Here is a 57,671-nt window from a genome sequence, read left to right as displayed (position 1 = left end):
AAAAAATAAGATCAAACGCCGTCTCTACCTGCTCTTGATGGAGAGAACGGGCAAACAGCTTCCGTGGGGCACACTGACCGGAATCCGACCGACAAAGATCGCACTGACGAAACTTGAACAGGGCGAGGCAGAAAATGAGATCCGCCGGGAGATGAAGGAGACATACTACACCGGAAATGAGAAGATCAACTTGAGCATTGAGATTGCACAGAAGGAGCGTGAGCTTCTCTCCGGCATCGATTATCGCGACGGATACAGTCTCTATGTCGGAATCCCGTTCTGCCCGACAACGTGTCTGTATTGTTCGTTCACTTCCTACCCGATTGGAAGATGGCAGGGAAAGATGGACCAGTACTTTGAGGCGCTGTTCAAGGAACTCGACTATGTCGCAGAGAAGAAGCGCGGATGCCGTCTCGAGACGATTTACTTCGGTGGTGGAACGCCGACTTCGCTGAGCCCGGAGGATCTCGATCGCCTGATCACAAAGATTGAGAACACGTTTGATCTCTCTCATGTGCAGGAATTCACAGTCGAGGCGGGGCGCCCGGACAGCATCACACGGGAGAAATTGCAGGTACTTCGCGATCACGGAATCACGCGAATCTCGATCAATCCGCAGACGATGAAGCAGGAGACGCTTGATTTGATCGGTCGCCGTCACACCGTTGAGGATGTCAAGGAGCGCTTCGCGATGGCGAGAGAGCTTGGATTTGACAACATCAACATGGATCTGATTGTCGGACTCCCGGAGGAGAACATCGAGGATGTTCAGGCGACGATGGAGGCAGTCAAGGCACTTGCACCGGACAGCATCACGGTTCACTCGCTTGCGATCAAGCGCGCAGCCCGTCTGAACACGATGAAGGAAGTCTACAAGGATTTAAAGATTACGAACACGCAGGAGATGATTGATCTCACGGCAAAGTATGCGCGCGAGCTTGGTCTTGAGCCGTATTATCTGTATCGTCAGAAAAATATGGCAGGCAACTTTGAGAATGTCGGATATGCGTTACCGGGAAAAGCCTGCATCTACAACATCCTGATCATGGAGGAGAAGCAGACGATCATCGCATGTGGAGCGGGAACGACGACGAAACGCCTCTTCCCGGAGGAGAATCGGATTGAGCGTGCGGAGAATGTCAAGAATGTCGAGCAGTATATTGAGCGAATCGATGAGATGATTGCGCGAAAAGACAAACTGCTTTCGATGTAATTTTGTATTGCATTTGGATGCTTTTTGATAGAAAAAATCAAGAATAAGTTGTCTTGCGCGAAAGCGGATAAAGATCATATAAAAGAGAATGACATTTGTCACGGTGACATGACAAATGTCATTTTTTTGTGCCAAAAAGAAGTGACAGAGTGCAGATGATTTCAAAATGGAAAATCAGTAGAATAAAAGTACAGAGATGAGAACAAATCAAGAAGTAGAAAAACAAAAAAGAGGGGGAAAACGAGATGAAATATGTCGTACTTGTCAGCCACGGAACGTTTGCACCGGGTCTGCACAGCGTGTTAAACATGTTGGCTGGTGGCGGTCGAGAGGATATCCTGAGCACCAGTCTTCAGGACGGAATGGGTGCAGATGAGTTCGCAGAGAACTTTGGAAAGCTGGTTGAGCCGATCAAGGAGGAGGACGAGATCATCCTGCTCGCAGATATCATCGGCGGTTCTCCGCTGACGACAGCGCTCGATGTGCTGACGAAAAAGGGACTGCTCGCAAAGACAACGGCTTTCGGTGGTATGAATTTGCCGATGGCACTGACGGCAACTCTGATGAAGGATGCGCTTGATACGGAGAGCCTCAAGGCAAGCCTGGTTTCTGAGTCGAGAGACGCGATCAAGGAAATGGAGCTGAAGCTCGACGACGATGAGGAAGACGACATCTAATTGCTTAAGTGAAGCACAGACAACGTGAGAGAATTCAAGAAAAATGAAAACGAGCTTATCGAATTTATAAAGAAAGATCGTAAAGAAAAAGAATTAAAACGAAAATTATAAAGAGAATTAAAAAGAAAATTATAAAAAAGATCAGAGCTTATAAAAAATAAAATCTGAGCGAAATAAGGAGGACAAAATCATGTCAGTATCTTTTGTGAGAGTAGATGACCGTATGATTCATGGACAGACCTGTACCAGATGGGCGCTGGAGTATCCGTGTGACGGACTTGTTGCAGTCAATGACCTCGCAGCATCCAACCCGGTTCTGAAGGCAGCGTACAAGAGTGCTTCTGGAAAAAAGACCTTTGTTTGGACAATGGATGAGTGGAAGGCAAAATGCCAGAAGGTGCTCGACAGCAAGGATCGTTACTTCCTGATCACGAAGAATCCGGTAGATATGAAAAAGATCCTTGTAGATCAGGGCTTTGATCCGGGTGTAAAGACCGTTATCATCGGACCGTGCAACGACCGTCCGGGCGCAACGAAGCTGGGAAATAACCAGTCAATCACTCAGGAAGAGGCAGAGGCTCTCGAGGCAATCATGCAGAAGGGATACAGTGTAGAATTTGCACTGCTGAAAGAGGAAGCAATCGGAAACTGGACGAAGTTTCGTGGACAGTTTGGATTCTAAAGTTCTGGATTTTAGGAAATAAAAAATCTTTTGAAAGGCAGGGATTGATTTATGCAAATTAATCTTATTCAGGCAATCATTCTTGGTATCTGTGCATGTCTTTCCAGTATGCCGGGTCTTGGAGGCACGACATTCGGAAACTACACACTGGGTCGTCCGCTCGTAGCAGGACTTATTGTAGGTCTGGTTCTCGGAGACATGAAGACGGGCATCATCGTAGGTGCAGCGATTCAGGTTATCTACATCGCACTGGTAACTCCGGGTGGAACCGTTTCTGCTGATGTTCGTGCGATCAGCTACATAGGTATTCCTCTTGCAATCTGTGCAATCAAGGGAATGGGCATTGATCCGGCTTCCAAGCAGGCAACAGATATGGCAGCAACCCTCGGAGCAGCAGTAGGAACCCTCGGAACCGTTCTTTTTTACGGAACTGCAACCGTCAACCTGGTTTGGCAGCACATGGGCTGGAAAGCACTTGAGGATGGCGATTTCAAGAAACTCTATCTCGTAGATATGGGTCTTCCGTGGCTGTCTCACTTCCTTTGCTCCTTCCTTCCGACCGTAGTCATCACGATGGCTGGTTCGAGCATGGTAGACCTGATGAAAGTTTACCTGCCGATGGATGGTATCGCAATGAAGACGCTGTTTACCGTAGGTAGCCTTCTTCCGGCAGTTGGAGTTGCAATCCTGCTGAAACAGGTTATCACGAAGGCAACCGATTTCCTGACCTTCTTCTTTGGATTTACACTGGCTGCATGCATGGGTGTAAACCTGATCGGTGCAGCTCTGATCGGTGGATTCTTTGCAGTCATTAACTACAAGATCCAGATGCTGAAAGTTCGTCCGGCAGTAGCTGGCGCAGTAAGCTATGACGATGATGAGGAGGATATATAAATGAAAAAACTTTCCAAAAAAACATTAAATAAATCTTTCTTATCTTGGTTTTACGGTAATCTGACCTGCTTCTCTCAGGAGCACATGCAGACCTTCGGTTATCTGTGTGCGATGCTTCCGGTTGTGCAGGAACTGTATGACACGAAGGAAGAGCAGAAGGAAGCATTGAAGACATACTCCGCATTCTTCAACACAGAGCCTCAGATCGGTACTCTGGTAGTTGGTATCACAGCAGGTCTGGAAGAAGCGAAGGCAAACGGTGAGGGCATCGACGGTGAGACGATCAACGGTATCCGTGCAGGTCTGATGGGACCTTTAGCTGGTATCGGTGATTCCCTGATCGTAGGAACCCTGATCCCGATCCTTTTAGGAATTGCACTTGGACTGTCCGGCGGTGGTTCTCCGCTCGGCGCAATCTTCTATATTGTTGTATGGAACGCTTTGATGTTTTTTGGAATGAAGTTCGCTTACTCCAAGGGCTATGAGATGGGCGGAAAAGCCGTGGAACTGCTTGTAGGTGAGCAGGCTCAGGCAATTCGTGATTCTATCATCATGGTTGGTACAATGGTAATCGGTGCAGTGGCAGCGAGCTGGATCAGCATCTCCACTTCCTTTGAGATTCCGGGAATTATCACCCTTCAGAGCACTCTGGATCAGATTTATCCGAAACTTTTATCCGCAGTGACCGTTATCTTCTGCTGGTGGCTGATGACGAAGAAGAAGATTTCCCCGACAATGGTAATGCTGATTCTCGTTATAATCGCATTTGTCGGCGTACTTCTTGGATTCTTTGATCCGGGTCTGTCCTACTAACATCCTCCCCATTTTTGGTTCGTTCCCGCTTCGCTCTTCTTCCCCATATTTTTTGAGAGTGGAGCGGGAATAAAACAAATTAAAATTTAAATTTAAAATTAACGGAAGGATAAAGGATAAGAAATAAGATAAGTAAAAGATAAATAAGCGGAGGGATTGCAATGAGTGGAGACGCACAGACCATACAGGAGCAGAACATGCTGATCAAAGAAGCGCAGATGCAGATGGATGCCTTGAGACGTCTTGGAAACTGGCAGAGAGGGTGTTTATCGATCGCGGTGATTGGAGTGATTCTGGCTGTGAACGGATTTTATATGAATGCCGGAACTCTGAGGGGAGTATTTGGAATCATATTGGCTGTGTTATTCTCCGCGATGGCGATTGTGATCTGGACTGGAAGAAAAAATGGAAAAGAGAACGTGAAAAGGATTCTGGAGGCTGTTCATCAGCCGATTTCAGGAGACTTGTAAAGATTAGATTTATCTTTAGAATTTGTGAATCGGGGCATCTCGAAATGGTTTGAGAAGTGCTCTGGGCAGCCAGGCTGGCGCACATGGAAATGTGTGCTGGCCTTTTCTGACATTGCAGTGTGCTGGTACGCTTCGGGTTTTTAGGGGGTCAGGTAAGGAGGCGTTATTGCGTTATTGGCGAGCTCCTTCGACGGGGAAAGTCATGCAAACACGCTCGCGCTCCGAGTTTTAACGTAGCGGTGCATAGGATTGTAAAAAATACAGTTAAAACACCGACGTTAAAAACGGGTTTGCATGTACTTTCCCGTCTTCGTCGCAGAGACTCGTCGTGAGATTCTGGTCAGTTTTGCTGACATCTTCTCATCAGAATCACTGCGCATCCACTCTGAGTTATGATAAAAGACTTAGATAGTAACTTATGAAAATAGAAAATTGCCGAATTCGGGAACTCATGGTAAAATGTGGATAGAAATGAATGACATATAAAATACTCACAGATTCATCAGAAACAGGGGGTAAGAGAGAACGATGGAAGGGCGCAGAAGGAGCGTGCTCATGGGCATGGTCGGTGTGATTTTGCTGATCGTGGGAATCTGGTTTTTCATGAGTGCGGGAAAGATGATCGCATTTTACTGGGCAGGACGAAAGTTCGGCGCTACTTATATGACGATGAACAATCCATTCTATGAGATTATTGATGATGAGATCCGCAATGCCCTTGAGGCAAATGGCGATATGTTGCTGACCAGAGATCCTGCCCTTGATGTTGAGAAGCAGATCAATCAGATCCGGGAATTTGTGGATTTGAATGTCTCTGGAATTTTTGTCAATCCGGTGGACTGGAAGGAGATCACACCGGCGCTTGAGGAGGCAAAAAAGGCGGGGATTCCGGTGATCGTGGTGGACAGTGATGTCTATGACGATGATCTTGTGCGCTGTACGGTGATCTCGGACAATTATCGCGCGGGACAGCTCTGTGCACAGCATTTGATGGAGACACGGGAGAGTGCAAAGATTCTTTTGCTCAGTCACAGCGTGGCAAAGTCAGGAATCGACCGCATTCAGGGGTTTAAAGATGCGCTTGCGGATTATCCGCAGTATCAGATTCTTGATGAGGCGGATTGCCTTGGTCAGCTGGAGCTTGCAATGCCGGCGACCGAGAAACTGTTGGAGGAACATCCGGATGCAGATGTGATCATGTGTCTGAATGATTTAGCAGCGATGGGAAGCATGGCAGCGCTGAAAGAGCAGGGAAAGGACGGAAAGATTCTCGTCTATGGGGTCGATGGTTCTCCGGATGGAAAAGGAATGATTGCGGAAGGGATCATGACGGCGACATCGGCGCAGTTTCCGAGAAAAATTGGAAGAATGGCTGCGGACGTGATTTATCGATTTTTTGATGGGGAAGAGATTCCAAAACGTGTTCTTGTACAGACAGAGCTTGTGACGATAGAGAATCTGGAGGAATATGGGACGGATGGATGGCAGTAGCAAGATGAGAGAGGCAACTACACCGGCGAAGGCGCGGGAGATGACACAGGGAGAAAAGCGAGAATCTCTGATTTCCCGACTTCAGGTTGCAATCTATGTAGTCAATTTTATTGCGGTGTGTTTTGTCAGCAGTGTGATGGCATATTCGCTGTGGAGTGTCGTTGGACGGATGGAAGCCGCGGAATTTCTCAGGAATGTGAAGATCAGACCGTGGAAACCGGATCAGATGATCAGTTATTCAATTTTGGGCTATCTTGCTTTTGTCATGTTTGGAAGTCTGAGCCGGAAGTGCGAAGGAGAGTGGGAGGAACTTCGACCGCTTTTTCTTGAGATTGAGATTGTCGCCTGTATTGTCGCGGGAGCGGGAATGAATCTGGCATACAATGGACTTGTTCTTGTGATGGCAGCGGATATGATGCGCGGAGAGCGCGGAGGAAACCAGAAATTGATGTTTGGACTCTCGGTTGTTATTCTGTCCACGGTGCTTGATTTTGATCTTGTCGGAGAGCGATTTTTCATGATCTCCTGGGATATGTTTCTGGCTGTTTTTGAGACAGATATGCAGGCAGTTTTGAAGAGTATCCGAAGTATACTGGTTTCCACAAACCTTGTGCTGTTTATCTGGTACACGGCACTTTTGATTCAGGAGGAATACCGGGAGAGGGAGCGAATTCAGTCTCTGAATGGTCAGCTCGAGCTGGCAAACCGAAAGCTCAAAAGTTATGCGATTGAGGCGGAGAAGAATGCAGAAGTTCGAGAGAGAAACCGTCTTGCGAGAGAAATTCACGATACACTTGGTCATGCGCTCACCGGAATCATTGCCGGATTGGATGCCGCGGTGATGATGATGGATATTGCTCCCGATTCCGCAAAAAAACAGCTTGAGAAAGTGTCTGAGGTCGCGCGTGAGGGAATGACGGATGTCAGAAGATCGATGAACAGTCTGCGCCCGGATGCACTGGAAAAACTGGAACTTGAAGATGCAATTCGAAAAATGCTCAAAGATATGGGGGAGACGGCGAAGGTCGAGATTGTTTTTGACAATCAGGTGCATCCGCTGAATTTTCACGAAGATGAGGAGGAAGTGATTTACCGGGTGATTCAGGAAGCCACAACAAATGCGATCCGTCACGGAAAGGCGAGCTACATAAAGATCGGAATCAGCAAGGTCGATCAGTGGCTCACGATTGCCGTGAAGGACAATGGCTGTGGATGCTCGGAAGTAAAACCGGGATTTGGTTTAAAACACATGAGAGAACGCCTTGCAATGCTCAATGGAACACTTGAGTGTAGCAGTGAGAGTGGATTTTTGGTTGCGGCAAATATTCCGATCAGATGGGGAGAACGAAACTGAGATGAGTGAAAAAGAGATCAATGAAAGAAGAATCAATGAAAAGGGAATCAGTGGAAAAGAAAAAATCAAGATTTTGATTGCGGACGATCAGGCCCTGCTTCGGGACAGCCTTCAGATTATTTTGTCCGCAAATGAAGATATGGAAGTGATGACACCTGTGGCAGATGGGCGTGAGGTTATCCGTGCGGTGCGCGGGGAAAAGCCCGATGTGATTCTGATGGATGTGCGAATGCCAGAGATGGACGGGGTTTCCTGTACACAGATCATCAAGGAGAATTATCCGAGCATCAAGATTATTATTCTGACTACCTTTGATGATGACGAGTATGTATACAATGCGTTGAAATATGGAGCGAGCGGATATTTACTTAAAGGTGTCTCAATGGCGGAACTCACAAATGCGATCCGCACAGTTTACAGCGGAAAGGCGATGATCAATCCGGATATTGCGGTCAAGGTTGTGCGCCTATTTTCTCAGATGGCACAGGGCGATTACGGAATCCATGTCGACAGCCGTTTTGTCGAGGATATTTCCAAGACGGAGTGGCGAGTGATTCAGCAGGTAGGATACGGCAGATCGAACAAAGAGATTGCGGTCGCACTCAATCTCTCTGAGGGCACGATCCGAAACAATTTGAGCTCGATTTTGAGTAAACTCGATCTCAGAGACCGGACTCAGCTTGCGATCTGGGCAGTGCAGACCGGCGTGACAAAGAAGGATTTCTCATAACTATTCAGTACCTTCATAGTTATGAGCAAAAATCCATTCCAGATCGGCTGCGCCGATGGGATTTTTGCCTTCTAGCCTATGTTTTTTTACGGTCAGCACAACAAGTGCGCAGACCTACGGAACAGTTAGGATTTCTCATAAATAAGATAAAAACGATAGGTAGACAACAACACAACATAACATCGATAATAAAGCAAATAGCAGGAAGAGAAATAACAGAGATAAGAGCGATAATTTGGGACGACAGGAACAGACAGAAATAGATTGAAACAGACAGGAAACAGGAAACCGGGAGAGAAAGCGATGGGAGAGACAGCAGGGGAAGAGAAAAAGAAAGTCGGGATTTATACCGTAATCATAGGAATTCTGGCAGTGGTGATCTTGTTTGCTGGAGTCTGGGCGCTTCAGAGAAAGCGGAATCAGACTGTCACGCTAAAGTTCGGAATGTTTGCTGGAAGTTATTGGGATGTGCCGAATGGTGACTGCTATCAGATTATCGATGATGCGATTGAGCGGTTTGAGAAGAAATATCCGGGAGTGAAGGTGGAGTATACAAGCGGTGTGCTCAAGGAGGACTATATTGAGTGGCTGTCTGAGCAGGTGCTTCTCGGGGAAGAGCCGGATGTCTTCATGATTCCGGACGGGGAGATGGAGAATCTGATCTCTCTGAATATTTTAAAGAATCTCGACAGACAGATTCGCGAGGATCTGAATTTTGCAAAAGAGGATTATTATTCGGCTGCTTTCGCGGGCGGAACAGCGAGAAATGGGCAGTATGCCCTGCCCTATGAGTGTGTCCCGACGCTGATGTTTGTCAACCGAACGCTTCTCGATCGGGCGGAGATTATGATGCCAAGGAGAAACTGGACCTGGGAAACATTTTTTGATATTTGTCAGCAGGTTACTCAGGATTTAAATGGAGATGGAAAATTCGATCAGTACGGAGTTCTTGGTTACGACTGGCAGTATGCGATGCGCGCCTCGGGAGTCGAGTTGTTTGACGAAAACGGAAAGACTTCTTTTTTCGGAGATCAGAAAGTGGAGGAGGCAGTGCGTTTTCTGATTTCGCTTCGGGCTCTTGATCAGGGGCATATCGTGACATCAAAGGACTTTGATCAGGGAAATGTTGCGTTTCAGCCGATGACGTATGCGGAGTACAAGACGTACAAGCCCTATCCGTGGAGAATTAAAAAATATTCAGAATTTGAATGGGACTGTGTTTCCATGCCTCAGAAGACGAGTGGTTCGGGAAAAACGGCATTGTATACACTTTTGATGGGAATCAGCAGTCGGACAAAGCAGGAACGTCTTGCGTGGGAATTTTTAAAGGAACTCTGCTATGATCTCGAGACGCAGAGCCAGATTCCGGAGTCAGATTCAGGTCTTCCGGTAATTCGGGAGGCGGTGGAGCAGATTCAGGCGGAAGATACCAACATGGAAGTGGTGCGTGACGCAATGGAGTGTGCGCAGACGATGCCACATTTTGTCGGGTATCAGGATGCAATGGAGATCGCAGACCAGAGGATTCAGGAGATGGTCGATGATGGAGTGGCTTTAGATACAAAACTTCTGAAATTGCAGAGAGAGATCAATAACCTGCTCAAAAATGAGACGAGGTAGATCACAACGGAAATTCATTTATCTAATTAAGGGCAACGGTCATTAAGTGATCGATAAGATAAAATGAGATAAAAATGAAATAAAAAGATAAAGGAGACGAGGGAATTATGAAAAAGAACTATTGCAAAATTGTATTCAGTGACATTGATGGAACGATCCTCACCTCGGATGGGGTTGTGACTCCGGGAACGAAGGAGATGATTCTTGAGATGGAAAAGGACGGAATTCCGTTTGTTCTGACTTCGGCGCGCTCCCCGGAAGGTGTTCGTGTGATTAAGAGAAAAATCGGAAATCATGCGCCGATGATCTGCTTTTGCGGGGCATTGATTCTGGATCAGGATGAGAGGCCTCTTTACAGCTGTCAGATCCCGTTAGATACCGCAGTGGAACTCAAACATCTCTTAGAAAAAGAATTCCCGGAGGTTTGCTGTAATACATTCGGATTTGAAAAGTGGATTGTGGATAATCGGGAGGATGCGAGAGAGCAGAGAGAGGAAGCAATCGTGGGATTTTCGGCGGAGATCGGTTCGATCGAGAAAGTTTTTGCAGAGGACGGCGGAATACACAAGTTTTTGCTGATGGGAGAGCCGGAGCAGATGAAGCGTCTTGCTGTTCGCCTGCGCGAAGCATTTCCGGATCTTCAGGTGGCAGCGTCGAATGCGGAATATCTTGAGGTCACCGAGAACGGAGTGAAGAAGTCTGTTGCACTTGAGGCGCTGTGTGAGAAGCTGGGGCTGACCGCAGAGCAGGCAGGTGCATTCGGCGACGGAGAGAGCGATATGGGAATGATCGCGACTGCAAAATTTGGCTATGCGATGGGAAATGCCCCGGAGGAGGTCAGAAAATCCGCAAAGTTTGTGACCTGCAAAAATGATGAGGAGGGTGTGCTCGCCGGTCTTCGGGAGATTTTTGGGTAGATGGGGAGCAGAAGAATATAAATATTAAAGCAATAATACTAGGATATTTGGGATTAATATTTGGGAATAAATTCTGAAGTAGATACAATAAATGTATTCAAGAAAACAGGATTTTTTGGAAAAAATGGAGAGGAAACGCAAGGTCAGGATTGCATTTTGTGGGAGGGAATAGTATAATCGTAAGGCGAATGTGTAATTGACAACCGCCAGGATGTACATGAAAATATTAGGATTCACGGGCAGATCAAGTCCTCCGATGAAAGGGAAAAACAAAAATGTGAATCCTGATGGAGATGGATATTTCGGCGATAAGAAGATGGAGAAGAAGCATGGCACTGAAAAAGAAGCCGGTTACCGGCATGAGAGATATTCTGCCTGCGGAGATGCAGGTCAGAAATTTTGTGATGGAGCAGATCCGTCAGACCTACCAGGGATTTGGATTTACGCAGATTGAGACTCCGTGCGTGGAGCATATCGAGAACCTGACGAGCAAGCAGGGCGGAGACAATGAGAAGCTGATCTTCAAGATTTTAAAGCGCGGTGAGAAGCTGAATCTTGAGACCGCAGAGACCGAGAACGATCTGACCGACAGCGGTCTGCGTTACGATCTGACACTTCCGCTTTCCCGCTATTATTCCAACAACGCATCCCAGCTCCCGGCACCGTTCAAGGCGCTTCAGATGGGAAGTGTTTGGAGAGCTGACCGCCCGCAGAAGGGACGTTTCCGTCAGTTTACCCAGTGTGACATCGACATTCTCGGCGACCCGTCGAGCATGGCAGAGATCGAGCTGATTCTGGCTACGACGACAGCTCTCGGAAGAATCTGCCCGGACAACGCATTTACGGTTCGTATCAACGACCGCGGTATCTTAAAGGGAATGGCACTCCACTGCGGATTTGCAGAGGACAGCCTCGATCAGGTTTTCATCACGCTTGATAAGATGGATAAGATCGGCATGGACGGCGTAAAGGCAGAACTGCTTGAGAATGGCTATGCACAGGATGCTGTTGAGAAGTACGCAGACCTGCTCGGTCAGGTGACTGACAATGCAGAGGGTGTGCGCGCTCTCGGAAAGATTCTCGCAGATGTGATGCCGGAGAGCGTTTCTGAGAACCTTGCAAATATCATGGATACCGTTACCGATGTCGCAGAGACCGAGTTCAAGCTCGCATTTGACCCGACTCTCGTGCGTGGAATGTCCTACTACACCGGAACGATCTTCGAAGTTTCGATGGAGGGATTTGGCGGTTCCGTTGCAGGTGGCGGTCGTTACGACAAAATGATCGGCAAGTTCACTGGTCAGGACACCCCGGCATGTGGATTTTCCATCGGTTTTGAGAGAATCGTTACGATCCTGATGGATCAGGGCGGTAAGGTGGAGAATCAGGCAGAGCGCAAGGCTTATCTGATTGAGAAGGGAATGGATGCAAAGCGTCTTTCCGAGATCATGAAGCAGGCTATGAAAGAGCGCAGTGCCGGTGTTCAGGTTCTTGTTTCTCAGATGAACAAGAACAAGAAGTTCCAGAAGGAACAGCTGAACAAGGAAGGCTACACCGAGTTCGTTGAGTTTTACCGCGAGGCACTGAAGTAGGATTGTAGGATTTCGTTTGTCAGCACCAATAGACTATGAAAATGAAATAAAAATTTTACCCGTAACAGGGGTAAGACATAGTCGAAAGAAAAAGTGATTAACAGGCAAAAGCAATTTCGCCTGAAGATAAAAGGAGATTTTGAGATGGCAGAGTCAATGCAGGGACTGAAAAGATCCCATCGATGCGGAGAGCTTAGCCTTGCCAATGTCGGTCAGAATGTGACTGTCATGGGTTGGGTACAGAAGAGCAGAAACAAGGGCGGTATCATTTTCGTAGATTTACGTGACCGTTCTGGTATTTTGCAGATTATTTTTGAGGAGAGCGACTGCGGAGCAGAGAGCTTTGCAAAGGCAGAGAAGCTCAGAAGTGAGTTCGTAATTGCAGTAACCGGACGTGTTGAGGCTCGTTCCGGCGGTGTGAATGAGAATCTGGCAACCGGTGCAATCGAGGTTCGCGCAGAGAGCTTGAGAATTCTCTCTGAGTCTGAGACCCCGCCTTTCCCGATTGAGGAGAACTCCAAGACGAAAGAGGAGCTTCGTCTGAAATATCGTTATCTGGACCTGCGTCGCCCGGATATCCAGAGAAATCTGATCCTGCGCAGCAAGATCGCAATCCTGACGAGACAGTTCCTTGCAGAAGAGGGATTTCTTGAGATCGAGACCCCGACCCTGATCAAGAGCACTCCGGAGGGCGCAAGAGATTACCTTGTACCGAGCCGTGTTCATCCGGGTTCCTTCTACGCACTTCCGCAGTCCCCACAGCTGTTCAAGCAGTTGCTGATGTGCTCCGGATATGACCGTTATTTCCAGTTAGCACGTTGCTATCGTGATGAGGATCTTCGTGCAGACCGTCAGCCGGAGTTCACCCAGATCGATATGGAGCTTTCCTTCGTCGATGTTGAGGATGTTCTCGATGTCAATGAGCGCCTGCTTCACAAGCTGTTCAAGGAGCTGTTAAACGTAGAGATTCCGCTTCCGATTCAGCGTATGACCTGGCAGGAGGCTATGGATCGCTTTGGTTCCGATAAGCCGGATCTTCGTTTCGGCATGGAGTTAAAGAACGTATCTGAGGTTGTAAAGGACTGTGACTTCGTTGTATTTAAGAACGCTCTTGAGAACGGTGGTTCTGTTCGCGGTATCAACGCTGAGGGCGAGGGCGGAATGCCGAGAAAGAAGATCGATGCACTCGTAGAGTTTGCAAAGGGCTACGGCGCAAAGGGTCTGGCATATATCGCAATCCACGAGGATGGTTCCTTAAAGTCTTCGTTCGCAAAGTTCATGACCGAGGAGCAGATGGATGCTCTTGTAAAGGCAATGGACGGAAAGCCGGGCGACCTGCTTCTGTTCGCAGCAGACAAGAACAAGGTTGTATGGGATGTTCTTGGCGCTCTGCGTCTTGAGATCGCAAGACAGAAGGATCTCTTAAAGAAAGACGATTTCAAGTTCCTGTGGGTAACCGAGTTCCCGTTACTCGAGTACTCCGAGGAGGAGAACCGTTATGTGGCTATGCACCATCCATTCACAATGCCGATGGAGGAAGACTGGCCGATGATCGACACAAACCCGGGCGCAGTTCGCGCAAAGGCTTACGATATCGTTCTGAACGGTACCGAGCTTGGCGGTGGTTCTGTCAGAATTCACCAGAGCGACATCCAGTCCAAGATGTTCGAGGTTCTTGGCTTCACACCGGAGCGTGCGCAGGATCAGTTCGGTTTCCTGCTTGAAGCATTTAAGTACGGAGTTCCGCCTCACGCTGGTCTGGCTTACGGTCTTGACCGTGTAGCTATGCTGATGGGCGGTTGCGACAGCATCCGTGAAGTGATCGCATTCCCGAAGGTAAAGGATGCATCCTGTATGATGACCGAGGCTCCGACCCCAGTAGATCCGAAACAGCTTAAGGAGCTTGGCATCGAGATCGAGAAGCCGGAAGAGACTGAGGAATAAGAATAAGAAAAACAAAATGTAAACGTAAGTTGGCAGGGGAGAAATCTCAGATTAAATTGATCGGAGATTTCTCTTCTGCTTTTTGTTTTAATAAAAAAAGATTGTTTTTTCTTTCACATTCTTTTGCGTATTTTGGGGAATTGCTTTTAAGATTCAGAAAAATTTGCTATAATCAACTCATCATCATGACAATTTCGAGGAATATTCCAGAGATGCTATGGGAATACCTTGAAATTCAGGGTTACCAAGGTCACTGATAAACGATTTTGGAGCTGGTCCGAGGGACTCGGACTCGCTCTGAGAAAAGAGGAGGATGAGGTATGGCAAAGAAATGTTTCCAAAAACTGCTCAGCTGGATCTTGAGTCTGGCGATGGTGCTGAGTCTGACGACCGGCATGACGTTTTCTGCATTTGCAGGGGACAAGGACATCGTTGTTCTGTACACGAACGATGTCCACTGTGGTGTGGATGACAACATCGGTTACGCAGGTCTTGCTCTCTACAAGAAACAGATGCAGACGCAGACTCCGTATGTGATTCTGGCGGATGCCGGAGATGCGATTCAGGGAGCGCCGATCGGCACGCTGTCGGAAGGCAGTTATCTGATCGACATCATGAATCAGGTCGGGTATGATTTTGCAATTCCCGGAAACCATGAGTTCGATTACGGAATGAACCGTTTTCTCGAGCTTGCAAAAAAGCTGGACTGCGGATATTACTCGAGTAACTTCATGGATTTGAGAACCGGAAAGCCGGTATTTGCTCCGTATAAGATGTTTACGTTCGGGGCAGTGAAGGTGGCACTTGTGGGGGCAAGTACACCGGAGAGCTTCACAAAGTCCACACCATCTTACTTCCAGAATGAGAGTGGAACATACATCTACGGATTCTGTGAGGATGAGAGCGGAGAAAGCCTGTATGCAAAGATTCAGACTTCGGTTGACGAGGCGAAAAATGCCGGTGCAGACTACGTCATTCTCGTCGGTCATCTCGGAGAGGAGGGAACGACGGAGCGTTGGACTTCTGATCAGGTAATCGCGCACACGAGTGGAATTGATGCGGTGATTGATGGTCACTCTCATGAGACAGTTCCGAATAAGACTGTTGCCAATAAGGATGGCAAGCAGATTCCACTGACCCAGACGGGCACAAAGCTCAAGGATATCGGAAAGCTGACGATCAAGGCAGACGGCACGATCACAACTGAGCTTGTCGATGAAGTTTTGGCACAGGATACTGCTTCTGTCTATACCGTCAAGGCGGGCGACAATCTGAGCAAGATTGCAAAGACACAGCTCGGCTCGACTTCTCGTTGGAGAGAAATATACAACGCAAACCGCGACAAGATCCGCAACAAGAACCTGATTCACCCGGGTATGGCGCTGACGATTCCGGGCAGTGCCATCGTGAATGAGGCTGGCAAAGCTGTGGATGCGCAGACGGATGCTTACATCAAGTCGATTCAGGCAATCTATCAGGAGAGCTTGAAGACCGTGCTTGGTCACACAGATGTCGATCTGACGGACAAGAATCCGGAGACCGGCGCGCGCGCAGTCCGCAATGCGGAGACAAACCTTGGAGATCTGACCGCAGATGCTTACCGCTATGAGCTTGGCGCAGACATCGGTCTGAGCAATGGAGGTGGAATCCGCAGTTCGATCGCAACTGGAAACATCACTTACGAGGATACGCTTGCGGTCTTCCCGTATGGAAATATGATGTGTCTCATTGAGATCACTGGACAGCAACTCAAGGACGCTCTCGAGATGGCATCGAAGAATGCTCCGGAGGAGAGTGGTGGTTTTCTTCAGGTATCCGGTGTGACGTACACGATCGACACCTCGATTCCGACCAGCGTAAAACTGGATGAAAAGGGCAATTTCCTCGGAGTTTCCGGAGCTTACCGCGTTACCGATGTGATGGTAAACGGCGAACCGCTTGATCTGAATCGGACGTACACGGTTTCCTCGCACAACTACATGCTCAAGTCTGCGGGAGATGGTATGACGATGTTTGCAGGCGCGAAGATCCTCAAAGATGAAGTTATGGTCGATGTCGATGCGCTTTCTGATTACATCAACACATATCTTGACGGAAATGTCGGAGCAGAGTATGCAAATCCGTTGGGACAGGGCCGCATTACAATCAAGTAGTATTATTTGTTTCGTAAAGGTAAAAACGATCAATCGTTAGGAATTAGGATTAAACGATCAAATTAGATCAGGTGAATTGTTGAATCGTTGAAAGAAAATGGGTCAAAAGAGTCGTAATGGACGAATGAGCAAATCATTGTATTGAGAAAAAGAATCCTGCAACATGCTTTCTTTTCCGGGGGGAAGAGACAGAAAGAAGGATAAAGAAAAATGGAATCAAGTTTAAAAGCAGAACAGAATCATCAAAATCATCAGGGAAAACTTGTACTGCGCGGGGAGTTCGCACTTCTTGTCATTGTGCTGATTAACAGCTTTGGCGTTGTTCTGATGCTTCACTCCGGCTCTGGAATTTCCGCGATTTCGAGTGTGCCGTATGCGTTTGCAAAAGTGCTTCCGGTCTTCACGCTTGGAATGTGGACGTACATCTTTCAGGGAATTCTGGTTCTGAGTCTGCTGATTATGCGGAAGAAATTTGTTCCGCAGTATCTGTTCAGTTTTGTTGTGGGATTCTTTTTTGGTATCTTTGTCGATGTACATAAATCGTGGGTGGATCTGCTTCCGCAGACGATGATGCTGAGAATTGCCTACTTTGTAATCAGTTATCTGACGCTCTGTGTCGGTATCGCGCTCTCAAACAGATGTAAGATGCCGATCGTGCCGACGGATCTGTTCCCACGCGAGGTTTCTGCGATCACAAAGATCCCGTATTCTCGCGTGAAAGTGACATTTGATGTGTGCTGTCTGGCAGTCACAGCGATTCTGACGTTTGCGGTTCTCGGTCATATCGATGGACTCGGAATCGGAACCGTGCTTGCGGCGTTCACGATGGGAAAGGTGATCGGAAAGATCGGGGAGATCATGGATCGCCACCTCGAATTTGTCTCATTTTTGAGTAAGCAGGCGGGAAGTCGGAGTGCTTATTGACAAAAGGAAATGGTTTGGTTTACAATACAGGAAGTCTGCATTTTCGCAGACTTCCTGTATTTTTTATTTCATAAAAATTTGGTAACAGAGTGTGTTCGACACATTTGATAGATAAGAAAGAGGATGAAATGGTTTTATCGATTGAAGAATTAAACAAATTGGAGAAGGGATGCTATCAGCTGATCGACATTCGCGATGAGGATGCGTACCAGCACGGATTTATTCCGGGAGCGATTCACATGGATATGGAGGAGATTCGCCTTCATCCGGAACGCCTCGATAAGGAGAAAAAGATTATTCTTTACTGCATTCGCGGTGTAATCAGCGTAGATCTCGCGGATGAACTTGATGAACTTGGCTATGATGCGTACAGTCTCGATGATGGATATTCCGGCTGGATTTTGAAGCAGATGGCACAGGAGGATGACATCGAGGAGCGCCGTGCGAACATAGAAAAGAGTATTCGCAAGCGTTTCCACAAGGAGCTGTTCAGCCGTTTTGCCAAGGCGATCAATGAGTATGAACTTGTGAAAGAGGGCGACAAGATCGCAGTCTGTATCTCCGGCGGAAAAGATTCGATGCTGATGGCAAAGCTATTTCAGGAACTGCGCCGTCACAACAAGTTCCCGTTTGAGCTTGTCTTTCTTGTGATGGACCCGGGATACAGTGAAGCAAACCGCAAGGTCATTGAACACAATGCGGAACTCATGGGAATTCCGGTGACGATTTTTGAGACGGAGATCTTTGATGCGGTGTACAGCGTCGAAAAATCCCCGTGCTATCTGTGCGCCCGCATGCGCCGTGGCTATCTCTACCACAAGGCACAGGAACTCGGATGCAACAAGATTGCGCTCGGTCACCACTATGACGATGTAATCGAGACGATTCTGATGGGAATGATGTATGGCGGTCAGGTACAGACGATGATGCCGAAACTGCACAGCACAAACTTTGAAGGAATGGAGCTGATCCGCCCGCTCTATCTGATTCGTGAGGATGACATCAAGCGTTGGCGCGATTACAATGATCTGCGTTTTATCCAGTGTGCATGCCACTTCACGGACACCTGTACGACCTGCGATCCGAACGGACGCACGGTGTCAAAGCGCATGGAGATCAAGAATCTGATCCGTGATTTGAAGAAGATCAACCCATTCATTGAGAGCAATATTTTCAAGAGTGTGGAGAATGTCAACCTGAATACGGTTATCGCATATAAGAAAGATGGTCAGACGCATCGGTTCTTAGACTGGTACGACGAGAAGAAGTAAAAGGACAAAGAATCAGAGTTCAGAAAAAATAAAAGAACAAAAATTCGTAATGGCTTTCCGTATCCATGGTATCCCCTTACCGTGGGAACGGAAAGCCATTACGAATTTTTTTGTATGATAGGAAATTGCGTCCTATCATACAAAAACGCTCCGCGAGGATGCGCACTCGGCGCAGGGGAAGATGGTTGCCGAGGCAACCGCGCCTCGGCGCGAGAATGTGCCAGGGCACATTCTTTTTTACTTTGTATTTGGTTTCTTAGAGATTCCGAGATCGTCTTACTTTGACTGAGCCCACTCAGCCGGGTTTGTCAGATCCTTGATGACTTCTCCGGCAATGATCAAACCGGCCACGGACGGAACAAACGCATTGCTTCCCGGAACCTGACGGCGGGCAGTACACTTGCGGACGGTTCCCGGTGGGCAGATGCAGTTGGAACGACAGCTGATTGCCATGTCGTCGATCGGGGTCAGTGCTTTCTCCTCAGAGTAGACAACCTTGAGTTTCTTGATTCCGCGCTTTTTCAGCTCACGGCGCATGACGCGTGCGAGCGGGCAGACAGAAGTCTTGTAGATGTCGGCAACCTTAAATGCGGTCGGGTCCATCTTGTTTCCTGCTCCCATACAGCTGATGATCGGCGTGCCTGCCTGCTGTGCCTGACACACGAGCTGGATCTTTCCGGTTACGGTATCGATCGCGTCAACTACATAATCGTACTGCGTGAAATCAAACTGGTCGGCAGTCTCCGGGGTGTAGAAGGTCTGGTGGGTGATAATCTGTGCATCTGGATTGATCTCAAGAATTCTCTCTTTGGCAACTTCGATTTTCTGTCTGCCGACGGTCTTTCTCGTTGCAAGAATCTGCCGGTTGATGTTCGTTAAGCAAACCTTGTCATCGTCGATCAGGATCAGGGTGCCGACACCGGTGCGGGCGAGTGCCTCAACGGTGTATCCGCCAACTCCGCCGATTCCAAATACGGCAACGCGGGCATTTTTCAGGCGTTCCATATTGTCTTTTCCCAACAGGAGTTCGGTTCTTGAAAATTGATTAAGCATAGTGAATCCTTCCTCTTTCTCTTTCTCAGTGTCCGCTTCGTATGTTCATTTACGTCTGGTCTGGCACTGGATTATTCATCAAGTGAGTTTTTAGTTTCTTTTTTAAATCCTACAAAAATAATCAGATTACAATCGGATTCATCATATCATTCCAAAAAGTCAGTGTCAATGAGAAGCGCAGGAATTGATGTGTTCACACAAGTCGATGGAGATTGTGAGATTAGGATCATGAGAAACGGTAAGACTCAGCGTCATAAAAACGTAAGAAATCTGTCACTTGCTATTTCATGCTTAATGTGATATAAGTGTATTAAGAAGCATAGTACACTATAATACACGGGAAGAACCACCCAAAACAGGAAAAGCAAACTCAAATTTAGAAGCAAAATCAAAACAGAGAACCGAAAGGAGTGAGGCGGATGATTTTGCTGGACTATAAAGACAGCCGTCCGATATATGAGCAGGTTGCAGAAAAATTGCAGGAGCTGATGCTCTTAGGGGTGCTCGAGGAGGACAGCCAGATGCCCTCAGTCAGGAGTCTGGCGATGGAACTCTCGATCAATCCGAACACAATACAGCGAGCCTACGGGGAGCTGGAGCGAAACGGATTCATTTACACCGTGAAAGGGCGGGGGAGTTTCGTCGGGAGTATCCGAAAGCTCCGCAATGCCAGAGAGCGGGAACTTGCAAGAAAGATGGAGGGACTCGCACAGGAGGCAAGAAAGATCGGAATCAGCCGGGAAGAATTTCTTAAGACAGCCGGTGAAGTCTATGATTGCTATGCAAGAGATCATTCAGAAGCTTCAGAAATTTCGGAGAGTTTGGAAAACTCGGAAAATTCTGAAAAAGAAAATCAGAAGGGGGAGGCAGAAAGCGTATGATTGAAGCGGTAAATCTCACAAAAAGATTTGACGGTATTACGGCAGTTGACCATATCAATGCGACAATCAGGGAAGGCAGTGTTTTTGGTCTGATCGGAACGAATGGCGCAGGAAAGAGTACCTTTATCCGAATGGCAGCAGGAGTGCTGAGACCTGATGAGGGAATCATCACAATCGACGGGATGAATGTGTTTGAGAATGAAGAGGCAAAGAGAAAATTCTTTTATATTTCCGATGACCAGCATTTCTTTGCAAATGCGACTCCACTGGACATGATGCGGTATTATCGGATTGTGTATCCGAATTTTGACGAAGCCCGTTTTCATTCGCTGATGAAAAGTTTTGGATTGAATGAGAAGCGAAAGATCAATACATTCTCAAAGGGAATGAAAAAGCAGGTTTCCGTGATCTGCGGAGTCTGCGCCGGAACCGAGTATCTGTTCTGTGATGAGACATTTGACGGACTTGATCCCGTGATGCGTCAGGCGGTCAAGAGTATTTTTGCAAGTGATATGGAGGAGAGAAATCTGACACCGATCATTGCTTCCCACAACCTGCGTGAGCTTGAGGACATCTGCGATCATGTGGGGCTCTTACATAAAGGCGGAATTCTTTTAAGCAAGGATCTCGATGAGATGAAGATGAATATCCACAAAGTACAGTGCGTGCTCCGCGAGGGCATGAAGCCCGCAGATCTTCAAAGCTTTGGACTTGAGATTCTCAAGACAGAGCAGAGAGGAAAACTGATGACTCTGACCGTGAGAGGGGATTTGAGTCATGTGGAGTTTGCAATGCAGAAGGCAGATCCGATTTTCTATGAGACCATTCCACTTTCCCTTGAGGAAATCTTTATCAGTGAAACGGAGGTAGTCGGTTATGACGTCAAAAAACTTATTTTTTAAGCTGATGAAAGAAGATTTGAGAAGTCGAATCTGGGCGCTTGCCCTGATCGGAATCGGATTCTTTTTCCTGTATCCGGTAACCGTGGCCTTTCTTGCAGGGGAGATTCAGGATTATCCGATCTATGAGCAGGGACTTTTGTGGTATCGAGATCAGATCCAGACCTGGCTGTCTTTTGAGAACGGCATGATGGTTCTCGTGATGGCAGTAGCCGGACTTGTCTGCGGACTCAGCGGTTTTTCGTACCTGAATTCGCGCAGTAAGGTGGACTTTTATCACAGCCTTCCGGTGCGCCGGGAAATGTTTTTTGCAGTAAATTTCGTGGACGGAATCGTGATTCTGGCACTTCCGTATGCGATTTCCCTTGCACTTGGAGTTGTCCTTGCAATCGGAAACGGAGTGGAGTCTTCGGTGATTATCCCGGTCGCAGTGACCGCGTTTGGACTTCATATGACGTACTTTATGTTGATCTACACGACCGTGATTACATCGGCAATGCTGACCGGAAATCTCATTGTCGGAATTCTTGGATGCATGATTCTGGCGGGTTTCATTCCGCTTGCATCGACGATCCTTCAGGGATATTTTTCCACTTTTTTCCAGACGTATGCGTATGACATGGGAGAGCAGGCATTCGAGATGAGTCGAAGAATTTCTCCGATTATGGAATACCTGATGCAGATTGAAAAGTATCAGACGGAACATGCGATTGCAGGTGGGGTTGCAATGGCGTGGGTGGTATCCGCTCTGCTGACAGGATTCAGTCTCTGGCTTTACCGCAAACGTCCGTCAGAGGCAAGCGGAAAGGCGATGGCATTTTCGGTGAGCGGTCCGATCATTCGGATTCCGATCGCGATTCTCTCCGGTCTCAGTCTGGCATTGATGTTCTGGGAATTTCGGAAATCAACCGGATGGGCAGTGTTTGGAGTTATCTGCGGAGTCGTTCTCGCCCACTGTGTGATCGAGATTATTTACCACTTTGACTTCCGCCAGCTCTTTAAAAACCGCGGACAGATGGTTGCCTACCTTCTCGCGACAGTGGCAGTGCTCTTTGTGTTCCGCTATGATACATTTGGATATGACCGCTATCTCCCGTCGGCAGGTAAGGTGAAATCCGGTGCTGTCTGGATGAGGGATCTCAACGGATGGGTGGATTACGGAATGCTTGAGCAGAAGGAGGATGGAACCTGGGATTTTGACGCTGAGAATACGTCAAAGGCAGTTTTCAGTCGGATGCACAGCACAGATGTGGAAAACATTTTGGCACTTGCGACTGCCGGTGTGGAGCAGACATCAAGAGATTTCTCGTCGGTAAATCCGATTTATCAGGCAAAGGCGATCGATTACTTTGATGAGGACGAGACAAAGTCGATCTATCAGGTGATGATTTCCTATGAGCTAAAGAGCGGACGCAAGGTATATCGTCAGTATTACATTGATTTGGATTCGGTCTCCGAGGCAGTCAATCGCCTGTTTGCAGACGAGGAATTTCAGAAAGCGAACTTCCCGCTTCTCGCGCAGAGTGCAGAAAACGTGGATTCGATTTATTTCCGCAGGGACAGAACGAAGGAGACAAAACTTACCGATCTGACAGATACACAGAAAAAAGAACTTCTTGAGGCTTATCAGGATGACTTCTCCACTATGACACTTGAGCGTCTCAAGAAAGAAGCTCCGATTGGTCTGGTCCGTTTCGTGACAGCGCCGGAGAGAGAGAGTTTGGAGTGGCAGGAGCGCAAAAACCGCGAGCAGGAAACGAATCCTTCCCGCTACTGGAACTATAATTCATTCACAGATATGAATTACTATCCGGTTTATCCGTCCTTCACAAAGACGATTGCACTGTTGAAGGCACAGGGAATCGAGATTGACTTGAAATATGCACAGGCAGACATCCGTTCCGTGCAGATTTACGATTACAGAGGAGATAAGTACCGGACGATCACAATCACAGATCCAGAGCAGATCGACGAACTTCGGAACGTGATGACAGAGCCGAGAATGCTCTATTATAATCGTTTCTATCAGAGTTCAGATCTCAACGTGACCGTCACGATCGCAGAAGATGGAGAGACTCTCGAGTATGATGTACAGTTCCCGAAAGATCAGGTTCCGGACTTTGTGAGGGAACTGCTTAATCAGGCAAAGCCACAGTAGAAGCACAAAAATCAAGCGATAAGTTGTAAAATACAGAAACAGGATCATGTGAGTTAATTACGCATAAAAGAAAGAGCGATGGGAAGAATGAAGTGAGAAGACAAACTCATTTTTTTCCAGCGCTCTTTTTTTGTATCATATTTTTTTCTTTTGCATCACAGGAAATTGCGTATTTTGTTTATCCGTGATTCGTTAGCGATAATCCGTTAGCTATGATTCATTATCTGTGATGCGTTGTCGCCGGTTCGCCGATAGTGGTTACCGGTTTGTGCTAGTTTGCATTTGTCGGTGTTGTTTCCTGCTTGTTCCCCTCGCTGTCGGCAAAGGCTTCTTTCGGTGTCTCGCCGTGAACGAGGTTTTGCATGTAGCGGTGCATGGACTCTGCGACAACCTTCGAGTGGGCGACTGCCTCGACAACGGTTCGTGCGCCATTTACGACATCGCCGGAGGCGAAGATTCCCGGGCGGGTCGTGTGACCGGTGTCGTCTGCGACGAGAAGACCACGGCGGTCTGCGTCAAGTCCGGTCGTTGTGGTGACGATTCGGTTCTGCGGTCCCTGGCTGATTGAGATGATCACACTGTCTGCCGGGTAGAAGGTTTCGCTTCCTGGAATGATGGTCAGTGTGCCGTCCTCAGCTTCCTCGATGTCCTCAAAGATCACGCCGTTGTCCTTGATCTCAACCGGCTTCTTGTTGAATTCAAACTGGACACCCTCAAGCTGGGCGTAGCTGAACTCGTGCTTGCTCGCCGCGACCTCTTTTGTGATAGAGAAACAGGTCAGCTCGCGGACTCCTTTTCGGAGGGCGGTTCTTGCGACATCCATTGCGGCATTTCCGGCACCGATGACAATCACGCGCTCACCGAGGCGGTAGCTGTCCGGATTATTTAAGTAGTTGATACCGAAGTGGACATTTCCGAAGGTTTCGCCCTTGATGTGTAGGGCATTCGGCTTCCAGACGCCGGTGCCGACGAAGATTGCCTTGTAACCGTCGCGAAAGAGGTCATCGATGCCGATTGCACCGCCGATGTGGGTATTCGGGCGGAATTTAATGCCTTTGAGATCAATGTGACGGTACTTAAAATCTTCGAGGACAGTCTTTGGCAGACGGAATTCCGGGATACCGTAGCGGAGGACACCGCCGATCTTGTCCTTGCCCTCAAAGATTGTGACATCGTAGCCGTAGCGGGAGAGGATGACTGCGATTGTCAGACCCGCAGGACCGGAACCGATGATTGCAGCTTTGATTCCGTTTGATGGGCTCGGACCGGCTGTCATCTTTGATGCATAGGTACTCGAAATATAGCTTTCAATTGTGGAGAAATGAACCGGTGCGCCTTTTCGTCCGAGAACACAGTGTCCCTCACACTGATTTTCGTGGTTGCAGACGAGACTGCAAACCGTTGTCAGCGGGTTGTTCTCAAAAAGAATTCTGCCGGCTTCGTCAAGTTTATTATCTTTGAGTAAGCGGATGACATCCGGAATCGGGGTGGAAATCGGACATCCTTTCCGACACTGGGGGACTTTACATCCCAGACAGCGGTTTGCTTCATCCATAACGTGAAGTGCCATAGAAAAATCCTCCTTTAATGTAACAAGTTGTATCCATTTTAGCATAAAAGTCCGTCTGAATCCAGTTCGAGAATGCTCGAAAAGACGGGAAATTATCACTTTTTGATAGAAAATTCGGACATGTATCCTAATAAATACAAGGGTTGTGTACTTTCTAACAAACATGAGAAAAATTATGAATAAGGCGCTTGTGTTTTCAAAAATTTATGTTATGATACTGATTGTCAAATGTGAACAAAATAACGATAACTTAATGACCCAATGAATTTTTAAACATTTTTAAAGGAGGACTGCATTTATGATGCACGTTGATCAGTGGGAAGGCTTTAACGGCCGTCTCTGGAAAGAGGAAGTTAATGTAAGAGACTTCATTCAGGCTAACTACAAGCCGTATGATGGTGATGAGAAATTCCTGGCTGGCCCGACCCAGGCTACCGACAAGCTGTGGGGAATTCTTCAGGGACTGCAGAAAGAGGAGCGTGCTAAGGGTGGCGTTCTGGATATGGATACTCACATCGTTTCCGGTATCACCTCCCATAATCCGGGTTACATCAGCGAGGCTGATAAGGACCTTGAGCAGGTTGTTGGTCTTCAGACCGATAAGCCGTTAAAGAGAGCATTCATGCCGTACGGCGGTATCAAGATGGCTGAGCAGGCTTGCCAGAACTACGGTTACGAGCCGGATCCGGAACTGCACAAGATCTTCACCGAGTACACCCGCACTCATAACCAGGGCGTATTTGATGCTTACACTCCAGAGATGAAGAAAGCTCGTCACAACAAGATCATTACCGGACTTCCGGATACCTATGGTCGTGGACGTATCGTAGGCGACTACCGTCGTGTTGCTCTGTACGGTATCGATTTCCTGATCCAGGAGAAGCAGAACGACTTCGCTAACTGCGGAGATGGCACCATGGTTGATGATGTAATTCGTCAGAGAGAAGAGCTGTCCATGCAGATCAAGGCTCTGAAAGAGATGAAGGTTATGGCTCAGTCCTACGGCTATGACATTTCTCAGCCGGCTAAGAACGCAAAGGAAGCAGTTCAGTGGCTGTACTTTGGATACCTTGCAGCAGTTAAGACCCAGAACGGTGCTGCAATGAGCGTTGGTCGTATCTCTACCTTCCTTGATATCTATATCGAGAGAGATCTTGAGAACGGTACCCTTACCGAGGAGCAGGCTCAGGAGCTGATCGACCATCTGGTAATGAAGTTCCGTATGGTTAAGTTCGCAAGAATCCCGTCCTACAACCAGCTGTTCTCCGGAGACCCGGTATGGGCAACCCTGGAAGTTGGTGGTATCGGCGTAGACGGTCGTTCCATGGTAACCAAGAACGATTTCCGTTTCCTGCACACCTTAGAGAACATGGGACCGAGCCCGGAGCCGAACATGACTGTTCTGTACTCCTCCAAGCTCCCGACCAACTTCAAGAAGTATGCAGCAGATATCTCCATCAAGAGCAGCTCTGTTCAGTACGAGAACGATGACGTTATGAAGCCGGTATGGGGCGATGATTACTCCATCTGCTGCTGCGTATCTGCTACTCAGACTGGTAAAGAGATGCAGTTCTTCGGCGCACGTGCAAACCTGGCTAAGTGCCTGCTGTACGCTATGAACGGCGGACGCGACATGAAGAGCAGAGAGCAGGTTGGTCCGGAGTTAAGACCGATCACCTCCGAGTATCTTGATTACGATGAGGTTATCAAGAAGTACGACGTTATGATGGATTGGCTGGCAGGTCTGTATGTAAATACCCTGAACCTGATCCAGTACATGCATGACAAGTACTACTACGAGGCAGCTGAGATGGCTCTGATCGATACCGATGTACGCAGAACCTTCGCAACTGGTATCGCTGGATTCTCTCATGTAGTAGACTCCCTGAGCGCAATCAAGTACGCTAAGGTTAAGGCTATCCGTGATGAGGAAGGCATGATCATGGACTTCGAGACCGAGGGCGACTTCCCGCGTTACGGTAACGATGATGACCGTGCAGATGACATTGCTGTATGGCTGTTAAAGACCTTCTTAGAGAAGCTGAAGAAGCGTCACACCTATCGTGATTCCGAGGCTACTACCTCTATCCTGACCATTACTTCTAACGTTGTATATGGTAAGGCAACCGGTAACATGCCAGACGGAAGAAGAGCAGGCGAGCCGTTATCCCCGGGTGCTAACCCGTCCTACGGCGCAGAGCAGAGCGGTCTGCTGGCTTCCCTGAACTCCGTTGCTAAGCTGCCGTACGAGTGGGCACTGGATGGTATCTCCAACACCCAGACCATCAACCCGGACGCACTTGGTCACAGCGAGCAGGAGCGTATCGACAACCTGGTACAGGTTATGGATGGATACTTCGATCAGGGCGCTCATCACCTGAACGTAAACGTATTCGGTACTGAGAAGCTGATCGATGCTATGGAGCATCCGGAGAAGGAGGAGTACGCAAACTTCACCATCCGTGTATCTGGTTACGCTGTAAAGTTCATCGACCTGACCAGAGAGCAGCAGATGGATGTTATCTCCAGAACCTGCCACGCTACGATGTAATTTTTACTTGGATTCGGAACGGAATGACCGTCCGGCCTTTACAGGCGCCGGCTTCCGGCGGGAGTTTTCCCGCCGGAAACCGGCGTTTTGTTTCTAAAGGAAGCGTTTTTCTTCCTGCATCTGGATGTGAAGAAAAGCGGGAATCGTGTTGAAGTCGATGCATGTAGGTACGATGCATGCATAATGTATACATTTCAATATATATACGATAATATACAATATATACATAAAAAATGTATAAATATAAATTGTATAAAGATATAAAATATAGGCACGATTTGTATATATATGAGGTGTATATATAGTGAAATGTATATATAATAGAAATAAACGCAACTATTCAGTGAATTTTGAATGATGGATTTTTTGGAGGAATAGACACATGAGCAACACAGAAATGATGCAGAAAATGGAGAAAGTCGTGGGACATATCAATTCCCTTGAAACCTTCGGTCTTGTGGACGGACCGGGCGTGCGTTTCGTTATCTTTGTGCAGGGATGCCGGATGAGATGTAAGTACTGCCATAATCCGGAGACCTGGGCACTTGAGGGCGGTGAGGAGTGGACACCTCAGGATCTCTTCAAGCGTGCATACCGCTACAAGAACTACTGGGGAAAAGACGGCGGAATCACTGTCAGCGGTGGTGAACCTCTTCTTCAGATCGATTTTATGAATGAGTTCTTTAAGATTGCAAAACAGCATGGAGTCAACACGGTTTTAGATACCGCAGGAAATCCGTTTACGATGGAAGAGCCGTTTCTGTCCAAGTTCAATGAGCTGATGAAGAACACGGATCTCGTGATGCTTGACTTCAAGGAGATCGACCCGGCAAAGCACAAGGAGCTGACTGGCTGGGACAATGCAAACATTGTCCAGATGGCAAAATATCTGTCTGAGATCGGAAAAGATATGTGGATTCGCCATGTCCTTGTTCCGGGAATCACCGATGATGAGCAGGGACTGCATGAGCTTGACGCGCTGATCAAGGAGCTCAAGACCGTAAAGAGAGTTGAGGTTCTTCCGTACCACACACTCGGTCTTGCAAAATGGCAGAAACTCGGAATCAGCTATCCGCTCGACGGCGTGCCGACTCCGACGAAGGAGCAGACTGCGCTTGCGGAGCAGATTCTGGTGCACAACGACTGAGAAACGGAATGAACTGAGCGAAACAAACGGATCGAAGAACTGGAATTGGTTGCAGAAACAAGACAAGAAATGAACGAAATAAAATAAGAAATTAACAGGAAAAACGACCTGTATACGAGAGGATCACTTAAGGAATTTCGTATATGGGTCGTTTTTTTACATAATTTTAGCAAATCAAGGCAGAAAAAGACCAAAATTTTACATAGATTTAACTTCGCTTTAACCGAGGATTTTTCATGACCAATTATATTTATCTCGACAAACATGATGAACATCAGTGAAGAAGAAATGGAAGAAGAGGAAATTTTCACAAAGGAGAAGCGAAAATGAATGAGAATGTAAAGATCTTTTTTGGTCTGATCGGTGGTCTTGCACTGTTTCTGTATGGAATGAACAGCATGAGCGATGCACTTCAGAAGGCCGCAGGAGAGGGAATGAAGAAGATCCTTAGTTTCCTTACAAGAAATGCAGTTATGGGAGCGCTCGCTGGAGCTCTGGTCACCGCAGTTCTTCAGAGCAGTTCTGCAACGACAGTTATGGTGATTGGTTTTGTGAGTGCCGGACTTATGAGTCTGCCACAGGCGATCTCCGTCATCTTTGGTGCGAATATCGGTACGACGATGACTGCACAGCTGATGGCATTTAAGATCAGTAACTATATCTACCCGATTATTTTTATTGGATTTCTGTTAAACTTTGTCGGAAAAAAAGAAAAAATCAAAAACATTGGCATGGTAATCTTTTCGTTTGGTCTGCTTTTTGAGGGAATTGAGATCATGGGCGAGGTCATGAAACCGCTCGCAGGAAGCCCGTTTTTTGTCGATATGATGGGAAAGGTTTCGCATTTTCCGGTGCTTGGAGTCTTTCTCGGTGCGGGAATGACCCTTGTTGTACAGAGCAGTTCCGCGACGATTGCGGTTCTTCAGAATTTTGCGTCCCAGCCCGGACCGGATGGAGTGACGAGTGTGATCGGTCTGACCGGCGCGATTCCGATTCTTCTTGGAGACAACATCGGTACAACGATCACGGCACTTCTCGCCTCGATCGGACAGTCGAAAAACGCAAAGAGAACGGCACTTGCACACAGCATTTTTAATATCACCGGAAGTATTGTCTTTTTGTTCTTTATCCCGGTGCTCGCAGGATTTGTGCGCCTGATCTCCCCGAAGGGTGCAGAGCTTGATGTGATTTCTAGACAGATTGCAAATGCGCATACGACGTTTAATGTTGTCTGCACGCTCGTGTGGTTGCCATTGATCCCGGTCATGGTCAAGATTGTCACCTTCCTTGTGCGGGGACAGGATCGCCAGAGCCTTCAGTCCTATGAGCCGAAATATCTCGAAAACCGTGTGATTTCTCAGCCGACCGTAGCGCTGTATCTGGTCTCCGAGGAGATCACAAGAGTATCCGAGTTCGTGATCAGGATGATTGACAGCATGAAACTTTCTTTCATCGGGGACGATCCTCAGACGGCTTATCAGAATTTTACAGAAATGCATCATGCGGTAAAGAAACTTCAGGAGCAGATCGGCAGTTATATGGTAAAAATGTTTTCAAGCGGTACGCTGACACAGCAACAGTCGGAGCAGGCTTCGGGTTTGCTCTACATCAACAACAACATGGACCGAATCGCAGATCGCTGTGAGGAGATCAGCGAGGTCGCACAGCTTTCCGAGAGTAAGGGTGGAGTCTTTTCTCAGGATGCATGCCGGGAGTTAGAGACAGGAATTGATACGCTTGAGACGATTTTCAGGAGTGCGATGGAAGCGATCGAAAACGGAGACAAGAACATTGTCGAAAAAGTTTATGAGAAGAAAGAGATTATCCGAAAATTGCAGAAGCAGAACAACAAGGCGCATCTGTCTCGAGTAGAAAAAAATGCATGCTCCTCTGATCTGACAAAGGCATATTCTAATTTACTTTACAACATTGACCGTATTGCGGATAACTGCGTCAGCATTTCCGAGGAAGCGATGGATAACATCTCTTTCCAGAAACTGTATCAGAACAACGAGATGCAGAACATGTCGATCACAGGAGAGCAGGCATAATAAGAGAGGACTTCCCATTCCCGTATTGAGGTGATTACGTTGCCACCTCAGCATGAGTTTGGAAAGTCCTTTTTTGATTGCTTTTTAATTGATTTCTGGATCTTTTCTGTTACATCAGATTGTATCCTGGTTTGCGCTTCTGCTCCTCGATCAAATCTGCAAGCGTCACACTGTCAACGCACTGGTCGATCGCGTCCTTGAGCTGTTGCCAGACCGTTAGAGTCGCACAGCGGTCTGCCTTCTCGCACTGGTTGATGTCGTCGTCGAGGCAGGCAACCGGCGCGAGGCTTCCCTCTGTCTGACGAAGAATCATGCCGACGGTATATTCCTCCGGCTTCTTGGTCAGCATATAACCACCCTGAGCACCACGGATACTGCGCACATAACCGGCGCGGTGAAGCAGTGTCACGATCTGTTCGAGGTATTTATCAGAGATCCCCTGACGCTGTGCAACCTGACTGATCTTTGTGCACTGGTCTGGATTTAATCCAAATTCAATCATCATGCGGAGGGCATAACGCCCTTTTGTGGAAATTTTCATTTTTTATTCGCTCCCTTGAAGTTCAGTTCCCCATTGTTGGATTGCTCTTCCTTTTGCACGTTTTTTATTGAGAAAATGCGAAAATCTCTGAATAGCAATGCAAGATTACCCTTATTGTACAAAATAATTCTCAAAAAGTAAACCAGAAAGCGGGAAAGTATGCTATAATCGACTCACTATATCGAGTTCATAAGAGGGATTGTCCCTTATATATAGGAGGAAAAAAATATGAAGGACGGTTTTTTCCGTGTATCAGCTGTCACTCCGAAAATTCGGGTGGCAGATCCGGTCTATAACCGGGAAGAAATTTGTAAATTGATTTCGGAGGGACACAGTCAGGGTGTTGGACTCATGGTCTTTCCGGAACTTTGTTTAACGGGATATACCTGCGGAGATCTGTTTTTGCAGGATGCGCTGATTGAGGGTGCAAGAGGAGAACTTGGAAAGATTGTTTTCTATACAAAGGGACTCAACATGATTGTTTTTGTGGGACTTCCGTGGATGCATCGGGGAAAGCTCTACAACGTAGCCGGAGCAATCTGCGATGGCAGACTTCTCGGTGTCGTTCCGAAGATCAACCTGCCAAACTACTCAGAGTTCTATGAGCGTCGTCATTTTACGCCGGGTAATCAGATTCCGGAGATGACGAAATGGCAGGACGGAGAAGTCCCGATGGGAACAAACCTGCTGTTTGCATGCAAGGAGCATCCGGAGCTTGTGATTGCATCGGAGCTCTGTGAGGATGTCTGGGTTCCGTGTCCGCCGAGCATCCGCCATATGCTTGCCGGAGCGACGGTGATTGCGAACTGTTCCGCGAGTGATGAGGTTGTCGGCAAGGACAGCTACCGCAGAGAGCTGATCAGCGGTCAGTCTGCCCGCCTTCTCAGTGCATATGTCTATGCAAATGCAGGAGAGGGAGAGTCGACTCAGGATCTCGTATTCGGCGGTCACAATATCATTGCGGAGAATGGAACGATCCTCGCGCAGTCGAAGCGATTCCGGCCGAGTGCAATCTGCGCAGATCTTGACCTTGAGCGTCTCCGCTCCGAGCGCAGAAAGACAACGACCTGCCCGGCACCGGATCAGACCGGATATAAGACGATTGAGTTTTCTTTAAACACGGAGGAGATGGAACAATGTCAGCAGGAGAAACTTCTTCGCTATATCGACAGCCGTCCGTTTGTTCCGTCCGATATGTCGGAGAGAAGCCGTCGCTGTGAGGAGATCTTCATGATTCAGGCAATGGGTCTGAAAAAACGTCTGGAACACACCGGAGCTAAGCATGTCGTGCTTGGAATTTCCGGCGGACTTGACTCGACGCTTGCCCTGCTCGTCACTGCGCGTGCATTTGATCTCTTAAACATTCCGAGAAATCAGATCCATGCCGTGACGATGCCGTGCTTCGGAACGACAGACAGAACGTACCAGAATGCCTGCCGGATGACCGAAAAGCTCGGCGCGACATTAAAAGAAGTCGACATCCGTGCATCCGTAAACCAGCATTTCTCCGATATTGGTCAAAATCCGGAAAATCACGATGTCACCTACGAGAACGGACAGGCGCGTGAGAGAACCCAGGTTCTCATGGATACCGCAAACCAGGTCGGCGGTCTCGTCATCGGTACCGGCGATATGTCGGAGCTCGCCCTTGGCTGGGCGACCTATAACGGCGATCACATGTCGATGTACGGCGTCAATGCATCCGTTCCGAAGACTCTCGTCCGCCATCTCGTTCGCTACTTTGCAGACACCTGTGGAGAGAAAGAACTCCGAGATGTGCTTCTCGATGTGCTTGACACGCCGGTCAGCCCGGAGCTTCTTCCGCCGGAGAATGGTGTGATCTCCCAGAAGACAGAAGATCTCGTCGGACCGTATGAACTGCATGATTTCTTCCTGTACTATGTGCTTCGTTTCGGCTATATGCCATCAAAGATTTACCGCATGGCACTTCGCGCATTTGCAGGGGAGTATGAGGCGGAGTTCATCAAGAAATGGCTCAATGTGTTCTATCGCCGTTTCTTCGCACAGCAGTTTAAGCGCTCCTGCCTGCCGGATGGACCGAAGGTCGGTTCCGTAGCTGTTTCCCCGAGAGGAGACCTGCGCATGCCGAGTGATGCCTCCCGAAACATCTGGATGGCAGATCTGGAGACGATCTGAAAAACAACATAATTCAGGGTGAATATATCATGGTATGTGTGGCGACGGAGTGCGGGAAAGTACATCGAACCCGGAGCGAGAGCGAGTTTGTATGACTTTACCCGCCGGAGGAGCCCTTTATAATTCATAACAAGGAAGGATTCTTGCAGTGATTAGCAGTACAACAAACAAACAGATAAAATATGTAAGTGCACTTGTAAAAAAGGCGAAGACGAGACGAGAGGAAGACCTCTTCGTCGCAGAGGGACTTCGCATGTGTGTGGAGATTCCGAAAGACCGGATTCACACACTCTACATGTCCGAGAGTTTTGCAAAAGGAAAAGAGGCGAATGCACTCAAAAACGGCGTTCGCCATGTCGAACTTGTCAGCGACGAGGTATTTCGCGCGATGTCCGACACCCAGTCTCCGCAGGGGGTTCTGGCTCTCGTGCGCCAGTATCACTACGAGCTTGATGATGTCACGAAGACCCGGGCAGAGAGCGGAAAACCAGCACTTTTAATGGTGCTTGAGCATCTTCAGGATCCGGGAAATCTCGGAACGATCGTGCGTGCAGGTGAGGGTGCAGGAGTCACGGGAATCATCATGGATTCCTCGACTGCCGACATTTATAACCCGAAGGTCATTCGCTCAACGATGGGTTCGATCCTTCGCGTTCCGTTCGTCTACGTCGAGGATCTTGACTCTGCACTTGCCAAGCTCAAATCAAAGAAAATCCGTATGTTTGCGGCTCATCTCGACGGAAAGAATTCCTATGATCAGGAAGATTACAAGGATGATTCTGCATTTCTGATCGGAAACGAGGCGAGCGGTCTGAAAGAGGAGACAGCGCAGAAAGCGGACATCTGGGTGCGGATTCCGATGTGCGGAAGGGTCGAATCCTTAAACGCGGCGGTTGCATCATCCGTCCTGATGTTCGAGGCGGCACGCCAGCGCAGGGGATTGTAATGGATTTGGAAATATAGTATGATAATCAGAAAGGGGGTTCCTGAAATGACACCGATCTATTGGCTGATTGTATTCGTTGTATTGATTGCGATCGAGATTGCAACTCTGGCACTGACGACGATCTGGTTTGCAGGAGGAGCATTTATCGGATTTCTGCTTTGTCTGCTTGGCTTTAGCACCGGGATTCAGCTCGTCGGTTTCGTGCTGATTTCGTTTCTGCTTCTGTTTCTTACACGCCCATTTGCAAAACACTGTATCACACACACAGAAAAGACAAATGTGGACAGTCTGGTTGGAAGTGAAGCGCGCGTGACGGCAGAGATCGACAATCGGAAAGAGACTGGAACTGCGATGGTGAACGGGCAGGAATGGACAGCGAGAGCAGAGAGTGACGAAGAGATTTATCCTGTGGGAACGATCGTGGAGATCCGAAAGATACAGGGTGTAAAACTGATTGTGAGTGCAAGGAAAGAGGGGTAACATCTATGGGACTGATCATTTTCATGGTGCTTCTGGTTGTGGTTTTGATGGTGCTGGCATCCTGCGTGCGCATTGTTCCGCAGGCGCAGGCTCTTGTTGTGGAACGTCTCGGTGCTTACATGGGAACGTGGTCGGTTGGCGTTCACGTCATGATGCCTTTTATTGACCGTGTGGCAAAGAGAGTCATCTTAAAAGAGCAGGTCGTTGACTTTGCTCCCCAGCCGGTAATCACAAAAGATAACGTTACGATGCGAATCGATACGGTTGTGTTCTTTCAGATCACCGATCCGAAGTTGTTTGCATACGGAGTCGAGAACCCGATCATGGCGATTGAGAACCTGACGGCGACAACGCTGAGAAATATCATCGGTGATCTCGAGCTTGATCAGACGCTGACATCAAGAGAGACGATTAACACGAAGATGCGAGCTTCCCTTGATGTGGCGACAGATCCGTGGGGAATCAAGGTAAACCGTGTTGAGCTGAAAAATATCATTCCGCCGGCTGCAATTCAGGATGCGATGGAAAAGCAGATGAAGGCAGAGCGTGAGCGCCGTGAGGCAATCCTGCGCGCGGAAGGTGAGAAGAAGTCAACGATCCTTGTCGCAGAGGGTAAGAAAGAGTCTGCAATTCTTGACGCAGAGGCTGACAAACAGGCTGCGATCCTTCATGCTGAGGCAGAAAAGGAAAAGCGAATCCGCGAGGCAGAAGGTGAGGCTGAGGCGATTTTAAAGGTTCAGAAGGCAAATGCAGACGGACTTCGTTTCCTCAAGGAAGCCGGCGCTGACGAGGCGGTTCTGCGTCTCAAGAGTCTCGAGGCATTTGCGACGATTGCGGACGGAAAGGCGACAAAGATCATCATTCCGTCAGAGATTCAGAATATGGCAGGTCTTGTGAAGTCTGTTGTGGAAGTTGCAAAGGAAGACTAGAGAAACCAAAATCACAAATTAGAAATCACAAATTATAAACATCAAACTACAAAATCTATAAAAACTACATTTGAGAATTTGAGACACAGGGAGAACAAAACGATGAATTTAAAGGGAAGAAATTTTCTGACACTGAAGGATTTTACACCTGAGGAGATTCTGTATCTGCTTGATCTCGCCGCAGATCTGAAGAAGAAAAAGAAAGATGGCGTTCTTGTTGACCACTGGAGAGGAAAAAACGTTGCTCTGATTTTCGAGAAGACGAGCACGAGAACCCGCTGTTCGTTTGAGGTTGCCGCTCATGACATGGGAATGGGAACCACCTACCTCGATCCGACCGGTTCTCAGATCGGAAAGAAGGAGAGCATTGCCGATACTGCCCGCGTGCTCGGCAGAATCTACGATGGAATCGAGTACCGTGGTTACGGTCAGGAGATTGTTGAGGAGCTCGCAAAGTATGCAGGTGTTCCGGTTTGGAACGGTCTGACAAACGAGTACCATCCGACCCAGATGCTCGCTGACATGCTGACGATCCGTGAACAGCTCGGTCGTCTCAAGGGCGTAAAACTTGTATACATGGGCGATGCTCGCTACAATATGGGCAATTCCCTGATGGTAGTCTGCTCAAAGCTCGGTCTTCATTTCGTTGCATGTGCACCGAAGAAGTACTTCCCGAACGAGGAGCTTGTCGCACAGTGCCAGGAGTACGCAAAGGCATCCGGCGGTACGATCACGCTGACCGAGGATGTGATGGAAGGAACCAAGGGCGCAGATGTCGTTTACACCGATGTATGGGTATCGATGGGCGAGCCGGATGAGGTATGGACAGAGCGTATCAACGAGCTGAGTCCGTACAAGGTAACGATGGATGTGATGAAGAATGCAGGTGAACAGGCAATCTTCCTGCACTGCCTGCCGGCTTTCCACGATCTGAAGACGAAGATCGGCAAGGAGATGGGCGAGAGATTTAACATCACCGACATGGAAGTCACTGATGAGGTATTTGAGGCACCGTGCTCAAGAGTCTTTGAGGAAGCAGAGAACCGCATGCATACAATTAAGGCGGTTATGGTTGCCACGCTTGGAGAGCAGGGATGATTTTGAGAGAAAAAAAGAGAAATCCGCGCAGTATGGCGATGATTCTGGATATGCTTCACATTGTGGTGGGAATCCTCGTCGTCGTCTGCGTGGTGCTGGCTTTTTTAGATCCGGCGAAGAACCGGATCTTGTTTCCGGCAGTGTTCTGGCTGGCGTCCTTTTTAAACGGAGTCAATGGGTGGTTTCGTTTTCAGTCGGCAGGACATGACCGGAGAGGCCGGACGGCAGGGCTTTTATATGGACTGCTTGCCGTATTTCTTCTGACAGTGGGGATCATCAGCGCTGTCAGTATCTGGAGGTAGAAAGTGAAGACAGAAATTTTGACATGTCTGAAGGAGACGGATGGTTACGTCTCCGGTCAGGAATTGTGTGACCGGCTCGGCGTATCGCGCACAGCGGTCTGGAAGGTCATCGGACAGCTGAGAGAAGAGGGATACGAGATCGAGGCGGTCAGAAGCCGGGGATACCGCCTCTGCGGTGCCGGGGATGTTCTCTCGGAGGCAGAGATTGCGAGTGTGCTCGAGACGAAGAGCCTTGGACGAAATCTTCGGTTTATCGATGAGATTGATTCCACGAACAATGAGATCCGACGGATGGCGGAAAATGGTGCGCCGGATGGAACGCTTGCAATTGCGGAGATTCAGACGGCAGGAAAAGGGCGCAGAGGGCGTGCATGGACTTCTCCGAGAGGAAGCGGAATCTGGATGAGCTTTCTTCTGCGACCAGATTTTGCGCCGGAATATGCGTCGATGCTGACGCTTGTGGCAGCGATGGCGGTAGAGAAAGGCATTCGTGAGCAGACCGGACTTGACTGTCAGATCAAGTGGCCGAATGACATCGTGTTAAACGGACGTAAGATCTGCGGTATTTTGACGGAGATGAGCACAGAGGAGGACAGCATTCGCTACGTCGTTGTCGGAATCGGCATCAATGTCAACACGAAAGATTTCCCGGAGGAGATCAGCAAGACGGCGACCTCGCTTGCGATTGAGACAGGTCATATTGTGCGCCGTGCCCCGCTTGTCGCAAGCATCTTAAAGGCGTGGGAGGGCTTCTATGAGACCTACAAGAAGACGCTGGATTTGAGTCTTCTGAAAGAGGAGTACAATTCCCATCTCGTCAACATTGGGCGGGAGGTAAAGGTACTTGCACCTAAGGGAGACTATCTCGGCATTTCTCACGGAATCACAGACACCGGTGAGCTGATTGTGGAGACAAACGGCGAGATGCGCGAAGTCATGTCAGGCGAGGTGTCCGTGCGAGGCATTTATGGATATGTTTGATACGTTTCAGGACGAACTTAATCATCTTGATCATCTCTACGACCGGATTCAGGTTGCAGAGAGTAAGGAGAGTCCAATGTCGGAGGAGGAGCGTCTGCGTGCGGGAGTTCGTCCTCTGCTTGCATGGTATGAGAAGAATCGCCGGATTCTTCCGTGGAGGGAGAATCCCGAGCCGTACCGCGTCTGGATTTCCGAGATTATGCTTCAGCAGACGAGGGTGGAGGCGGTAAAGCCCTATTTTGAGCGTTTCATGGGCGCACTTCCGACGGTCGCAGATCTCGCTGAGGTTTCCGATGACCGGCTGATGAAACTCTGGGAGGGACTCGGCTATTACAGCCGTGCCAGAAACTTAAAAAAGTCGGCTCAGGTCATTGTGGAAGAATACGGCGGGGTGATCCCGGCTGACCATCAAAAGCTTCTGAAACTTCCGGGAATCGGGAGTTACACTGCGGGGGCGATTGCCTCGATTGCATTTGGAATTGCAGTTCCGGCAGTCGATGGAAATGTGCTTCGCGTGATCTCGAGAGTGATGGCGAGTACAGAGGATATCCTGAAACCGGCGACGAGACGAAAAGTTGAATCTCTGCTTCAGAGTGTGATCCCGCAGGGGCGCGCAAGCGAGTTCAACCAGGGCTTGATTGAGACCGGAGCGATTGTCTGTGTGCCAAACGGTGAGCCGAAATGCATGGTCTGTCCGTTTGAGTCGCTGTGTCTGGCGCATCGCCGGAATCTGACCGCACAGATCCCAGTCAAGACGCCGAAAAAACAGCGCAGGATTGAGGAGCGTACCGTATGTATTCTCGAGGATCAGAGTCAGCGGATTGCGATCGGAAAACGACCGGATCAGGGGCTTCTTGCAGGGCTTTACGAGCTTCCGAATGCGGACGGACAGCTTGAGCCGGAGAAACTTGCTGAAGTCTTCGGATTTGAGCCGGGACAGGTCATTGAGGTCGAGGTACTTCCGAAGACAAAGCACATTTTTTCTCATGTTGAGTGGAGAATGATTGGATACCGGGTGTTGCTTTCCGGTGCGGTTCCGGAGCGCTTTCTCGCAGTGGGGCGCAGGGATCTGATTGAAACTTATCCGCTTCCGGGTGCATTTGCCGGGTATACAAAAGAGATTTTGAGAGAAACTGGAAAGTAGGTAATTTATTTCGTTGGGAATGAGTGAAGGGGAATCGGCAAAATCTGTTACCGTTTGTGCAGGGCATGAACGGTAACGATCAGTTGAAGAGTGACAGAGGCAGGTGACAGTATTATGAGCACAAAAAAAAGAATGCTTTTTATCATTAATCCCAGGTCGGGCAGGGAGCGGATTCGCAGAAAACTTCTTGAAATTCTGGATCTCTTTTCGGCGGAGGGATATCATGTACAGGTTCATGTGACACAGGCGCCGAAGGATGCAAAAAATACTGCATCGAAAGAAGGTGCAAGGTATGATCTGATTGTATGCAGTGGAGGAGATGGCACGCTGAACGAGACGATTTCCGGTATCATGGAGATCGATGAGAAGCGCAGACCCCAGATCGGATATATTCCGGGAGGTTCGACGAACGATTTTGCGTCTAGTCTGAAACTCCCCAAGCAGGTATATGAGGCGGCGCAGACCGCAGTTCGCGGAACCGCAGTGCCGATCGACATCGGTCTATTCTGCGAGGATCGCTATTTTGTCTATGTTGCAGGTTTTGGTGCATTTACCGAAGTTTCCTATATGACACCTCAGGATCGAAAAAATGTTCTCGGTCATCAGGCGTATATGCTTGAGAGTGTGAAGAGCCTTACATCAATCAAGTCCTATCAGATGAAGGTGACCTGGGAGGAGGGCACGCTTGAGGGTGAGTTCATCTTCGGCATGGTGACGAACACGACGAGCGTAGGCGGATTCAAAGGATTGATTAACCAGAATGTCGCCCTTGATGATGGACTTTTTGAAGTACTACTGATCCGCACGCCGAAGACTCCGCTCGAGCTGAGTGCGATTGTGTCAGGACTTTTTCTCAGCGATGAGCCGGACAGCGAACTGGTATACAAATTCCGGACTTCCTCGATCGAGATTCAGGCGGAGGAGGAAGTTGACTGGGTACTCGATGGAGAGTTTGGAGGAAGTCGGACGGAGGTCACGATCAGGAATCTTCCGCGCTGTTTAAACATTCGCAGAAATCTGGATGTTTAAGCGGAAAAACGTGAAAAAACCTCAAAAAAAACAAAAGAACTGAGAAAAAAATGTTGAAATCCGCAACCTGCTGTTATATAATGATTAGTTGTGTAGGAATTTATTATGCCATGGAATTTTCTTCTATGGCATATTTTGACCGTGCCGGACAGATGGCAGAAAAAAGGTGATGGGAATCTGAAACTGTCAAGGGTCGGGCGGTTATGGCAGTAGAGAGGCGGAGATTGGCTCCGCTTTGACACTTCAAGCGAAAGGATGTTACTGTGGAAAAAGACAATTTTTTGGAAAAGCTGAAAAAGCTGGTGGAAGTTGCCAAAACGAAGCACAATGCACTGGATGTCACAGAGATCAATGATTTCTTTGTCGGCGATGATCTGTCTCCGGAGCAGATGGAACAGATTTACAACTACCTTGAGCAGAAACGGATTGATGTTGTCCCTGTAATCGATGATAACCTGCTGGCGGAGGAACCGCTTCTTCTTGATGATGATGACATCGACATGGACGACAGCTTCCTGAAAGATGGAGAAGATATCGAACTGGACGCAGTAGATCTTCTGGAAGGTATTGGCACAGAGGATCCGGTTCGGATGTATTTAAAGGAGATCGGTACGGTTCCGCTGTTGAGCGCAGATGAGGAGATCACTCTGGCAAAGCGCAAGGCAGAGGGCGATGAGCATGCGAAGGAGCGCCTGATTGAGGCGAACCTGCGTCTTGTGGTCAGCATTGCAAAGCGTTATACCGGACGTGGCATGAGCTTTTTGGATCTTGTTCAGGAGGGTAACCTCGGTCTGATCAAGGGCGTAGAGAAGTTTGATTATACGAAGGGATACAAGCTGAGTACATATGCGACTTGGTGGATTCGTCAGTCTGTGACTCGTGCACTTGCAGATCAGGCTCGTACAATCCGTGTGCCGGTTCATATGGTTGAGACGATCAACAAGATGTCAAAGATGCAGAGAAAGCTGACTCTGGAACTCGGCTATGAGCCGTCTGTGACAGAGCTTGCAGATGCACTTGAGATGTCCGAGGACAAGGTGATGGAGATCATGCAGATCGCAAGAGAGCCTGCATCCCTTGAGACCCCGATTGGTGAGGAGGATGACTCCAACCTCGGCGATTTCGTTGCAGATAACAATGTTGTGACCCCGGAGGGCAATGTAGAGTCTGTCATGCTCAGAGAGCACATTGATGCGCTTCTGGGTGATTTAAAGGAGCGTGAGCGTCAGGTTATCGTCCTGCGTTTCGGTCTTGAAGATGGACATCCGCGCACCCTTGAGGAGGTCGGCAAGGAGTTCAACGTTACCCGTGAGCGTATTCGTCAGATTGAGGCGAAAGCCCTGCGCAAACTGCGTAATCCGGTGAGAAGCAAGCGGATTCGTGACTTCCTGTAAGTGTCGAGTTTTGAATTAGAATTAGAAAAAGAATAAATACGGGTTTTCTAAGAGACTTTAAAACAGAAAAGAGCGTATAAGCGCAAAGGTATGGAGCGTGCAGATGAATCGCAGAAATTACCAGAAAGAACTGGAAAAGATCATAGAAGAAAACCAGAGCAAGAGCCGGGTTCCCCGGCTCTTGCTGCATAGTTGCTGTGCACCGTGCAGTAGCTACGTTCTGGAGTATCTGTCAAAGTATTTTGACATTACGGTGTTTTACTACAATCCGAACATTTCCCCACAGGAGGAATTTGAAAAGCGGGTAGAAGAACTGAAAAAACTGATTGCGGAGCTTCCGGTGATTCACCCGGTTCACCTTGTGATTGGCGACTATGAGCCGGAGCGGTTCTATGAGATCAGCAAGGGCTATGAGAAGGTGCCGGAGGGTGGAGAGCGGTGCTTTCGCTGTTATCGACTGCGCCTTGAGGAGTCCGCAAAACTTGCGTCAGAAGGGGATTTTGATTACTTTGCGACGACGCTGACGATCAGTCCGCTGAAGAATGCACAGAAGCTCAATGAGATCGGTGAAGAACTCGGAGAAATCTATAAGGTTGAGCATCTGCCGTCCGATTTCAAGAAAAAGAACGGATATAAGCGCTCGGTTGAGCTCTCGGCGGAGTACGGTCTTTACCGCCAGAATTACTGCGGTTGCGTCTTCTCAAAGGCAGAAGCTCTCGAGAGAGAGGCGAGAATGCAGGAAAAGCGGGAACAGGAAAAAAGTGCGCAGGATCAAGGCACTGTTTGTACAACATGTGGGCAGGCATTTTAAATCGGAAAAATCCGTGACCGGTACGGTATCGTACGGAATTTTCAGTTCAGAAAATTCAGTTCAGAAAATTTCTGTTTGTGTGCAGTAACATTATTGACAACAAAATGACGGATTAATGGGTGTTTTAACTTGACACTTCGGGCAAATTGTAATAAACTTTTAAGTAGAAATTCCGAGCTTATCCGCAGGAATTTGAGGGAGATATTATAATAAAAAAGGAGATTTTGAGTCATGCTTAGTAAAAAAATTACCGTAGTAAACCCGTCAGGATTGCATTTAAGACCAGCTGGTGTTCTGTCTCAGACCGCTATGAAGTTTAAGTGTGATGTTTTCATCGAGTGTGGAGAGAAGAAAGTTGTTGCTAAGAGCGTACTGAACGTTATGGCAGCAGGTATCAAGTCCGGCACCGAGATCAATCTGGTATGTGATGGCGAAGATGAGGCAGCTGCAATGGAGACCATCAGCAAGGCAATCGAGAGCGGACTGGGCGAGCTGTAAGAGCGAGACGCAGAAGCGAATCAAGTGTTGATTTTTTGATTTCGTAGAGAGTTTGAGTAAAAATGAGAGACAGGCTTTGTATGCTTCAACGAAGAAGCACACAGAGCCTGTTTTTGTGTTGCTTTCATTTTCTTGATCCATGCGATGATGCTCTGCGGAAAGAAGCAGATTTTGCCGATTGGGAATGTAAAGTACCGGCATTGTGCAGCGCATGAACTTGAAAGACTTTCTAAATTGGACAGATTACTCACAAAAGAAAATTAAGAAAATACGCAGCAAGCGCACATCTGTCCGCATACCCGAATCAAAGAAGAATGAAAAGTCAGTTAACTCAAATAATAGCCTGGAAAAACTCTGAAAAAGACAGACTATTAACTTTAGAATATTAAGTTCTCCAATTATCTGACAATTTCTTGCAAAAAAATATTTACAAACGGAAAATCTTGTAGTATTATCATTATCATTAAAAATCACCAGCTGAAAAAAATTCCCATTAGGAGAGACTTGACAATTTGGACTTCACGAGTTTGAGCTGGAAGCAGGTATTTTTAACCCCACGAGTGTGTGCCATTATCTAGTATCACGAGTATCATTTCCCTTATATCCCCAAGGCGCACGCTCAATCTTACACGGAAAGGAATTGAGCAATGGAGAGCGATCAGAGAACACAAACAAAGGCTCCGGGTCTTTACGATCCCCGATTTGAGCATGACAACTGTGGTATCGGAGCAGTTGCCAATATCAAAGGCATTAAGACCCATAGAACAGTAGACCAGGCACTTCACATCGTGGAAAACCTTCAGCACCGCGCCGGAAAAGACGCGGAGGGCAAGACAGGTGATGGTGTCGGAATCATGCTTCAGATTTCCCACAAATTTTTTAAGAAGGTGACAAAACCGCTCGGAATCGAGCTCGGTGGAGAGCGCGAGTATGGCGTCGGCATGTTCTTCTTCCCGCAGGACGAGCTTGCGAGAAATCAGGCGAAAAAGATGTTCGAGATCATCGTCAAGAAAGAGGGACTCAAGTTCCTCGGCTGGCGTGATCTCCCGACTCATCCGGAACTGATCGGTGACAAGGCAGTCGCAAAGATGCCTTACATCGTGCAGGGATTTATCGGAAAGCCGGCAGACGTGGAGAAGGGACTTGACTTTGACCGTCGTCTCTATGTTGCCCGCCGTGTGTTTGAGCAGAGTAATGATGACACCTATGTCGTATCGCTGAGCAGTCGAACGATTGTATACAAGGGCATGTTCCTTGTAAAAGAGCTGAGACTCTTCTTTGAGGATCTTCAGGATCCGGATTACGAGTCTGCAATCGCAACGGTTCACTCCCGTTTCAGTACGAACACGAATCCGAGCTGGATGCGTGCTCATCCGAATCGTTTCATCGTTCACAACGGTGAGATCAACACGATCCGCGGAAACGTCGACAAGATGATGGCGCGTGAGGAGAACATGGAGACGAAGTTCTTCAAGTCCGACATGTACAAGGTACTCCCGATCATCAACCAGGAAGGTTCTGATTCCGCGATGCTCGACAATGCACTCGAGTTTATGGTGATGAGTGGCATGGAGCTTCCGATGGCAGTCATGATCATGATCCCGGCTCCGTGGCAGCATGACAAGTCAATGCCACAGGAGGTAAAGGACTTCTACCGCTACTATGCGACGATGATGGAGCCGTGGGATGGACCGGCGTCGATCGTCTTCTCCGATGGTGATGTGATGGGTGCTGTGCTTGACCGAAATGGTCTGCGTCCTTCCCGTTACTACATCACTGACGATGATCAGGTGATCCTTGCTTCTGAGGTCGGAGCAATCGACATTGAGCAGGCTCACGTTGTGAAGAAAGAGCGTCTGCGTCCGGGCAAGATGCTCCTGATCGATACCGTGAAGGGCGAGCTTGTCGGAGATGAGGAGTTAAAGAATCGCTATGCTTCCCGCCAGCCTTACGGTGAGTGGCTTGATTCCAACCTCGTGGAGCTGAAAAACCTGCCGATCCCGAACAAGGGAGTGCCGGAGATCACAAAAGATCAGCGCGCAAGACTTCAGAAGACCTACGGCTACACTTACGAGCAGTACCGCACGATGATCCTTCCGATGGCACTCAACGGTGCCGAGGCAGTATCTGCGATGGGTGCGGACAGCCCGCTTGCCGTACTCTCAAAGAAGCATCAGCCGTTGTTCAATTACTTCAAACAGCTCTTTGCTCAGGTAACAAATCCGCCGATCGACTCGATCCGTGAGGAGATCGTGACCTCGACAACCGTCTATGTCGGTGAGGAGGGAAATGTCCTCGAGGAGAAGCCGGGCAACTGCCACATCCTGAAAGTGGAGAATCCGATTTTGACCTGTACCGATCTGTTGAAGATCAAATACATGAACAAGCCGGGATTCAAGGTTGAGACGATTCCGATCACTTACTATAAGAATACTTCTCTTGAGAAGGCGATTGAGAGACTCTTCCTTGAGGTTGACCGTGCACACCGCGATGGTGTGAATATCATCATCCTGTCCGACCGTGACATCGATGAGAACCGTGTTCCGATTCCGTCCCTGCTTGCCGTATCTGCTCTGCAACAGCATCTTGTAAAGACGAAGAAGCGTACCTCGATGGCACTGATTCTCGAGAGTGGTGAGCCGAGAGAGGTTCATCATTTCGCAACGCTTCTCGGCTACGGCGCGAGTGCAATCAACCCGTATCTTGCTCAGGAGTCCGTTCATTACCTGATCGAGTCAAAGATGCTCGACAAGGACTACTATGCAGCAGTCAACGATTACAACTCCGCTGTTCTTCACGGAATTGTCAAGATCGCATCGAAGATGGGTATCTCCACGATCCAGTCGTACCAGGGTGCACAGATCTTTGAGGCAATCGGTATCTCCAAGGATGTTGTGGACAAGTACTTTACCGATACGGTCAGCCGTGTCGGCGGTATCACGCTCGAGGACATCGCAAACGATGTGGATGCGCTTCACTCAAGTGCATTTGATCCGCTCGGTCTGAATTCTGATCTGACGCTTGAGAGTGTCGGAAGCCACAAGGAGCGCGCCGGTCAGGAGGAGCATCTCTACAATCCGCGTACGATCCATTTGCTTCAGCAGTCCGCATGGACGAACAGCTACGAGATCTTCAAGGAGTACAGCCATGCACTCAATGAGGAAGAGCAGACCGTCAACCTGCGTAGCCTGATTGATTTCAAGTTCGATGAGAACGGCGGTATCCCGATTGATGAGGTCGAGAGCGTTGACTCGATCGTGAAGCGTTTCAAGACAGGAGCAATGTCCTACGGTTCGATTTCTCAGGAAGCTCATGAGACTCTTGCAATCGCGATGAACCGTCTCGGCGGTAAGTCAAACACCGGTGAGGGCGGTGAGAGCCTTGAGCGTCTCGTCCCGGGCCCGAAGAACAACAACCGCTGTTCTGCAATCAAGCAGGTCGCTTCCGGTCGTTTCGGTGTCACATCCCGCTACCTCGTGAGCGCTCAGGAGATCCAGATCAAGATGGCTCAGGGTGCAAAACCTGGTGAGGGCGGTCAGCTTCCGGGCGGAAAGGTTTACCCGTGGGTTGCAAAGACCCGTCACTCAACAACCGGTGTCGGTCTGATTTCCCCGCCACCGCACCATGACATCTACTCGATCGAGGATTTGGCACAGCTGATCTACGATCTGAAAAACTCTAACACGAGAGCAAGAATCTCCGTCAAGCTCGTATCGGAGGCTGGTGTCGGAACCGTTGCTGCCGGTGTTGCAAAGGCAGGCGCACAGGTTATCCTCGTATCCGGTTTTGATGGTGGTACCGGTGCAGCTCCGAGAAACTCGATCTACAACGCAGGTCTTCCGTGGGAGCTCGGTGTTGCCGAGGCACACCAGACGCTGATCATGAATGGACTGCGTGACAAGGTCATTCTTGAGACAGACGGAAAGCTGATGACCGGTCGTGACGTCGCAATCGCAGCAATGCTCGGCGCAGAGGAGTTTGGTTTTGCAACGGCTCCGCTTGTGACGATGGGCTGTGTGATGATGCGTGTATGCAACCTTGATACCTGTCCGGTCGGCATTGCAACGCAGAATCCGGAGCTGAGAAAACGCTTCAAGGGCAAGCCGGAGTATGTGGTAAACTTTATGCATTTCATTGCTCAGGAGCTCCGCGAGTACATGGCAAAGCTCGGAATCCGCACCGTCGATGAGCTTGTTGGACGTACCGATCTGCTCAAGAAGAAGGATCACATTCCGAATGCGCGTGCGAATAAAGTTGATCTGTCGAACATTCTCGATAACCCGTATGAGGGAGAGCCTCTGCGCGGTTACCACGATAAGGTTGAGTATGACTTCAAGCTCGACAAGACGATCGATGAGCAGGTATTCTTGAAGAAGCTCAAGAGCGCACTGATGAATGGTCAGAAGAAGGGACTTCAGGTTGATGTCTCCAACGTTGATCGTGCACTCGGAACGATCTTCGGATCGGAGATTACCCGCCATTATCCGGACGGACTGCCGGAGGATACGTTCACGATTCAGTGTAGCGGAAGCGGTGGACAGAGCTTCGGAGCCTTCATCCCGAAGGGACTGACGCTTGAGCTTGTCGGAGACAGCAACGACTATTTCGGCAAGGGTCTGTCAGGCGGAAAGCTCGTCGTTTACCCGCCGAAGGGAGTACAGTTCAAGGCAGAAGACAACATTGTGATCGGTAACGTTGCCCTCTACGGTGCGACAAGCGGTAAGGCGTTCATCAACGGCGTTGCCGGTGAGCGTTTCTGTGTACGCAACTCCGGTGCAACCGCAGTTGTCGAGGGTGTCGGTGATCACGGCTGTGAGTACATGACCGGTGGACGCGTTGTCATCCTCGGAACGACCGGAAAGAACTTTGCGGCCGGCATGAGCGGTGGTATCGCCTATGTTCTGGATGAAAAGCGTGATCTCTACAAGAGACTCAACAAATCCCTCGTCTCTCTCGAGGAGGTAACAAACAAATATGATGTTCTTGAGTTAAAAGAGATGATTCAGGAACACGTCGCTTACACCAACTCGGAAAAGGGCAAATACATCCTCGATCATTTCGGAGAGTATCTGCCGAAGTTCAAGAAGGTTATGCCTCATGATTACCGCCGGATGCTCAACACGATTGTCCAGATGGAAGAAAAAGGACTGAGCAGTGAGCAGGCACAGATCGAAGCATTCTATGCCAACATGAGAAAGTAGGGAGGAGAGAGAACATGGGAAAGCCAACAGGATTTTTAGAGTATGACAGAGCCAATGGCAAGGCTGTGGCTCCATTAGAGAGAATTAAGAACTTCAATGAATTCCATGCCTCTCTGTCAGAGGAACAGCAGAGAAAGCAGGGCGCGCGCTGTATGGATTGTGGCGTTCCGTTCTGCCAGTCCGGCATGGTACTCGGCGGAATGGTTTCGGGCTGTCCGTTAAACAACCTCTGCCCGGAGTGGAACGATCTGGTTTTCACCGGAAACTGGTCTCAGGCATACAACCGTCTGAAAAAGACGAACAGCTTCCCGGAGTTTACGAGCCGTGTCTGCCCGGCTCCATGTGAGGCGGCATGTACCTGTGGTCTGAACGGAGATCCGGTCAGCATCAAGGAGAATGAGCATGCGATCATTGAGCGTGCGTATGAGACCGGGGAGGCAGGTCCGTGCCCGCCGAGAGTGCGCACCGAGAAGCGCATCGCAGTCATCGGTTCCGGTCCGTCCGGACTCGCTGCCGCAGATCAGCTCAACAAGCGCGGTCACAATGTAACCGTGTTTGAGAGAGAGGATCGCGTCGGCGGACTGCTGATGTACGGCATCCCGAATATGAAGCTCGAGAAGTCTGTGATCGACCGCAAGGTCGAGGTCATGAAGGCGGAGGGCATCCGCTTTGTGACTGGTGCAGACGTCGGCAAGAATTACAAGACCGGACGACTCAAGAAAGAGTATGACAGCATCATTCTTGCATGCGGAGCATCAAATCCGAGAGACATTCAGGTTCCGGGACGTGAGGCAGAGGGCATCTACTTTGCAGTGGATTTCCTCAAGTCCACGACGAAGAGTCTGCTGAATTCCAATCTCGAGGATGGCAACTACATCTCTGCAAAGGATAAGCACGTCATCGTCATCGGTGGTGGTGATACCGGAAATGACTGTGTCGGAACTTCGATCCGTCACGGCTGTGCATCTGTCACCCAGCTTGAGATGATGCCGAAACCGCCGGTGACCCGCACCGCAAGCAACAGCTGGCCGGAGTGGCCGAGAATCCTCAAGACCGACTATGGTCAGGAGGAGGCGATCGCTGTATTCGGAGAAGATCCGCGTGTCTACCAGACAACTGTCAAGGAGTTTGTGAAGGATGAGACCGGAAAAGTCTGCAAGGCAATCCTGATCAACCTTGTTCCGCAGAAAGATCCGGAGACTGGAAGAAATCTGATGGTCGCAGTCGAGGGCTCTGAGCGCGAAGTGCCGGCAGACCTTGTGCTGATCGCAGCAGGTTTCCTCGGAACTCAGGAGTATGTGGCAAATGCGTTCGGTGTGGAGTTAAATGCCCGCACGAACGTTGCGACAGAAGCCGGAAAGTATGCGACAAATGTGGAGAAAGTCTTCGTAGCAGGAGATATGCACCGCGGACAGTCTCTCGTCGTATGGGCAATCCATGAAGGACGAGAGGTCGCAAAAGAGGTGGATAAGTTCTTGATGGGATATACGAACCTGGCATAACTACAAGCCGTGCAGAATAACGCACAGAGGCGTCTGCGGAAAGTTTACTTTCTGTCAGATGCCTCTGTGCGTTATTCTATGGGGCGCCAGCCCACATCGAGCTGGAGCGGAGAGGAAGCGAGATGGCGCTTCCTCGATACGCAGAGCGGACGTAGCGGTGCATAAGGTCGTAAAAGACGCGATATGATATTCACACGTTGTGCGAATATCATATGAGTTTGCCGATGCTTCGCATTCCAAATCGGCAAACTCAGCTACCATTACTGCATCATACGGAATTTTCAGTTCAGAAAATTCCTACTTATAAACGATTGTGGTACGCAACTTAAACACCGACGCTTCACACGGGGGTGCGTGGACTTTTTCGATCGTCGGAGCTTTTGTTCTCAATAAGAGAGGTTCTCGTTGACAGAATCATGAATTTGCGATATATTTTAGAGCGCAGGGAATGAAGTTCTCCCTTGGATAAAACCTAAACTGCTTATAATAGCTGATGACTTCTACGATTCTTTTTTATGAAAATCGTGGGAGTGCATCAGCTTTTTTTATAGAAATTGTGCCCTTTTTATAAAGAAGATTGTTTGAGACGTTAGTTTGGCAGATTTGCAGATGTGGTTTTGCAGATATTTATTTTTGAGGAGGAAAAATTATGTTAGCTTCACTGTCACTCATTTTTCTGGTCGGGCTTGCGCTCGGAGCGATCTGCCGTGTGGAAATATCATTCTGTCGGTTGCTGTGCTTGCAATCATCATCACCGCACCACTCGGCGCATTTGGAATCGACAGCACTTATAAGAGATTTCTGGTGAAAGAAGAAAATCGGGATGGTAGAAAATAAAGGACGATATTTTCGTCAATGAGTAAGAAAAGCCGGGATGCGTGATACATTCCGGCTTTTAAAATCGTTGGTTGTGTTCGTTGAATGGCGATTGTGCCAATTTCGTTAAAACATCTGAAGTGAGTGATTATTGTGACTATTCTCTCGGCTTTTTCAGCTCGATTGCAAATCCATCTGGCATATCAAACCAGTGCTTCTTGTCTGCGTACTGCGTGCATCCTCTTGCCACAGCGCGCTCAATCACGGTATCCCAGTCGTCGGAAGCGATGCCGATGTGGCTGTACATGCTTCCCATCTCGCCCATATCCTCGACCTCGTTGAGCTGGATGCCTTCGTTGAACCATACCTGACGCTTTGGGGCTTCGCCTTTTTGACGCTCCACGGTCATCTCAAAAACTTCCTCGAAAAATCGAACATACCAGTCATAATCTTTTACATTTAAAGCGACATGATGAATCGTAGCGATCATAGTTTCTCTTCCTTTCACAACTCCGAATCGATTTTTTCAATTTCAATATACAATAGAAAAGATATCGGAGGTTTCTTTTTTTGCGTTCTGCCAAAACTGCCTGATGAAATTTATTATAATGGAAAAAAGAAGCTATGTAAAATAGAAAATTCTGTATCAAAGTATATGAATCCGTCTATATCCTTGAAAAGCGATGTCTGATGGTGTGAAGGACAGGTTACTGTTCAGAGGTAGGCACTTTTGGAACCGAAAGTGCCGTAAGATAAAGTGGTGATAGCGAGAATTTGCCGTATTTAAATGCGAAGCCACGGCAAATTCCGTTACTGGGCACATGTGTGTGAACAGTAACGAGGATAGGTCGGATTTGCGAACAGAGACAAGAATGGTCTGTTTTTTGCAGAGAAATTGTGGTAAGATAAAAAAGATTCAGTAAAAATGGAGAAGGGAGCATGGCTTGTTTAGGCATGTATGCTCTGAATTGAGGGATAGAGACATGTTGACAGAAGCACGGGCATTCAAACGGTTTTGCGATGCGATATGGGAGTATCACGCGGATACCAATCAGATTTATGTTCATCATGATCGCACCACACCGGAAGTTTGCGGAGAATGGAAGGATTATGAAGAACTTTATCGTCTGTATCGGGAGCAGTATGTCTACCGGGAGGATGTGGAGATCTGGCAACAGTATATGAATCCGAATCATCTGAGAGAATTTTTGAATCAAGAAGATCAGGAAGATCATTTTTTTGTCCGGATTGAGCACAAGGAGCTTGATCGGAATTCCAGAAAGAATACAGAGTTCTTAAATCGCTGGATGGAATGGCATGAAGTCTACATCAGCAAGATCGATGAGAAAAGTCTTATGATTGCGAGCCGGGATGTCCGGGAAGAACAGCGAAATTCGACGATTGCACAGGCGGTTCTTCCGGAGTTTGACTATGTGTGCCGGATTGACGTTGCGACGAACAACTATGTGATTTATTATTCGGATAAGGAAAAACATATCATTCCGAAGCATGCGTCGGACAATTATCACACGACCATGGAGCGGGTGAACCATAAAAATGTGATTGAGGAAGAGGTCGAGACGCTCTGCAAGAGTATGAGGGTGGAAAATGTCGTTGAGCATCTGGAGCATGAGAGCGAGTATATTCTTTATGCGACGATGGAGGAGGACGGCGTGATCGCCCACAAGAAATACCGGTTCTGCTATGTGGATTCCGAGAAAAAGGCGATTCTTCTGACGAGAACCGATGTCAGCGGGATCATTCAGGAAAAGCAGAGGAGGGAGCGGGAGGAGCGAAAACGGCTGAGTTACCTCGAAAACATGCCGGTCGCATTCTGCTCGATTCAGGTGCTTCTCGATGAGGATGGAAAACCGAAAGATTTCCTGTTTACATACAGCAACCGCGAGCATGACAAGCTCGAGGGAGCGGGTTACGGGGAGCTGATTGGAAGAAAGTTTTATGAGTATTTTAAGAATGGAGATCCGAAATGGCTGAAATACTACTACGAGACGGCATATGAGGGGATCCCTCATGTAATTCGGGAGTACAGCCGGGAGATCCAGAAAGAACTTTTGATTCACACGTTTCAGACGGAGCGCGGGCACTGCGAGTGCGTGATGCAGGATATCAGGAATCGGTGCTCACGCTTGAGCTTCACCGGAGTCGGGAGGAACTTAAGCGGATTCTTGAGACCACGACGACGCTCGTCTTTCAGTATGATCCGGAGAACAGCAAGGTGATTCTTGATCAAATTGGAGTTGAGGATCAGCAGAGACAGCAGAGCTTTTCGGAGCAATTATTTTTTGAGGATGTCGAGAAAAGGGGACTGATCGGGAACACTTATGTGGAGCTTGTCAGGGATTGTCTGAAACGCATCCGGGAGGGCGAGCACCATATCTCAGTGACGATTCAGGCAAAAATGAAGCCGGAGCAGAACTGGACCTGGTATCGGATGACGCTCTTTGATTACCTCGATGAGTACACGAACAACCGGAGAGTTGTCGGTTACCTCCAGAATATCGATCAGGACATGATGAAGCAGGAGAAATTGCGCCAGAGGGCGCGCATGGATTCTCTGACCGGGCTTTTGAATGTTGGAGCCGGAAAGCGGAGAGTTGAGAAACTTCTTGAGGCAAAGAAGCGAAACATGTCTGGATACAATGCCCTGTTTTTGATGGATATTGATGATTTCAAGAACATCAATGACACGATGGGGCATAAGAAGGGTGATGAGACGATCCAGTGCTTTGTCCGTGTGCTCAAACGGACTTTCCGCGCGGAGGATGTGATTTACCGAATGGGCGGAGATGAATTTGCGGTCTTTGTGGAGAGACTTCAGACGCCAGATTTGAATATCGACACGATTCTTCGGCGACTGCGCGCACATATTGAGGAGGCGCGACGGGAGTTTCCGTTTTTGAGTGTCAGCACGGGCGCATATCTGACAAACGGGTTCCATACTTATGATGAGTATTATGTGGAAGCTGACCGGGCACTTTATGAGACAAAGAAAAAAGGAAAAGATCACGATACGGTTCATAAGAGCAATAAAAGTAATAAAAACGACAACAGCGATGAGAGCAACAAGATTGCGGAAGGTTCTGACCACAAATAGGATACAGACAGGACATAAACGGGACGCAGATAGGAGTGTGGGTGCGGTTGCCAGCCACAGGTCAGTTTTGGGGATGGGCGAAAAGAAGGAGTGAAGCGAGATTGGACAAGAATGGTTTGACAGAGCAAAATGATTTTCGAAAAGATGCGAGTTCGACGGGCAGTCAGCTGGAACTGACGAGCCTGATGGCGGAGTATGAAAATCAGTTTGATCGAAGCAACAAGATTGACAACAAAGTCTATATTGCAATCACGTTCTGCGGATTTCTCTTTGTGTTCATCATCGGGCTTTTCAGCGGGATTTCCCAGCTCAAAATGCCGGAGAATGGGATTCAAATGTTCATTTCCGGAATCTATATGTTAAGCTGTATCGCTGTGATGGGCGCCTATGTGTATGTGCTCGTGTTTTTCATGAGACTGCTTCAGCCGGAACAAATTGCGCGGATGGACCCGGAAATCATGCAGAGAGAACATTTGGAGAGCATGGAAGAAGAACAGGCGAGACTTCGGCTGATTGCGCTTTACCGAAAGACGATCAATGGAAATCTTGACCGGCTCCATCACCGCTGTGATGAGTTTGTCCGGGGACTGAGATATATCCTCTGGACGGTGATTCTGGCATTTATCTGCTATGCGATTCAGATTCTCTTGCAGATTATGAGATAGTAGGAAGCGAAGGATCGTGGAGATCGTAGAAGGATAATTTAATTAGATAGTTTTTGACAAAAAATAGGGTTAAGTTTTAAATTGGGGAAAATTATAGAAAGGAAATAAAAAAAGATTTTTTAGATATGAAAAAGCAGGAATCAAATAGAAATATGACAGAGACAACAAAGACAAATGCGATAGAGAAAAAGACATTTGCAGACTGGCTGATTCAGACGGTTGGAGCTTCTGCGATCGCGGGAATCAGTGCGATGAGTGGAAGTTCTGACGGTGGAGATGTCTACCGAAATATGCAGAGATAAAGATACAAGAAATAGAAAACAGGAAAGGATTAGAGTTTATTATTATGACAACAAGGGAACGGACAGACTATGATTATCTTGTGGTGGCAGAAAAGATGGACTATCGTCCACTCACGGCGGAGGATGTGATCTTGCTGGCACCGTTTTATACACTGCGCCCGAATCGAAGCTGTGACAGCGCCCCGCTCGACCAGTATTTGTACCGGAATTTTTATCAGGTAAAATACTGTCAGGTTGAGGATGCGCTGTTTTTGATGTTCATGGATGGATCGGAGGAAGCAGATCCGGACGGAACCGCAAAGAGTGTGACACCGGAGATCTACGGTTTTCTCCCGTATTGCAGGGAGGAGGATCTCGCCCACTATCTGAAATTGGAGGAAACCTACTTCAATCAGGTGCTCGGAATTCCGCTTGTGATGACGAGTGCGGATCAGGAGGGCGTTGCTTGCCTGAAAGAGACGGACGCTCTGAATGATTACGAGGTGAATGAGGTTGAGGATACCCGCGATTACCTCTATGATGCGGAGGCTTTGAGAACGCTTGCAGGACGAAAGTACACGAAAAAGCGCAACCACATCAACAAGTTTTTGAAGGCATATGAGGGCAGATGGGAGTACCGCACGCTGACTTATGCGGATCACGAGGAGGTCCTCGCATTTTTGAAAAAGTGGATGGAGGCAAAACTTGCAGTCGGGGAGGAAGGCGGAATCGACGAGAACGGGGAAGCTTTTGACCCGGAGGAGGAGCTTCGCGGGGAATTCCTTGGCATTCAGGATATTCTCAATCATGAGAACCTTTTCAATCATATCCGCGCGGGTGCGATTTATCTCGACGGGGAATTAAAGGCATTCTCGATGGGCGATTACAATGAAAAGGAAAAAGTTGCAATCATCAGCATTGAGAAAGCAGATCCGGAAATTCCGGGACTCTACCAGATGATTAACCAGCAGTTTGCGCGCCATGCTTACCCGGACGCACTTCTGATCAACCGTGAGGACGATGTCGGAATCGAGGGACTCAGAAAGTCGAAGATGTCGTACTATCCGGTCGATTTTGAGAAGAAGTATGTGATTACCCAGAAGAATTTTCCTGCAAAACAGACGGGATGCGGAGCAGATCAGACGGATAAAGAAAAGAGCGATGATCGGTTCGCAGAGAAGAGTGAAAAGATCAAGAATGGCGGGGAGCATGCATAATAAAAAAATCCTCTCAGACAGCTTTCGTTTGTCTGGGAGGATTTTTTATGATTTTCTAGCAGAAATACTCCGGGTAGGCTTCGGTCAGTTCTTTTCTCTCTGTGCGGTGGCGTGCCAGATGGCGGGTCATCAGCATCTCTGCCATTTCTGCATCATGGCGCTTGAGTGCATAAAGAATATCCTCATGGTCGGAAATCACATAGTCGAGGTGTCCCTTTTTCGCAGAGAGTGCGCGAAGCCGGTCGAAATGGACCATCTGCTCTCGAATGATATGGTAAGACCACATTTTGTTGACAGACTGGAAAATCAACTGGTGGAACTCGTTATCAAGCTCAAGCATCCGGTCATTGTCTTTTGTCTCGGAGCATTGGCGTTGAAGTTGGATGTTTTGCTGGAGGGCATCTAAATACGATTGATCGATGCCATCGCATGCCAGTTTTAACACGGCATTTTCCATCACAAGTCGGAGAAAACGAGATTCCTCCACAATATCATAATCAATTTTGGAGACGTAACTTCCCTTCTGTGGGATAATCTCAACGAGTCCAATCCGGTTTAACTCAATCAGTGCCTCTCGGACAGGAGTTCGGGAGAGGGAGAGCGCAGAAGAGAGCTCGTTTTCACTCACAGAACTGCCGGGCGTGAGCTCCAGATGAACAATGTTGTACAAAAGTACCCGAACCGCGTAAGAGCGTGCATTTTCGGAGCGTTCTTTTTCAAGAATGGTCATAGCAAAATCCTCACTTTATTTAAGATGAACATGTTGTCGAATGGCCAGCCGGATTGCATGCTTGCATGTAAGTGCGGAGGAACCTTATCTGACAATCAAAACTTCACTGTTAATCTTTATTATACAACCGGCAGATTCTTTTCGCTAGTCTATTTTCCAATCTATTTTTCGGTGATAGAATAAAAAAGTCCCTATATTAAAAATCAAACGTGAAGACGATTTTGCGGATGGACGGATCGTGACTGTCCACAAAATCAAAGGCTTCCTGTGCCTTGGTGAGCGGGAAGGTGTGAGAGATCGAGTTGTTCAGATCGAGAGTTCCAGCTTTGATCATCTCGATCGCCTTTCCAAACATCTTATTCTGAAGGCGGGAACCTCTTACATCCAGCTCTTTGGAGGTGATCAGGAACTGATTGACTTCCGTCGGAGCGGTGGAGAAGCCCATTGTGATGACGCGGCCGGCATTTCCGGTAGCCTGAAGAAGCAACATCAGAGAATTTTTTACACAGGCGGAATCGATCGAGACGGTAGTACCTCTTCCGTGCGTGTATTCCAGAACCTTTGCCTGAAAATCCTCGGTTGCGACATTGATGGTGTATTTTGCACCATGCTTGCGTGCTTCCGCCAACTTGTCATCCATAATGTCAGCGACAATGATGTGATCGCAGATTGTGTGAGCAATCTTGAGCATTGTGCTACCGAGTGCACCTGCGCCGTAGATCAAAAGCATATCGTCCGCGCACAGCTCAGCGCGTGTGCACGCCTGAATTGCGATTGTG

48 protein-coding genes and 1 riboswitch (2 of these 49 cut by a window edge) are annotated in these 57,671 nt (G+C 48.3%); of the genes, 42 read left to right on the top strand and 6 right to left on the bottom strand.

Annotated features, from left to right (window positions below):
• The 16 genes from hemZ to AC4EVX_RS02430 all read left to right on the top strand — a co-directional run.
• Positions 1 to 1,213: the 3' portion of a coproporphyrinogen dehydrogenase HemZ gene (gene hemZ, locus AC4EVX_RS02505; protein ID WP_490159492.1), read on the top strand. Its footprint begins 293 nt before the window's first position; the window shows 1,213 of its 1,506 coding nt (coding positions 294-1,506); its start codon lies beyond the left edge, outside the window; its stop codon occupies positions 1,211 to 1,213.
• A gap of 245 nt (positions 1,214 to 1,458) precedes the next feature.
• A complete protein-coding gene (locus AC4EVX_RS02500) occupies positions 1,459 to 1,890 on the top strand; it encodes a PTS sugar transporter subunit IIA (RefSeq protein ID WP_177976920.1) in 432 nt (143 codons plus the stop codon).
• 190 nt (positions 1,891 to 2,080) lie between these two features.
• The gene (locus tag AC4EVX_RS02495) at positions 2,081 to 2,572 is read left to right on the top strand and encodes a PTS sugar transporter subunit IIB (RefSeq protein WP_177976919.1); all 492 of its coding nucleotides are present in this window, start codon (positions 2,081 to 2,083) and stop codon (positions 2,570 to 2,572) included.
• Positions 2,573 to 2,623: 51 nt separating this feature from the next.
• Positions 2,624 to 3,466 (top strand): PTS mannose/fructose/sorbose/N-acetylgalactosamine transporter subunit IIC, encoded by an 843-nt coding sequence (locus AC4EVX_RS02490; RefSeq protein WP_177976918.1) that lies wholly within the window; start codon positions 2,624 to 2,626, stop codon positions 3,464 to 3,466.
• Positions 3,467 to 4,279: a PTS system mannose/fructose/sorbose family transporter subunit IID gene (locus tag AC4EVX_RS02485; protein WP_177976917.1), complete on the top strand. Its 813-nt coding sequence runs from the start codon at positions 3,467 to 3,469 to the stop codon at positions 4,277 to 4,279.
• A gap of 161 nt (positions 4,280 to 4,440) precedes the next feature.
• On the top strand, positions 4,441 to 4,749 hold the full coding sequence (locus AC4EVX_RS02480; RefSeq protein WP_308450718.1) for a hypothetical protein: 309 nt from the start codon (positions 4,441 to 4,443) through the stop codon (positions 4,747 to 4,749).
• 528 nt (positions 4,750 to 5,277) lie between these two features.
• Complete coding sequence (locus AC4EVX_RS02475; protein ID WP_177976915.1) at positions 5,278 to 6,240, top strand: substrate-binding domain-containing protein; 963 nt, start codon at positions 5,278 to 5,280, stop codon at positions 6,238 to 6,240.
• Entirely contained in the window at positions 6,218 to 7,594 is a 1,377-nt protein-coding gene (locus AC4EVX_RS02470; protein WP_490159491.1) for a sensor histidine kinase, read from the top strand. Before AC4EVX_RS02475 ends, AC4EVX_RS02470 begins: the two co-directional genes overlap by 23 nt.
• Position 7,595: 1 nt before the next feature.
• On the top strand, positions 7,596 to 8,324 hold the full coding sequence (locus AC4EVX_RS02465) for a response regulator transcription factor (protein WP_177976913.1): 729 nt from the start codon (positions 7,596 to 7,598) through the stop codon (positions 8,322 to 8,324).
• A 303-nt stretch (positions 8,325 to 8,627) separates the two neighbouring features.
• Positions 8,628 to 9,944, top strand: coding sequence for an ABC transporter substrate-binding protein (locus AC4EVX_RS02460; protein ID WP_490159490.1), 1,317 nt, complete (start codon positions 8,628 to 8,630; stop codon positions 9,942 to 9,944).
• A gap of 107 nt (positions 9,945 to 10,051) precedes the next feature.
• Complete coding sequence (locus tag AC4EVX_RS02455) at positions 10,052 to 10,861, top strand: Cof-type HAD-IIB family hydrolase (protein WP_308450713.1); 810 nt, start codon at positions 10,052 to 10,054, stop codon at positions 10,859 to 10,861.
• 329 nt (positions 10,862 to 11,190) lie between these two features.
• Positions 11,191 to 12,453 carry a histidine--tRNA ligase gene (hisS, locus tag AC4EVX_RS02450; protein ID WP_177976910.1) on the top strand — a complete coding sequence of 421 codons (1,263 nt, stop codon included), beginning with the start codon at positions 11,191 to 11,193 and terminating at the stop codon, positions 12,451 to 12,453.
• Positions 12,454 to 12,597: 144 nt separating this feature from the next.
• Positions 12,598 to 14,397 carry an aspartate--tRNA ligase gene (gene aspS, locus AC4EVX_RS02445; protein WP_490159489.1) on the top strand — a complete coding sequence of 600 codons (1,800 nt, stop codon included), beginning with the start codon at positions 12,598 to 12,600 and terminating at the stop codon, positions 14,395 to 14,397.
• 320 nt (positions 14,398 to 14,717) lie between these two features.
• Positions 14,718 to 16,550: a 5'-nucleotidase C-terminal domain-containing protein gene (locus AC4EVX_RS02440; protein WP_490159488.1), complete on the top strand. Its 1,833-nt coding sequence runs from the start codon at positions 14,718 to 14,720 to the stop codon at positions 16,548 to 16,550.
• 210 nt (positions 16,551 to 16,760) lie between these two features.
• The gene (locus AC4EVX_RS02435) at positions 16,761 to 17,474 is read left to right on the top strand and encodes a DUF6198 family protein (protein ID WP_490159487.1); all 714 of its coding nucleotides are present in this window, start codon (positions 16,761 to 16,763) and stop codon (positions 17,472 to 17,474) included.
• 128 nt (positions 17,475 to 17,602) lie between these two features.
• On the top strand, positions 17,603 to 18,745 hold the full coding sequence (locus AC4EVX_RS02430) for a PP-loop family protein (RefSeq protein WP_177976906.1): 1,143 nt from the start codon (positions 17,603 to 17,605) through the stop codon (positions 18,743 to 18,745).
• 276 nt (positions 18,746 to 19,021) lie between these two features.
• Here the strand turns inward: AC4EVX_RS02430 and AC4EVX_RS02425 are convergent, their stop codons facing one another.
• The gene (locus AC4EVX_RS02425; protein WP_308450708.1) at positions 19,022 to 19,798 is read right to left on the bottom strand and encodes a tRNA threonylcarbamoyladenosine dehydratase; all 777 of its coding nucleotides are present in this window, start codon (positions 19,796 to 19,798) and stop codon (positions 19,022 to 19,024) included.
• A gap of 419 nt (positions 19,799 to 20,217) precedes the next feature.
• Between AC4EVX_RS02425 and AC4EVX_RS02420 the strand changes: the two genes are divergently transcribed.
• The 3 genes from AC4EVX_RS02420 to AC4EVX_RS02410 are packed head-to-tail and all read left to right on the top strand — an operon-like array spanning position 20,218 to position 23,736.
• Positions 20,218 to 20,679: a GntR family transcriptional regulator gene (locus AC4EVX_RS02420; protein WP_177976904.1), complete on the top strand. Its 462-nt coding sequence runs from the start codon at positions 20,218 to 20,220 to the stop codon at positions 20,677 to 20,679.
• On the top strand, positions 20,676 to 21,581 hold the full coding sequence (locus AC4EVX_RS02415; protein ID WP_177976903.1) for an ATP-binding cassette domain-containing protein: 906 nt from the start codon (positions 20,676 to 20,678) through the stop codon (positions 21,579 to 21,581). Before AC4EVX_RS02420 ends, AC4EVX_RS02415 begins: the two co-directional genes overlap by 4 nt.
• A complete protein-coding gene (locus tag AC4EVX_RS02410) occupies positions 21,556 to 23,736 on the top strand; it encodes a DUF6449 domain-containing protein (RefSeq protein WP_490159486.1) in 2,181 nt (726 codons plus the stop codon). Before AC4EVX_RS02415 ends, AC4EVX_RS02410 begins: the two co-directional genes overlap by 26 nt.
• A 271-nt stretch (positions 23,737 to 24,007) precedes the next feature.
• On the opposite strand, the gene AC4EVX_RS02405 is transcribed toward AC4EVX_RS02410, so the two are convergent.
• Entirely contained in the window at positions 24,008 to 25,306 is a 1,299-nt protein-coding gene (locus AC4EVX_RS02405) for an NAD(P)-dependent oxidoreductase (RefSeq protein WP_490159485.1), read from the bottom strand.
• 298 nt (positions 25,307 to 25,604) lie between these two features.
• Here AC4EVX_RS02405 and pflB point away from each other — a divergent pair, with 298 nt between their 5' ends.
• The 3 genes from pflB to AC4EVX_RS02390 all read left to right on the top strand — a co-directional run bounded on the left by pflB (position 25,605) and on the right by AC4EVX_RS02390 (position 31,055).
• Positions 25,605 to 27,857, top strand: coding sequence for a formate C-acetyltransferase (gene pflB / locus AC4EVX_RS02400; protein ID WP_308450703.1), 2,253 nt, complete (start codon positions 25,605 to 25,607; stop codon positions 27,855 to 27,857).
• A 400-nt stretch (positions 27,858 to 28,257) separates the two neighbouring features.
• Positions 28,258 to 29,004 carry a pyruvate formate-lyase-activating protein gene (pflA, locus tag AC4EVX_RS02395; RefSeq protein WP_490159515.1) on the top strand — a complete coding sequence of 249 codons (747 nt, stop codon included), beginning with the start codon at positions 28,258 to 28,260 and terminating at the stop codon, positions 29,002 to 29,004.
• 326 nt (positions 29,005 to 29,330) lie between these two features.
• The gene (locus tag AC4EVX_RS02390; RefSeq protein WP_490159484.1) at positions 29,331 to 31,055 is read left to right on the top strand and encodes a Na/Pi cotransporter family protein; all 1,725 of its coding nucleotides are present in this window, start codon (positions 29,331 to 29,333) and stop codon (positions 31,053 to 31,055) included.
• A gap of 109 nt (positions 31,056 to 31,164) precedes the next feature.
• Here the strand turns inward: AC4EVX_RS02390 and AC4EVX_RS02385 are convergent, their stop codons facing one another.
• On the bottom strand, positions 31,165 to 31,596 hold the full coding sequence (locus tag AC4EVX_RS02385) for an RrF2 family transcriptional regulator (protein WP_177976935.1): 432 nt from the start codon (positions 31,594 to 31,596) through the stop codon (positions 31,165 to 31,167).
• A 228-nt stretch (positions 31,597 to 31,824) separates the two neighbouring features.
• Here AC4EVX_RS02385 and AC4EVX_RS02380 point away from each other — a divergent pair, with 228 nt between their 5' ends.
• From AC4EVX_RS02380 to AC4EVX_RS02310, 15 genes are all read left to right on the top strand, one after another.
• The gene (locus AC4EVX_RS02380) at positions 31,825 to 33,753 is read left to right on the top strand and encodes an NAD(+) synthase (protein WP_490159483.1); all 1,929 of its coding nucleotides are present in this window, start codon (positions 31,825 to 31,827) and stop codon (positions 33,751 to 33,753) included.
• Between the two features lie 148 nt (positions 33,754 to 33,901).
• The gene (locus tag AC4EVX_RS02375) at positions 33,902 to 34,699 is read left to right on the top strand and encodes an RNA methyltransferase (RefSeq protein WP_177976933.1); all 798 of its coding nucleotides are present in this window, start codon (positions 33,902 to 33,904) and stop codon (positions 34,697 to 34,699) included.
• Between the two features lie 45 nt (positions 34,700 to 34,744).
• Positions 34,745 to 35,179: an NfeD family protein gene (locus tag AC4EVX_RS02370; protein WP_177976932.1), complete on the top strand. Its 435-nt coding sequence runs from the start codon at positions 34,745 to 34,747 to the stop codon at positions 35,177 to 35,179.
• Positions 35,180 to 35,184: 5 nt separating this feature from the next.
• Positions 35,185 to 36,108 (top strand): SPFH domain-containing protein, encoded by a 924-nt coding sequence (locus tag AC4EVX_RS02365; protein ID WP_177976931.1) that lies wholly within the window; start codon positions 35,185 to 35,187, stop codon positions 36,106 to 36,108.
• Between the two features lie 102 nt (positions 36,109 to 36,210).
• Positions 36,211 to 37,206: an ornithine carbamoyltransferase gene (argF, locus tag AC4EVX_RS02360; RefSeq protein ID WP_308450698.1), complete on the top strand. Its 996-nt coding sequence runs from the start codon at positions 36,211 to 36,213 to the stop codon at positions 37,204 to 37,206.
• Entirely contained in the window at positions 37,203 to 37,508 is a 306-nt protein-coding gene (locus AC4EVX_RS02355) for a DUF6637 family protein (protein ID WP_490159482.1), read from the top strand. The genes argF and AC4EVX_RS02355 overlap by 4 nt, the downstream gene beginning before the upstream one ends.
• Positions 37,509 to 37,511: 3 nt before the next feature.
• On the top strand, positions 37,512 to 38,489 hold the full coding sequence (locus AC4EVX_RS02350) for a biotin--[acetyl-CoA-carboxylase] ligase (protein ID WP_177976898.1): 978 nt from the start codon (positions 37,512 to 37,514) through the stop codon (positions 38,487 to 38,489).
• Positions 38,476 to 39,633: an A/G-specific adenine glycosylase gene (mutY, locus tag AC4EVX_RS02345; RefSeq protein ID WP_490159481.1), complete on the top strand. Its 1,158-nt coding sequence runs from the start codon at positions 38,476 to 38,478 to the stop codon at positions 39,631 to 39,633. Before AC4EVX_RS02350 ends, mutY begins: the two co-directional genes overlap by 14 nt.
• Positions 39,634 to 39,747: 114 nt before the next feature.
• Complete coding sequence (locus AC4EVX_RS02340; RefSeq protein ID WP_308450694.1) at positions 39,748 to 40,662, top strand: diacylglycerol/lipid kinase family protein; 915 nt, start codon at positions 39,748 to 39,750, stop codon at positions 40,660 to 40,662.
• Between the two features lie 263 nt (positions 40,663 to 40,925).
• On the top strand, positions 40,926 to 42,056 hold the full coding sequence (rpoD, locus tag AC4EVX_RS02335) for an RNA polymerase sigma factor RpoD (RefSeq protein ID WP_177976895.1): 1,131 nt from the start codon (positions 40,926 to 40,928) through the stop codon (positions 42,054 to 42,056).
• A gap of 103 nt (positions 42,057 to 42,159) precedes the next feature.
• Entirely contained in the window at positions 42,160 to 42,867 is a 708-nt protein-coding gene (locus tag AC4EVX_RS02330; protein ID WP_490159480.1) for an epoxyqueuosine reductase QueH, read from the top strand.
• Positions 42,868 to 43,098: 231 nt separating this feature from the next.
• Positions 43,099 to 43,365, top strand: a complete 267-nt coding sequence (locus tag AC4EVX_RS02325) for an HPr family phosphocarrier protein (RefSeq protein WP_177976893.1) — start codon at positions 43,099 to 43,101, stop codon at positions 43,363 to 43,365.
• A 647-nt stretch (positions 43,366 to 44,012) separates the two neighbouring features.
• Positions 44,013 to 48,566, top strand: a complete 4,554-nt coding sequence (gene gltB, locus AC4EVX_RS02320; RefSeq protein WP_490159479.1) for a glutamate synthase large subunit — start codon at positions 44,013 to 44,015, stop codon at positions 48,564 to 48,566.
• Positions 48,567 to 48,580: 14 nt separating this feature from the next.
• A complete protein-coding gene (locus AC4EVX_RS02315; protein ID WP_490159478.1) occupies positions 48,581 to 50,068 on the top strand; it encodes a glutamate synthase subunit beta in 1,488 nt (495 codons plus the stop codon).
• A gap of 435 nt (positions 50,069 to 50,503) precedes the next feature.
• Positions 50,504 to 50,578, top strand: a riboswitch (Fluoride riboswitch).
• A 123-nt stretch (positions 50,579 to 50,701) separates the two neighbouring features.
• A complete protein-coding gene (locus AC4EVX_RS02310) occupies positions 50,702 to 50,905 on the top strand; it encodes a hypothetical protein (protein ID WP_177978130.1) in 204 nt (67 codons plus the stop codon).
• A 136-nt stretch (positions 50,906 to 51,041) separates the two neighbouring features.
• On the opposite strand, the gene AC4EVX_RS02305 is transcribed toward AC4EVX_RS02310, so the two are convergent.
• Positions 51,042 to 51,374, bottom strand: a complete 333-nt coding sequence (locus tag AC4EVX_RS02305; RefSeq protein WP_308450690.1) for a VOC family protein — start codon at positions 51,372 to 51,374, stop codon at positions 51,042 to 51,044.
• A 493-nt stretch (positions 51,375 to 51,867) separates the two neighbouring features.
• On the opposite strand from AC4EVX_RS02305, the gene AC4EVX_RS02300 reads away from it, so the two are divergent.
• The 5 genes from AC4EVX_RS02300 (at position 51,868) to AC4EVX_RS02280 (ending at position 56,162) form a co-directional block, all read left to right on the top strand.
• Complete coding sequence (locus AC4EVX_RS02300; RefSeq protein ID WP_490159477.1) at positions 51,868 to 53,124, top strand: hypothetical protein; 1,257 nt, start codon at positions 51,868 to 51,870, stop codon at positions 53,122 to 53,124.
• A 179-nt stretch (positions 53,125 to 53,303) separates the two neighbouring features.
• Entirely contained in the window at positions 53,304 to 53,999 is a 696-nt protein-coding gene (locus tag AC4EVX_RS02295; protein WP_490159514.1) for a GGDEF domain-containing protein, read from the top strand.
• A gap of 101 nt (positions 54,000 to 54,100) precedes the next feature.
• Entirely contained in the window at positions 54,101 to 54,664 is a 564-nt protein-coding gene (locus tag AC4EVX_RS02290) for a hypothetical protein (protein WP_490159476.1), read from the top strand.
• Between the two features lie 152 nt (positions 54,665 to 54,816).
• The gene (locus tag AC4EVX_RS02285) at positions 54,817 to 54,966 is read left to right on the top strand and encodes a hypothetical protein (protein WP_177978143.1); all 150 of its coding nucleotides are present in this window, start codon (positions 54,817 to 54,819) and stop codon (positions 54,964 to 54,966) included.
• Between the two features lie 44 nt (positions 54,967 to 55,010).
• Positions 55,011 to 56,162 (top strand): DUF2156 domain-containing protein, encoded by a 1,152-nt coding sequence (locus AC4EVX_RS02280; protein ID WP_490159475.1) that lies wholly within the window; start codon positions 55,011 to 55,013, stop codon positions 56,160 to 56,162.
• 55 nt (positions 56,163 to 56,217) lie between these two features.
• Here the strand turns inward: AC4EVX_RS02280 and AC4EVX_RS02275 are convergent, their stop codons facing one another.
• Together AC4EVX_RS02275 and AC4EVX_RS02270 are read right to left on the bottom strand one after the other, a co-directional pair.
• A complete protein-coding gene (locus tag AC4EVX_RS02275; RefSeq protein ID WP_177978142.1) occupies positions 56,218 to 56,892 on the bottom strand; it encodes an FCD domain-containing protein in 675 nt (224 codons plus the stop codon).
• 196 nt (positions 56,893 to 57,088) lie between these two features.
• On the bottom strand, positions 57,089 to 57,671 hold the 3' portion of the coding sequence (locus tag AC4EVX_RS02270) for an alcohol dehydrogenase catalytic domain-containing protein (protein WP_177978141.1). Its footprint extends 440 nt past the window's final position; only the last 583 of its 1,023 coding nucleotides appear in the window; its start codon lies off the right edge, out of view — the gene reads right to left on this strand; it ends in the stop codon at positions 57,089 to 57,091.

Source organism: Brotaphodocola sp. (genome assembly GCF_983179755.1).
The sequence above is the reverse complement of the archived record's forward strand: the minus strand, read 5'-3'. Positions and strand labels throughout refer to the sequence as shown.

Coding starts and splice junctions, on each gene's coding strand:
- AC4EVX_RS02315 (WP_490159478.1), top strand. CDS start 48,581: ATGGGAAAGCCAACAGGATTTTTAGAGTATGACAGAGCCAATGGCAAG.
- AC4EVX_RS02490 (WP_177976918.1), top strand. CDS start 2,624: ATGCAAATTAATCTTATTCAGGCAATCATTCTTGGTATCTGTGCATGT.
- AC4EVX_RS02480 (WP_308450718.1), top strand. CDS start 4,441: ATGAGTGGAGACGCACAGACCATACAGGAGCAGAACATGCTGATCAAA.
- AC4EVX_RS02425 (WP_308450708.1), bottom strand. CDS start 19,798: ATGCTTAATCAATTTTCAAGAACCGAACTCCTGTTGGGAAAAGACAAT.
- AC4EVX_RS02355 (WP_490159482.1), top strand. CDS start 37,203: ATGATTTTGAGAGAAAAAAAGAGAAATCCGCGCAGTATGGCGATGATT.
- pflB (WP_308450703.1), top strand. CDS start 25,605: ATGATGCACGTTGATCAGTGGGAAGGCTTTAACGGCCGTCTCTGGAAA.
- AC4EVX_RS02475 (WP_177976915.1), top strand. CDS start 5,278: ATGGAAGGGCGCAGAAGGAGCGTGCTCATGGGCATGGTCGGTGTGATT.
- AC4EVX_RS02300 (WP_490159477.1), top strand. CDS start 51,868: ATGTTGACAGAAGCACGGGCATTCAAACGGTTTTGCGATGCGATATGG.
- AC4EVX_RS02385 (WP_177976935.1), bottom strand. CDS start 31,596: ATGAAAATTTCCACAAAAGGGCGTTATGCCCTCCGCATGATGATTGAA.
- AC4EVX_RS02405 (WP_490159485.1), bottom strand. CDS start 25,306: ATGGCACTTCACGTTATGGATGAAGCAAACCGCTGTCTGGGATGTAAA.
- AC4EVX_RS02370 (WP_177976932.1), top strand. CDS start 34,745: ATGACACCGATCTATTGGCTGATTGTATTCGTTGTATTGATTGCGATC.
- AC4EVX_RS02280 (WP_490159475.1), top strand. CDS start 55,011: ATGACAACAAGGGAACGGACAGACTATGATTATCTTGTGGTGGCAGAA.
- aspS (WP_490159489.1), top strand. CDS start 12,598: ATGGCAGAGTCAATGCAGGGACTGAAAAGATCCCATCGATGCGGAGAG.
- gltB (WP_490159479.1), top strand. CDS start 44,013: ATGGAGAGCGATCAGAGAACACAAACAAAGGCTCCGGGTCTTTACGAT.
- AC4EVX_RS02275 (WP_177978142.1), bottom strand. CDS start 56,892: ATGACCATTCTTGAAAAAGAACGCTCCGAAAATGCACGCTCTTACGCG.
- AC4EVX_RS02460 (WP_490159490.1), top strand. CDS start 8,628: ATGGGAGAGACAGCAGGGGAAGAGAAAAAGAAAGTCGGGATTTATACC.
- AC4EVX_RS02325 (WP_177976893.1), top strand. CDS start 43,099: ATGCTTAGTAAAAAAATTACCGTAGTAAACCCGTCAGGATTGCATTTA.
- AC4EVX_RS02410 (WP_490159486.1), top strand. CDS start 21,556: ATGACGTCAAAAAACTTATTTTTTAAGCTGATGAAAGAAGATTTGAGA.
- AC4EVX_RS02330 (WP_490159480.1), top strand. CDS start 42,160: ATGAATCGCAGAAATTACCAGAAAGAACTGGAAAAGATCATAGAAGAA.
- mutY (WP_490159481.1), top strand. CDS start 38,476: ATGGATATGTTTGATACGTTTCAGGACGAACTTAATCATCTTGATCAT.
- AC4EVX_RS02380 (WP_490159483.1), top strand. CDS start 31,825: ATGAAGGACGGTTTTTTCCGTGTATCAGCTGTCACTCCGAAAATTCGG.
- AC4EVX_RS02430 (WP_177976906.1), top strand. CDS start 17,603: ATGGTTTTATCGATTGAAGAATTAAACAAATTGGAGAAGGGATGCTAT.
- AC4EVX_RS02455 (WP_308450713.1), top strand. CDS start 10,052: ATGAAAAAGAACTATTGCAAAATTGTATTCAGTGACATTGATGGAACG.
- AC4EVX_RS02390 (WP_490159484.1), top strand. CDS start 29,331: ATGAATGAGAATGTAAAGATCTTTTTTGGTCTGATCGGTGGTCTTGCA.
- AC4EVX_RS02415 (WP_177976903.1), top strand. CDS start 20,676: ATGATTGAAGCGGTAAATCTCACAAAAAGATTTGACGGTATTACGGCA.
- AC4EVX_RS02285 (WP_177978143.1), top strand. CDS start 54,817: ATGACAGAGACAACAAAGACAAATGCGATAGAGAAAAAGACATTTGCA.
- AC4EVX_RS02500 (WP_177976920.1), top strand. CDS start 1,459: ATGAAATATGTCGTACTTGTCAGCCACGGAACGTTTGCACCGGGTCTG.
- AC4EVX_RS02305 (WP_308450690.1), bottom strand. CDS start 51,374: ATGATCGCTACGATTCATCATGTCGCTTTAAATGTAAAAGATTATGAC.
- AC4EVX_RS02485 (WP_177976917.1), top strand. CDS start 3,467: ATGAAAAAACTTTCCAAAAAAACATTAAATAAATCTTTCTTATCTTGG.
- AC4EVX_RS02365 (WP_177976931.1), top strand. CDS start 35,185: ATGGGACTGATCATTTTCATGGTGCTTCTGGTTGTGGTTTTGATGGTG.
- AC4EVX_RS02295 (WP_490159514.1), top strand. CDS start 53,304: ATGAAGCCGGAGCAGAACTGGACCTGGTATCGGATGACGCTCTTTGAT.
- AC4EVX_RS02465 (WP_177976913.1), top strand. CDS start 7,596: ATGAGTGAAAAAGAGATCAATGAAAGAAGAATCAATGAAAAGGGAATC.
- AC4EVX_RS02420 (WP_177976904.1), top strand. CDS start 20,218: ATGATTTTGCTGGACTATAAAGACAGCCGTCCGATATATGAGCAGGTT.
- hisS (WP_177976910.1), top strand. CDS start 11,191: ATGGCACTGAAAAAGAAGCCGGTTACCGGCATGAGAGATATTCTGCCT.
- pflA (WP_490159515.1), top strand. CDS start 28,258: ATGCAGAAAATGGAGAAAGTCGTGGGACATATCAATTCCCTTGAAACC.
- AC4EVX_RS02435 (WP_490159487.1), top strand. CDS start 16,761: ATGGAATCAAGTTTAAAAGCAGAACAGAATCATCAAAATCATCAGGGA.
- argF (WP_308450698.1), top strand. CDS start 36,211: ATGAATTTAAAGGGAAGAAATTTTCTGACACTGAAGGATTTTACACCT.
- AC4EVX_RS02495 (WP_177976919.1), top strand. CDS start 2,081: ATGTCAGTATCTTTTGTGAGAGTAGATGACCGTATGATTCATGGACAG.
- AC4EVX_RS02440 (WP_490159488.1), top strand. CDS start 14,718: ATGGCAAAGAAATGTTTCCAAAAACTGCTCAGCTGGATCTTGAGTCTG.
- AC4EVX_RS02340 (WP_308450694.1), top strand. CDS start 39,748: ATGAGCACAAAAAAAAGAATGCTTTTTATCATTAATCCCAGGTCGGGC.
- AC4EVX_RS02470 (WP_490159491.1), top strand. CDS start 6,218: ATGGGACGGATGGATGGCAGTAGCAAGATGAGAGAGGCAACTACACCG.